Here is a 55,746-nt window from a genome sequence, read left to right as displayed (position 1 = left end):
CCGGATCAGGTCGGCGCGGAGCCGGGCCACCGGGGGCAGGGCCCCGTAGTGGGCGGCGATCCGCCAGGTCAGCAGGGCGATCGGGCGGGGGCCGTCGGGGTGGAGGGTGCGTAGGTCGGCGGCGCGGACGGTGATCCGGTGCAGGGCGAGGACCCCGGCCGCGGCGGCGAGGACCCCGGTGGCGGGCGCCGCGGAGGCCGGGTCCGGACCGCGGTCGGCGGGGACGGCGAGGAGGAGCGCGGCACCGACGGGTTCGGGGGCGCGGGGGCCGCCGGTGTCGGGCTCGGCGGGGCCGGGTGCGGGGCGTTGCATGGGGCCGCCGGGCATGGGGCCGGTGGCGGCCTCCGTCGGGCCGGGCGTGGGGCCGGGCGTGCGGCCCTCGTCCGGCGCCCCGTCCGGAGGTCCTGCTCCCGCCGCCCCATGCGGGGGTCCCGCTCCCGCCGCCCCGTGCGCGGTGTCCTCGGTGTCCTCGGTGTCCTCGGTGTGGAGGGTGAGGGCGGGGTCGCCGGTGCGGGCGGCCTCGGCGGCGAGGCGGTGCTCCTCCGCGGTGGGGGCGCGGGTGGCGGGGCCGTCCGGTACGGGGGCACCGGCGAGGCGTTCGGCGACCCGGGCGACGAGGCCGTCGACGAGCGCGGCGCGCCAGGCGCTCCATGCGGCGGGCCCCGTGGCGCGGGCGTCGGCCTCGGTGAGGGCGTGCAGCAGGCCGAGGGTGCGGGCGGTGCCGACCGCCGCGGCGACGGTGGTCACGGTCTCGGGGTCGTCGAGGTCACGGCGGGTGGCGGTCTCGACGAGCAGCAGATGGTGGCGGACGAGGGTGGCGAGGACGGCGGTGTCCCGGGCGCCGAAGCCGAGGCGGGCGGCGACGGCGCGGGCCGGAGGCACACCGGCCACCGCGTGGTCGCCGGGCAGCCCCTTGCCGAGGTCGTGCAGGAGGGCCGCGACGAGGAGCAGGTCGGGCCGGTCGACGCGGCGGGTGAGGGCGGCGGCGCGGACCGCGGTCTCGACGAGGTGGCGGTCGACGGTCCAGGTGTGGACGGCGTTCCGCTGTGGCAGGCAGCGGACGCGTTCCCACTCCGGCAGCAGCAGGGTGAGCAGTCCCTCGGCCTCCAGGGTTTCCCAGACGGGGACGGTGGGGGCGCCCGCGTCGAGGAGCGTGACGAACGCCTCGCGCGCCTCGGCCGGCCACGGTACGGGCAGCGGGTGGGCGGCGTACGCGGTGGCGCAGCGGCGGGCGGCGTGCCGGGAGAGCGGCAGTCCGGCCCGGGCGGCGGCGGCCGCGGCACGCAGGCCGAGGACGGGGTCGCGTTCGGGCCGGGCGGTGCGGGCGAGGGCGGCCTCCCCGTCGTGGACGACGACGCCCTCGGCGAGCGGGGTGCGCTCGCCCCGTGCGGCGGCGCGGCCCCCGGTGAGCAGAGTGCGCAGCACCGGGCGTACGGAGCGGGCGCGCAGTATCCGGTCGGTCTCGCGCCAGGTGGTGTCGGTGGCGTACGCGAGGGTGCGGGCGGCTTCGTGGACGCGGCGGAGCAGGGCGTCCGCGTCCGGGAGGCCGAGGGCGGCGGCGACCTGGTCCTGTTCCTGGCGGGTGAGGCGGTCGGTGGCGCGGCCGGTGGCGAGATGGAGGGCGTCGCGGATGTCGAGGAGGCTGCCGCGGGCGGCTTCGAGGCCGTCGCGTGGGGCGTCGGCGAGCCAGGAGGCGGCGACGGCGCGCAGCGCGGTGGCGTCGCGCAGTCCGCCGCGGGCCTCCTTGAGGTCGGGTTCGAGGAGGTACCGGAGGTCGCCGTGGCGCGCGGCGCGGGCGCGTCCCAGGGCGTGGAGTTCCGGGAGGCGGGCGGGGGCGGCGGCGCGCCAGTCCGCGGCGGCGGTGGTGCGCAGTGCGTCGGTGAGGTCCCGGTCACCGGCGAGGTGGCGGGCGTCGAGCAGGCCGAGTTGCACCTTGAGGTCGGCGCGGGCGGCGGCGCGGGCCCGGGCCGGGGTGCGGACGGAGTGGTCGAGGGCCAGGCCGTGGTCCCAGACCGGGTACCAGAGCCGGTCGGCGAGGGCGGCGAGGTCCGACGCGGCCGCCCGGCCGTCGTGGAGCAGCAGGAGATCGAGGTCGCTGCGCGGGGAGAGTTCGCCCCGCCCGTAGCCCCCGACCGCGACGAGCGCCGCCCCGGCCACCCCCGTGTCGGCCACCGCGTCGGCGAACACCGCACCGAGCCAGCCGTCGGTGATCCGGGCGAGAGCGGCCCGCCGCTCGGGACCGGAGACACCGACGTCCCCGAGGAGACACAGACGGGCGGCGGAGTAGTCGTCGGACGGGGCGGACGGAGCGGGGCATGGGGCCGGGCCCGGGGCGGCGCGGGGGGCGGAGCCGGAGCCAGGACGCGGATCGGCGCATGGGGCCACACCCAGGACACCGCATGGGGCGGAGCCGGAGCCGGGACGCGGCGCGCCGCATGGGGCCACACCCAGCGCACCGCATGGGGCGGAGCCGGAGCCAGAACCCGGCTCACCGCACGGGGCCACACCCAGCGCACCGCATGGGGCGGAGCCGGAGCCAGAACCCGGCTCACCGCACGGGGCCGACCCCGGCGCGCCGCACGGCGCGGAGTCGGCCCCCCGGCACACGCCAGGCGTCTCCCCCGCCCCGTCCTCACAACGCATCCGCGCCCCTCTCCCCCGTGCGGACCCGCACCGCCTCGTCGACCGGGACGGTCCACACCTTTCCGTCGCCGATCTTGCCGGTGCGGGCGGCGGCCACGAGGGTGTCGGTGAGGGCGGCGGCGTCCGCGTCGTCGGCGAGGACCTCGATGCGGATCTTGGGGACGAGGTCGACGGTGTACTCGGCGCCCCGGTAGACCTCGGTGTGGCCGCGTTGCCGCCCGTAGCCGCTGGCCTCGGTGACGGTCAGGCCGTGCACGCCGAACGCCTGCAGCGCCTCCTTCACCTCGTCGAGGCGGTGCGGCTTGATGACCGCGGTGATGAGCTTCATGCGTCCACCTTCTTCTCCGTGTCCGTACCGTGCAGGGGCGCCGGTCCGCCGGGGGACGCGGCCGGTTCGCGGTGGACGGTGCCGCCGCCCGCGCCGGTGAAGTCGTAGGCGGTCTCGGCGTGGGCGGTCCGGTCGACGCCGGTGATCTCCTCGTCCTCGGCGACCCGGAAGCCCATCAGCCGGTCGACGCCCTTGGCGAGGACGTAGCTGACGGCGAAGGAGTAGAGGAGGACGGCGACCACGCCGAGGGTCTGCCTGCCGAGTTGGCCGAGACCGCCGCCGTAGAAGAGGCCGCGGGCGGTGGACTGCACGCCGCCGGTGGCGAAGAGGCCGACGAGGAGGGATCCGGCGATGCCGCCGACGAGGTGGACGCCGATGACGTCGAGCGAGTCGTCGTAGCCGAACCGGTACTTGAGGCCGACGGCGAGGGCGCACAGGACGCCCGCGACGGCGCCGACGGCGAGGGCGCCGAGCGGGCTGACGGCGCCGCACGCCGGGGTGATGGCGACGAGTCCGGCGACCGCGCCGGAGGCGGCGCCCAGCGTGGTGAACGCCCCGTGGCGCAGCTTCTCGTAGGCGAGCCAGCCGAGCATCGCGGCGGCGGTGGCGACCTGGGTGTTGACGAAGGCGACGGCGCCGACGCCGTCGGAGTTGCCCAGCCAGGAGCCGGAGTTGAAGCCGAACCAGCCGAACCACAGCAGTCCGGCGCCGAGCATCACCAGGGGCAGGTTGTGCGGGCGCATCGGGTCCTTGCGGAAGCCGATGCGGCGCCCGACGACGAGGAGGACGCCGAGGGCGGCGGCGCCCGCGTTGATGTGGACGGCGGTGCCACCGGCGAAGTCGATGACGCCGAGCCGGAAGAGCCAGCCGCCCTCGCCCCACACCCAGTGCGCCACGGGGAAGTAGACGACGGTGACCCACAGGGCGGTGAAGAGCGCCCAGGCGGTGAACTTGACGCGGTCGGCGAGGGCGCCGCTGATCAGCGCGGGGGTCAGCACGGCGAACATCAGCTGGAAGACGGCGAAGACGTATACGGGGATGCCGCTGGCGCCCCAGAGTTCGGTCAGGCCGATGCCGCCGAGTCCGGCGAAGTCGCCGCGCCAGCCGACGAGTCCGCCGCGGTCGGTGCCGAAGGCGAGCCCGAAGCCGTAGAGGACCCACAGGACGGTGACGATGCCGAGGCCGACGAAGCTCATCATCAGCATGTTGAGGACGCTTTTGACGCGCACCATGCCGCCGTAGAAGAAGGCCAGGCCCGGCGTCATCACCATGACGAGGGCGGAGCAGAGGAGCATGAATCCGGTGTCGGCCGGGCTCAGGGTGGCCTTGGCCGCGAGCCCGTCCGCGAGGGTCTGGATGCCCGGTGGCATCGGCGTCTCCCGTCGTCGATGCGGCCCGTGCCGGGTGGCGTGAGGGGGTGGGCCGTCGTTCCTGACGAGGCTGGCGCAGCGCGGTTTCGGCCACGGCCCAGGGGTGTTTCGCCGCCGTGACGAAGGCGTCGCCGGTGTTACGCGGCGGTGAACGGGCGCGTGCGGGCCCCGGACGCGGGCCGGCCGCGGCGCCACCCGTGGACCTGGCGTGGGGAAGCCGAGTCGGGTTGTACGGGGTGGCGCCGCGGCCGGTGTCGTGCGGCCTCGGCGTCGTCAGACGGCCTCGGCCTCGGGGAGGCGGCGGGCCAGCTCCTCGCCGAGGTGGATCACCTCCGCGACGGTGCCGAAGTCGCGGGCGGCGGTGTCGACGGTCTTCCGCAGCCGGGTGTTGACCCGCTCGGAGCGGACCTGCTGGGCGAACGGTATGGCCTGCCCGGCCCGCACGGCGCACTGCTCCGGCTCGCGCTGGAGCAGATGGACGGTGGCCATCCCGATGAGGTTGAGGGCGTACGAGCGCTGGTGCTCTCCGTCCTCGGCGAAGAGGGCGACGGCGCGCTCCATGATCGGCGCGGCGAGGGCGGCGTAGGTGGGGCTGCGTCCGGCGACGTAGGCGAGGTCGCGGTAGGAGTGGGCGTTCTCGGCGTTCAGCTCGCCCTCGGAGAAGAAGCGGATCCAGTCGGGCTCGGGCTCACGGGGCAGTGCGTCCTCGAAGGTGTCCTCGGCCATCCGGACGGCGCGCTTGACCTTGCTGGGGCGCCCCATCCCGGCGTACGCGCGGGCCTCGACCGCGTACAGCATGGCCTGGGTGCGGGCGGTGGCCGTGTCGCGGCTGCCGTACTGCGCGAGGTGGATCAGCTCCAGCGCGTCGTCGGGCCGGCCGAGGTGGATCATCTGGCGGCTCATGCTGGAGAGGATGTACGCGCCCAGGGGGCGGTCGCCCGCCTCCTTGGCGGCGTGCAGCGCGAGGACGAAGTACTTCTGCGCGGTGGGCTGGAGGCCGATGTCGTAGCTCATCCACCCCGCGAGCTGGGAGAGTTCGGCGGCGACCTTGAAGAGTCGGGTGGCGACGTGGGCGGGCTGCGGCTCCTGGAGGAGTTCGGTGACCTCGTGGAGCTGGCCGACGACGGCCTTGCGGCGCAGTCCCCCGCCGCACTGGGCGTCCCACTGCCGGAACATGGCGGTGGTCGCCTCCAGCAGGTCGAGTTCGGGTCCGGAGAGGCGGACGCGGCGGCTGCGGTCGCGGAGGGGCTCGGGCTCCGGGACGGCGCCGGGGGCCGGGGGTACCGGTACCAGCCAGCGCTGCATCGGCTCGATGAGGGACGGTCCGGCGGCGAGCGAGAGGGAGGTGCCGAGGAAGCCGCGGCGCGCCAGCATCAGGTCACTGCGGGAGAACTCGCTGAGCAGGGCGGTGGTCTGGGGCCCGGCCCAGGGCAGGTCGACGCCGGAGACGGACGGGGAGCGGTGTGCGGCACGCAGCCCCAATTCCTCGACGCCGACGACGCAGCCGAAGCGTTCGGAGAAGAGTTCGGACAGGATGCGCGGGATGGGCTCGCGCGGCTGTTCGCCGTCGAGCCAGCGGCGGACGCGGGAGGTGTCGGTGCTGATGTGGTGCGCGCCCATCTGCCGGGCTCTGCGGTTGACCTGCCGGGCCAGCTCACCCTTGGACCAGCCGCTGCGCACGAACCACGATCCCAACTGCGTGTTGGGACGCTTCTCGGCAGTTCCGCTGCCGTTGCCACCCACTGGTAACGCCCCCAACCGTGTGTCGCCCGACGCGAATCCCGTGCAGGATCCGGCTTGTTGAGGCATCCTGCCCGTCCGGCCCCGGCAGGTCGCGCATTCCGGCCACCGCTCCGGCCGGTCCGGCCGACGGCGGGGCCGCTCCGGACGACTCCCCCGGCTCCGCGCACCGAAAGTAATCGTACGATCACGCTCGCGGCGAGGCCGTGCACAGAAACGCCACCATTCGCCACCCCTTCGAATGAACTGCCGGTCCGCTCCGCGCGATTGACTTGACACAGGTCGGGCGCGACCCGACGGAGCGATGCGCAGGACGGCGCGCGCGCCACGGCACACGCCCCGTGGCGCGCCCCCGCTCCGAGGGCGTGCCGCGGGGCGTCCGCGCCCCGTCGACGGAGCGTCACGGCGCCGCTCCGGCGCCCCGTACGGCGGGGCGCCGCGACCGGCTCCGGGGCCCGGAGCGGCTCGTAACCACAGCGACACACCACCCGTTGGAGGGGGCATGGGTTTCACGATCGGCGGCATCCGGGACATCGGTGCCAGGCGCCGCGTGCGCGCGCCCGAGAGCACCACGGTGGCCGAATACACGGGGTTGTGGGGCTGGGACGTCGTGCCCGGCGCCCGGGCGGCGCGGACCGGCGGCGGGCGCCTGGAGTGCTCCTGCGGGGTCTCCGCCTGCCCGGCACCCGGTGCGCACCCGCTCTCCTTCGGTGCGGAGATCGCGGCGGGCGCCTCGCTGGAGACGGTCACGGCCGCCTGGTCGCGGACGCCGGGGGCGGCGGTGCTGCTGCCGGTGGGCCGCTCCTTCGACGTGCTGGACGTACCGGAGGCGGCGGGCCGGTGCGGGCTGGCGCGGCTGGAGCGGATGGGGGTGCCGCTCGGCCCGGTGACGCTGACGCCGACGGGGCGCGCGCAGTTCTTCGTCGCGCCGGGGGCGGCCGCCGGGCTGCCGGGGCTGCTCTACCGGACGGGGTGGGACGACGCGGCGCTCGATCTGCGCCCCCTGGGCCAGGGTGACCACCTCACCGCTCCCCCGTCGGACCTCGGTGCGGACGGCCCCGTGCGCTGGCTCCGGCCGCCGTCCCTGGAGACCGCGGCCCACCCGCCGCAGGCCCGGCTGCTGCTGGGGATGCTCGCGTACGTCTGCCACCGCTCGGACCGTCGGACGGCGGCCGGGTAGCGCGCCCCCGGGTACGTGACGGCCCCCGGCGCCGCGCTCCGTGGAGCGGGTGCCGGGGGCCGTGTGTCGCCGGTGGCGGGGAGGTCAGTCGCCGATCAGCGCGTCGACGAACGCCTCGGGCTCGAACGGCGCGAGGTCGTCGGCGCCCTCACCGAGGCCGACGAGCTTGACCGGGACGCCCAGCTCCCGCTGGACGGCGACGATGATGCCGCCCTTGGCGGTGCCGTCGAGCTTGGTGAGGACCACGCCGGTGATGTCCACGACCTCGGCGAAGACCCGCGCCTGCACCAGGCCGTTCTGACCGGTGGTGGCGTCGAGGACGAGCAGCACCTCGCCGAGCGGGCCGTGCTTCTCGACGACCCGCTTGACCTTGCCCAGCTCGTCCATGAGGCCGGTCTTGGTGTGCAGCCGACCGGCGGTGTCGATGAGGACGACGTCGGCGGATTCGGCGATGCCCTCCTTGACGGCGTCGAAGGCGATGGAGGCGGGGTCGCCGCCCTCGGGGCCGCGCACGGTGCGGGCGCCGACCCGCTCGCCCCAGGTCTGGAGCTGGTCGGCGGCGGCGGCGCGGAAGGTGTCGGCGGCGCCGAGGACGACGGACTTGCCGTCGGCGACCAGCACCCGGGCGAGCTTGCCGGTGGTGGTGGTCTTACCGGTGCCGTTGACGCCGACGACCATGACGACGCCGGGGATCTCGTCGCCGCCGTTGCCGACGCCGTTGGCGGTGTGCACGGAGCGGTCGGTGTCGGTGCCGATGAGGGCGAGCAGCTCCTCACGGAGCAGGGTGCGCAGGTCTGCGGGGGTGCGGGTGCCGAGGACCTTGACCCGCTCCCGCAGCCGCTCGACCAGTTCCTGGGTGGGGGCGACGCCGACGTCGGCGGTGAGCAGGGTCTCCTCGATCTCCTCCCAGGTGTCCTCGTCGAGGTGTTCGCGGGACAGGAGGGTCAGCAGGCCCTTGCCGAGGGAGTTCTGCGACCGGGAGAGCCGGGCGCGCAGCCGCACCAGGCGGCCTGCGGTCGGCTCGGGGACCTCGATCTCCGGGGCGGGCGGCGCCGCCGGCTCGGCGACCGGTGCCTCGGCCTCGGGGGCCTCGGCGACGGGTAGCGGGGTGTCTTCGATGGTGCGACGGGATTCGTCGCTCGGGGCCTCGGCTTCCTCACCGACCTGCGGTTCTGCGGGCGGCGCGGTGACGGAGGGCGTGACGGGGGCGGAGGGCGTGACGGGGGCGGCCGGCGGGGACGGCGGCAGCTGCTTCTTCTTACGGCCGCTGACGACGAGCCCGCTGATCGCGCCGAGCACGACCACGGCGATGACTACAGCAAGGATGACGATTTCCATAACCCTCCCAGTATCAGCCACCTGCCGTCCCCGGGGGCCGCACGCGCCGATCCCGTGACCGCCGTGCGCCCCTCGCGCCCCCGCCCCGCGCCCCGGTGCGCGGGGCGCGCGTCCCCTTTTCCGAGGCTGGCCGGAAATCGCTGGTCAGCAGGGTGGCGGGAAGCGGTTGGGGCGTTCCTCAGACGGCGTGGAGCTGCGGTTTCATGGAGGGGTCCAACAGGACGTACGGCACGAACTTGGATCAAAGTACGATGGTGGACGGCTGCGCAACGCGCGTAGAGTCCTGGCGACCGAACCTGGCCGGGCACCACAGCCGCTGCCTCGCGTCTCCCGGCTGTCCGGGAACGCTCCAGAACCGCGCACGGAGACACCTGCACCATGGGCACCACGTCCACCCCCGACGCCGAGGGCGCCGTCGAGACCCGAGGCATCGAGCCCGTCCCCGACAGCGAACGCCACGGGCGCGTCCGCGAACTCTTCCCCACCTGGGTCGCCGCCAACATCAGCGTGCTCCTGCTGACCATGGGCGCCGCGCTGGTGGTCAACAACGGACTGAACTTCTGGCAGGTCCTGCTGGTCGCCGCCATCGCCGCGGCGGTGGCGTTCGGCATGGTCGGGGTGTTGTCGGTCTCCGGGAAGTGGGGCGGCGCGCCGGGTGCGATGCTCTCCCGGGCGGCGTTCGGCGTCCGCGGCAACTACTTCCCGGGCGCGATCCTGTGGGTGGCCCGCTTCGGCTGGGAGACGATCAACGCCGTCACCGGCGCGTACGCGGTGCTGACGGTGTTGCGGCTGCTGTTCGGCGTCCGCGCCAACAACCTGCTGATCGTCATCACCCTGCTCGCCTTCGTCGCCTGTACGTATCTGGTGAGCGGCATGGGGCGGAAGGCGCTCAACGTCTGCAACCGGTACTCCACGTACCTCTTCGGCGCGTTCACCGTGATGGTGCTGGTGTATCTGATCGCCACCATGGACTGGCAGGCGATCTTCGCGAAGAAGGCGGGCACCACCGCGATGGTGATCGCGGGCATCGGCACCATCGCCGCGGGCGGCATCAGCTGGGTGCCGACCGGCCCGGACTTCGCGCGCTATCTCCCGCACTCCGCGTCGGGCCGCAAGATCGTCGGCGCCACGGTGTCCGGTGCCGCCCTGGTGCTGGTGCCGATGGTGCTGATGGGCGGCGTGATGGCGGTGTCCAACCCGAAGCTGGCCGGGCAGAACACCGACCCGATGTCGTTCCTCGGCACCATCCTGCCGACCTGGCTGGCGGTGCCGTACCTGATCACCGCGCTGGTCGGGATGGTGCTGATCAACAGCCTGTCGATGTACTCCGCCGGGTTCACCGCGCAGACCATGGGCGTCAAGCTGCCGCGCGCCCTGGCGGTGAGCATCAACGCCGTCATCAGCCTGGTCGGCGGGTTGTTCATGATGCTGGTGGCCAAGGACTTCATCGGGCAGTTCATCACCTTCCTGACGCTGCTGGCGGTCTCCTTCTCCGCCTGGATCGGCGTCTACGCGGTGGACATGGCCCGGCGCCGCACCCTGGCCGTCCGCTACGACGCCGACGGCCTGATGACCATCGGACGCAGCAGCCGCTACTGGTACGTCGGCGGCTTCTGCTGGCAGGCCATGACCGCCTGGGCGGTGGCGCTGGCGGCGGGGCTGTGCTTCACGAAGGTGCAGTGGTTCACCGGCCCGCTGGCCACCACCTGGATCGGCCGTAACGGTCTGGGCTGGGCGGCCACCATCCTCCTCGCCGCCGTCCTCTTCGCGGTACTGCCCCGCCCGCGGGAGAACGTCCCGGCGCCGGACGGGCAGACCACCGACGGGCGGACCCCGCTCCGGGAGAGCTGACGGAGACGGGGTGCGGGGCCGGTGGTCGGCCCCGCACCCGGGGGCTTGTGCGGGGCCCCGCGCCCGCGCCCCATGCCGGACCCTGGCCCGCGCCTCATGCCGGACCCTGCCCCGCGCCTCGTGCTGGCCCTGGCCCCCATGGCGCGACCTGCGACCCCGTGCGGCGCGCGCCATGCCCCGTGCACCGGCCCGCCACGCGCCCTGGAATTCTGACGCCCCGTCAGCTAGCGTCCCCTTCGCCCACCACCCGGCGAAGGGGACGCCGCCATGCCGCCCGTCACCGTTCTGCGCCTGAACCTCGTCGATCCCGACCCCGCCGACTCCGGTGCCGCCCGCTACCGGGCGGCGCTGGAGATGGCCGCCCACGCCGACGCACGGGGCGTGACCACCGTGCAGACCGAGGAGCACCACACCACCGGCGACGGCTGGATGCCCGCCCCGCTGGTCTTCGCCGGGGCGCTGCTCGGCGCCACCCGGCGGATCGCGGTCACGCTCTCCGCGCTGCTCACGCCGTTGCACGACCCGCTCCGGCTGGCCGAGGACCTCGCCGTGCTCGACCTGCTCGGCGGCGGTCGGCTGATCACCGTCGCCGGGCTCGGCTACCGGCCCCAGGAGTACGCCGCGTTCGACAAGGACTGGGCGGGGCGCGGCGCCCTCCAGGACGAGGTGCTGGAGACGCTGCTCACCGCCTGGCGCGGCGAGCCGTTCCGGTACCGGGGCCGCACCGTGCACGTGACGCCGCGCCCGTACACCCGGCCGCATCCGCCGCTGCTGGTCGGCGGCGGTTCGCGCGCCGCGGCCCGGCGCGCCGCCCGGCTGGGGCTGCCGCTGTTCCCCTCCGCCCATCTGCCGGAGCTGGTGGCGTACTACCACGAGCGGTGCGCCGCGTACGGCACCGAGGGCTGGGTGCAGCAACCCGACGCCCACACCTGTCTGCTGCACCTCTCCGAGGACCCGGACCGGGCCTGGGAGCGGTACGGGCCGCATCTGCTGTACGAGGCCCGTACCTATGCCTCCTGGCAGCCCGCGGGCCTCCGCTCGGCGGTGCGCTCGGCCGCCCGGGACGTGGCGGAGCTGCGCGCGGAGGGCGTCTACCGCATCGTCACCCCGCAGGAGTGCCTGCGGCTGGCCCAGGGGCCGGACGCGCCGGGTTCGCTGATCCTCCACCCGCTGTGCGGCGGCATGCCGGTCGACGAGGGCTGGCGCTCCCTCCACCTCTTCACGGACGAGGTGCTGCCGAGGCTGGAGTGAGCGGGCGTACGGGGCGGGGCGCCGCACGGGGCGCCCCGCCCCTCGCCCGTCAGCCCTCCGGGTAGAAGACGAACAGTGTGCAGCCCTCCGCGGACTGCGGTACGTGCCAGGACCCGGCGGGGGCGTGGATGAAGGTCCCCGCGGGGTGGGCGCGGTCGCCGTCGTGGAAGGTGCCGGAGACCACGTAGACCTCCTCGGGACCGGGCTCGTGGACGTCGATGCCGTCCCAGCAGCTGCCCGGGGTGAACTCCACGACCATCGCCTTCGCGCCGTTCTCCCCGGCCCACAGCGGCCGGGCGGTGATACCGGTGGTGACTTCCTGGGCCTCGGCGTCGGCCACGGTGCTGACGAGGTAGCCGGGTGTGCCGCCCACGCCCCCGGGGTGCGCCCCCGCCACCGCTCCGGCGGCTGTGCCCACGGGCGCCGCGTCCTGTCCTTCGTCGACCTGCGTGTTCACGTTCATGGGGACAGCTTGTCGGGCCTGCGGGTGCCGTTCCCAGTACCAGAAGCGACCCCACCGGGTACTTTCCTGCCATGATCGAATCGTCGTCCCGGACCGCCGTACGACCGGACGGGGACGGGGCGCTTCATCAGGTCGTGGCGCTGGTGCACGCCCCGCAGCCGACGTTCGAACTGGGCTGCGCCGCCGAGGTCTTCGGTACCCGGCGGCCCGGTTTTCCGCCGTACTACGACTTCCGGATCTGCGCGCTGCGCCCCGGCCCCGTGGCGACGACGGCCGGGTACCCGCTGCACGCCACGGCGGGGCTGTCCGCGCTGGACGGCGCCGACACCGTCGTCGTCCCCGGCTGGGTGCCCGAGGCGCCGCTGCCCGAGGAGATCCGCGGGGCGCTGCGCGGGGCCCACGCCCGCGGCGCCCGCATGGTGGGGCTCTGCTCGGGCGCGTACGCCCTGGCCGCCGCCGGGCTGCTCGACGGGCGGCGGGCGACGACCCACTGGCGGCGCGCGGCGCATTTCGCGGCCCGCTTCCCGCGGGTGCGGATGGACGCCACGGTGCTCTACATCGACCACGGCGACGTGGCGACGAGCGCCGGGGCGGCGGCCGGGATCGACCTCTGTCTGCATCTGGTCCGCGCCGACCACGGCGCCGGGTACGCGGCGCGCGTCGGCCGGGACATGGGGGTGCCGCCGCACCGCGAGGGCGGTCAGCCGCAGTTCACCGGGGACGCGGTGCCGCGCCGGACGGAGCCGTCGGTGGCGCCGCTGCTGGACTGGGTCTCCGGTCGGCTGGGGACGCGGGTGTCGGTGGCGGAGATGGCGGCGCGGCTGCGGGTCTCGCCGCGGACGCTGGCGCGCCGCTTCACCGATCAGGTGGGGGTCAGCCCCGGGCAGTGGCTGCTGACCCAGCGGATCTCCGCGGCGCGGACGCTGCTGGAGGAGACCGATCTGCCGGTCGAGGCGGTGGCCGTCCGCGTCGGTCTGTCGTCCGCGACCAATCTGCGGCGCCGGTTCCACCATGCGCTGGGCACCACGCCCGCCGCCTACCGCAGCACCTTCCGCCACCGCTCCGCCACGCCCACGGGGCACGACGGCGCCTCCTGACCGCGTCGGCGCACGGGGCGGGCCGCACGGGGCGGCGCGCCGACCGCCGCCCCGTCCCCGCGCCCCGTCCCCGTACACGGCACCGCCCCGGCTCTCCGTATGAGCCGGGGCGGTGTCGACTTCCGAGGGGACGGACTGGCGGGGGGGTTAGCCCATCTCCTCCAACGCCTTGCCCTTGGTCTCCTTCACGAACTTCAGCACGAAGGGGATCGAGAGCAGGGCGAAGATCATGTAGATCACGTACGTACCGGAGAGGTTCCAGTCGGACAGGCTCGGGAAGCTCGCCGTGATGGCCCAGTTCGCGATCCACTGGGCGGAGGCGGCGACGCCGAGCGCCGCGGCGCGGATGCGGTTGGGGAACATCTCGCCGAGGAAGACCCAGACCACCACGCCCCAGGAGAGGGCGAAGAAGAGCACGAAGCAGTGGGCCGCGATGAGGGCGACGGTGCCCTGCGTCGTCGGCAGCGTCCCGGCGGCGGTCTTGGCGGAGAAGGCCCACGCCTCCAGGGCGAGCGCCACAGCCATACCGGCGGAGCCGATGAGAGCCAGCGGACGGCGGCCGATCCGGTCCACGAAGATCATCGCGATGACGGTGCCGATGATGTTGATGATCGACGTGGTGAAGCTGTAGAAGAACGAGCTCTCGGGGTTGATGCCCACGGACTGCCACAGCGTCGACGAGTAGTAGAACGCGACGTTGATGCCGACGAGCTGCTGGAAGACCGACAGCCCGATGCCGACCCACACGATCGGCAGGAAGCCGCCCCGGCCACCCAGCAGATCCTTGAACGTCGACCGGTGCTCCCGGCGCATCGCCTCCTGGATCTCCTCGACCCGTGTGTCGAGGTCGACGCCCTGCCCCTCGACGTCGGCGAGCACCTGCTTCGCCTTGGTGATCCTGCCGACGGAGATCAGGAAGCGCGGCGACTCCGGGATGACGAACGACAGCAGGCCGTACAGGAGCGCCGGGATCACCATCACACCGAGCATCCACTGCCAGGCCTCCAGCCCGGCGAGCCGACCGCGCTGGTTGCCGTCGGCGAGGTTGAGGATGCCCCAGTTGACGAGCTGGGAGATGGCGATGCCGACGACGATCGCGGCCTGCTGGAACGAGCCGAGGCGCCCCCGGTACGCGGGCGGCGAGACCTCGGCGATGTACGCCGGGCCGATGACCGACGCCATACCGATCGCGATACCGCCGAACACCCGCCACATGGCGAGGTCCCAGAGGGCGAACGGCAGCGCGGAGCCGACGGCGCTGACGGTGAAGAGCGCCGCGGAGATCTGCATCACGCGGATGCGGCCGATCCGGTCGGCGATCCGGCCCGCGGTGGCAGCGCCGATCGCGCAGCCGATCAACGCGATGGCGATGACCTGGGCCAGCACGGCGGACCCCACGTCGTACCGGCTGCGGATCGCCTCGACGGCACCGTTGATGACGGAACTGTCGTAGCCGAAGAGGAAGCCGCCCATCGCGGCAGCCGCGGTGATGAAGATGACATGGCCGAGATGGTCCGGCTGGGCCTTACGGCCTTCCGGTACCGCCGGCTGCGCGGTGCTGGTCAACGTGTACTCCAGTGGCCCGGCTGCGCTGCCGGGCGTAGGGGGCTGGCACTTCCAGTGGCGCATACGTCGAGGGCAGCCACCACGTGAAGGTAAAAGCGACGTTGCAGAGACTATTCGTTCAAGTTTCTAAGTCAATAGGGCGAGATGAAAAGACGGGCCCGCACCGTTGGGAGATGTGGATTCAAGTGATGAACGAAACTGGCGGACTCAGCGCAGCCGCTGGCTGATGACCTTCGAGACGCCGTCGCCCTGCATCGAGACGCCGTAGAGCGCGTCGGCGACCTCCATCGTGCGCTTCTGGTGCGTGATCACGATCAGCTGGCTGCTCTCCTGCAGCTCCTCCATGATCCCGATCAGCCGCTGCAGGTTGGTGTCGTCCAGCGCCGCCTCGACCTCGTCCATCACGTAGAACGGGCTGGGGCGCGCCTTGAAGATCGAGACCAGCAGCGCCACCGCGGTCAGCGACCGTTCGCCGCCGGACAGCAGCGAGAGCCGCTTGACCTTCTTGCCCGGCGGACGGGCCTCCACGTCCACCCCGGTGGTCAGCATGTGGTCCGGATCGGTGAGCACCAGCCGCCCCTCGCCACCCGGGAAGAGCCGCCCGAAGACGCCCTCGAACTCCCGCGCCGTGTCGTGGAACGCCTCGGTGAAGACCTGCTCCACGCGCTTGTCGACGTCCTTGACCACCTGGAGCAGATCGGCCCGGGTCTTCTTCAAGTCTTCAAGCTGCTCGCTCAGGAACTGGTGCCGTTCCTCCAGTGCGGCGAACTCCTCCAGGGCCAGCGGGTTCACCTTCCCGAGCTGCTGATACGCCCGCTCGGCCGCCTTGAGCCGCTTCTCCTGCTCGGCGCGGACGTACGCCACCGGCCGGTTCCGCGGATCCTCCGGATCGTCCGGCAGCCGCTCGCCCTCCGCGGGCGGCGACGGCGGCACGGACTGCTCCGGCCCGTACTCCGCGACCAGCGCGGCCGGTTCCACGCCCAGTTCCTCCAGGGCGCGCGACTCCAGCTGCTCGATCCGCAGCCGCTTCTCCGCACCCAGCACCTCGCCCCGGTGCACCGAGTCGGTCAGCTTGTCCAGCTCCGAGGCGAGCGCACGGCCCTGCTCCCGCGCGGCGGCCAGCGCCTCCTCGCTCCCGGCGGTGGCCCGCTGCGCCACCGCCCGCTCCTCCTCGGCCCGGACCAGCGAGACCTCGACGTGCGCCAGCAACTGCCGGGCACCCGAGACGACCGCGGTGGCGACCGCCGCCTCGTGCCGCAGCCGGGCACGCCGCCGCTCCGCGCGCGCCCGCGCCTCACGCTCCGCCCGCGCCCCCCGGTCCAGCGCGTCGGCCCGCCCGGCGAGCGCCTTGACCCGCTCCTCGTGGGTACGCGTCTGGAGCCGGGCCTCCATCTCGGTCTGACGGGCGTTGGCGCCGTCGGCGGCCAGCCGGTCGCGTACCGAGGTGTCCGGCTCCTCCTCGGCCGGTTCCTCCTCGGCGACCGCCAGCCGTTCGGCCAGCTCCTCGGCCTCCTCGGTGGCGCGGGCCAGGGCCTCCTCGGCCTTCGCCGTCGCGGCGGCGGCCCGTTCGGCCTCCCCCGCGGCGGCCCGCGCCTGCCCGGCGAGGCGCCCGAGGTCCCCGGCGACCTGCGACTGCTCGCGCTCCGCGGTACGCCGCCGGGCGTCCACCTCCGCGACGTGCGCGGCGGCCGCGGTGCGCCGTGCGGCGGCCCCGTGCCGCTCCTCGGCGAGCACCGTGCAGCGCTCGTCCAGTGCGGCCAGCTCGGCTGCCGCCTCGTCCACGGCGGCCTGCACCTCCAGCAGACTCGGCGCCCCGGCCGACCCGCCGTGCGCGAAGTGCCCGCCGAGTACATCACCCTCACCGGTGACGGCCGTCAACTCCGGCCGCGCCGCGATCAGCTCCTCGGCGTCCTCCAGCGTCGCGACGACCACCACGTCCCGCAGCAGCCGCCGTACGGCCGCGGTCAACTCCGGCGGCCCGTCGACGAGTTCCGCGGCCCGCGGCCCGTGTTCCCGGGGGCCGGGCAGCAGCGGGGCGCCCGCCGTCCCCGGCTCCGTACCGGCCTCCCGCGCGGGCGCCGGTACCCGTACGCCGGACGGCGCCGCGGCGTCGCCGGGCGCCCCGGGCGCGGGCACGGCGGGACCGGCCACCGCGGACACCGTCTCCCCGGGCGCGGCCAGCAGCATCGCCGCGCGGCCCGCGTCCTGCTTGCGCAGCAGCCGGATCGCGTCGGCGGCGGCCGCCGGACCGCTGACCGCCAGCGCGTCGGCGGCGACCCCGAGCGCGGCGGCGACGGCCACCTCGTGGCCGGGTGCGACGGTGAGCAGTTCGGCGGCCGGACCGAGCAGACCGGTCAGCTCCTCGGCCGCGGCCAGGAGCGCCCCGCTGCCGTCCTTGCGCCGCAGCCCGGAGGCGAGCGCGTCATGCCGCGCCGAGGTCGCGGCGCGGCTGCGCTCCGCGACGGTCAGCGCCTCCCGTACGGACTCCAGCGCGGCGTCCGCGGCGGCGAGTTCCTGCCGGGCGGCCTCGTCCCGTTCGGCGTCCTCGGCGCGCGTCGCCTCCAGCGCACCGGCCTCCGCCGCGCGCCGCTCGTACTCCTCCTGGGCCTCCCGCGCACGCTGCCGGGCACCGTCGCGGGAGGCGGCGAGCCGCCCGATCTCGGCCTGTGCGGAGGCGGCCCGGCCGCGGGCGGCGCTGACCTGCCCGCTGAGCCGCGCCAGCCCCTCGCGCCGGTCGGCGAGGGCCCGCGCCACATCGCGCAGCCGCCGCTCCTCGTCGGCCAACTCCCGCTCCAGCGCGGCACGGTGCTCGACGGTGTCCTCCAGCGCCCGGGTCGCCGCCTCCACCGCGGCGGTCAGCTCCGCCTCCTGCTCCCGGATGCGGGCGGCCTCCCGCTCCATGTCCTCCGGCTCGCGGCCGCGCCGCTCGTCCGGCGGTGCCTGCCGGGCGCTGCGCACCCGCGCCTCGGCGAGCGAGACGGTGCCACGCACCCGCTCGGCGAACCGCGACAGCTCGTACCAGTTCTGCTGGGCCCGCTGCACCCGCGGCGTCAGCGTCCGCAGCCGCTCCTCCAGCTCCGCCTCCTGCTGCCGGGCGTCCCGCAGCCGTTGCTCGGCGGCCTCCTTGCGCTGCTTGAGTGCCGCCTCGTCGGCGATCTCGGCGTGCAGCGCACGGCGCAGCGTGACGAGGTCGTCGGCGAGCAGCCGCAGCCGGGCGTCGCGCAGATCGGCCTGGATGACGGCGGCGCGCCGGGCGACCGCCGCCTGCCGACCGAGCGGTTTGAGCTGGCGGCGCAGCTCGTCGGTGAGGTCCTGGACGCGGGCGAGGTTCGCCTGCATGGCGTCCAGCTTGCGGACCGCCTTCTCCTTGCGCTTGCGGTGCTTGAGCACCCCCGCGGCCTCCTCGATGAAGGCCCGGCGCCCCATCGGGTCGGCGTGCAGCACCCCGTCGAGCTGCCCCTGCCCGACGATGACGTGCATCTCCCGGCCGATGCCGGAGTCGCTGAGGAGTTCCTGTATGTCGAGCAGTCGGCAGGTGTCGCCGTTGATCTGGTACTCGCTGCCGCCGTTGCGGAACATCGTCCGGGTGAGGGTGACCTCGGCGTACTCGATGGGCAGCGCGCCGTCGGAGTTGTCGATGGTCAGCGACACCTCGGCCCGGCCGAGCGGCGGCCGCCCGGTCGTCCCGGCGAAGATGACGTCCTCCATCTTGCCGCCGCGCAGCGACTTGGCACCCTGCTCACCCATCACCCAGGACAGCGCGTCCACGACGTTGGACTTGCCGGATCCGTTGGGTCCGACGACGCAGGTGATACCCGGTTCGAAGCGGAGCGTCGTGGCGGAGGCGAAGGACTTGAAGCCTCGCAGGGTCAGACTCTTGAGGTGCACGCCGTGCGACTTTACCGGCCGATTCCGGGCGCCCCGGACGACATCCCGGGGCCCGGCCGGGCCCGCGCCGCCGCCTCGCGTGCTCTTTCGGTTTCGCGGTGTGTGGCGCAGGGCACATCATGCGGTAAGCGCCGGACGGAGTCGGCGCCCCGGGGCGGGGAGGGCGGACATGACGAAGGGACGCCGAAGCGTCCCTTTTGCAGATCTCGCGTGGCGCGGATCATGCTGATGGCAGTTCCTCAAGCAGGTGGCATACGCCGTACCGGCCCTTGAGGCGGGGGTCAGGTGAGCGCGGGCTCCGCCTGGGGTACGTCGAGCATCGAACCGTCGTGACGTGCGGCAGCGGACAGCATGTCGTTTTCGGCCTGCATCCGGATCAGTTCGGATTCCAGGTCCTGCACGCGCTGCTGAAGCCGTCGCATCTCGGAGAGGACTCGGGGGTCGGAGCCGCCGACGTAACCGAGAAGCGCCTTTGCCATGATGGATGGTCCTCCACAATGAGTGACCGACCGAAGCGGTTGGGTCGTGAGGGATTCCGCACCCGCGGTGCTTGTCATTTGCGGGGTTCTCAATGCCAAACAGCTAAGGTGCGCGGGGATTCCAGAGTCTCACCAAATGTTTTGACGGTCAACACGATCACGCCCCGTATCACCGGGCACCCGAGACGGCGCGGCCGCACGGGCCGGGCGCCGATTCTCCAGAAAGGTCCCGCGGGGGCGTGGAGATCATCCGTACAGCGGCAGCCTTGCACGGGACGGCCGAGTTGGCAACCACCAGGCCAAATATCCCGAAGACCGGACTCCGGAGCATGTTCTGAAGATCATCCCTGAGGCCGCCGCGGGCCGGTATCCCGCCGTCCGTCAACGCGTCGCGAAGCCCTCGTAACCCCCGCGCGGGGTGTCCCATATCTCAGTCACACCGTCTACGCGCCCGGGCGTGTCACCGGCGCGCAGCCATTCCAGCAATTCCTCGCAGCGGTCCTTCGGGCCCTCGGCGACGACCTGGACGCGTCCGTCGTCCAGATTGAGCGCGAAGCCGACCAGCTCGCCGATCCGCAGGGCGTTGGCGCGGGTGAACCAGCGGAATCCGACGCCCTGTACCCGGCCGCGCACCCATGCCGTCATGCGGACTTCTTCGTTCATGGCGTGCACGGTATCCGGCCGATCGGCCGGTGAGCACATCGGCGGTCCGGCAGGTCATGGCGTACAGTCACCCGGCAATCCAGCTCACCCTTTCGGGTGAATTTCTCGATGCTGAGGACGGAAGGACGCCAGCGGATGGGCCGCCACAGACGCGCTGTTCCCCCTGCCACCGGACCGGTGGGCACCCCGCCCACCGACGCCCCTCACGGCGAGGGCCCCCGACGGAGCCGCCGTGCCCGGCGCGCGGTGCCGGTGCGCACGGGGCTGATCGGCGCGTCCGCCGCGGTGGCGATGGGCACCGTCGCGGTCGCCTCGGGGCTCTTCCCTGGCGGCGGCGACCGGTACGTCATGGGCGAGGAGGCCGGGCAGCCGGTGCGGGCCAACTCCCTGCCGGACGCCTCTCCGCAGGGTGGCGAATCGGCCACGCCGACGGACCGGGCGTCGGGCGGCGTCACCCGTGGCAGCACCCGCGGCACGGTCACCGGCACCGACCGGCCGACCTCCGCGGCGTCCCCGTCCACCTCGCCGTCCCCGAAGAAGCACCACCGCCCGGCGTCGCCCGAGGCCGGTTCCGGGCACGGCGGCGGCAGCTCGCCCTCCACGGCGCCGAAGACCACCACCCGGCCGCAGCGCTCGGTGGACTCCGGGACGTCGGCCGAGGCCCAGGTGCTGTCGCTGGTCAACGACGAGCGCGCCAAGGCCGGGTGCTCGCCGGTCAAGGCCGACGCCCAACTGGCCTCGCTGGCCACCGCGTTCAGCGACGACATGGCCGCGCGCGGCTTCTTCGACCACACCGACCCGGACGGCAAGGGCCCCTGGGACCGCGCCCGGGTCGCGGGCATCTCCGACCTCGGCGGCGAGAACATCGCCCGCGGTCAGGCGGATGCCAAGGCCGTCATGGAGGCGTGGATGAACAGCCCCGGCCACCGCGCCAACATCCTCAACTGCGAGTACCGCACCCTCGGCGTCGGCATCCACCGCGGACCGGGCGGCCCCTGGTGGACGCAGGACTTCGGCTTCTGACAGCAGCCGCCGGGCCCGTCCCCGTCAGTCCACCACCCCGAGATCGCGCCGCATCACCGCGCTCAGCACACCGAGCGCGGGCTGCGCCGCCTTCAGGTCCAGAAGGGCGCCGTCCGCGCTCTCACCGTCGTCGGCACGGCCCCGGTCGAGGCGTTCGACGACGGCGTCGGCGCGCGTCAGGACCCGGTTGACGTCGCGCGAGGCGACCAGCACCGCCTCGGGGACGATCATCTGCGCCTCGGCGTCACGGTCGCGGTACTCCAGCCGCGCCTCCTCCGTCTGCTCGCGTTCGTGCGCACCGTAGACCCCGTCGCGCAGGCGGTGCAGCGCGTCCTTGAGGAGGGTGTGGAACTGCCGGGAGGCGCGGTTGAGCGCGGTGTACGCGGCGCGGCGCTCCTCCAGGGAGCAGCGCGCCGTTTCCTGTTCCGCCTCCTCGGCGCGCTGCCGCCGGGTGATGTGGTGGGTGACCAGCGGGGCGAAGAGTGTGCCCAGGACACCCACCACGGCGGTGATCATGGCGGCGATGACGGCGCTCATCCCCGCGGCTCCGTGCCCGCGTCATCCATCCGTCCCCCGCTTCCTTCCGTACCGTCGTCCGGATCCCGTTCCGCCCGCCGCAGCAGATACGTGTGGAGGGCCGCCGCGGCGGCGAGGCGGTCGCGGGACGCCCGGTGCAGCGCCGCGCGGCGGCGGGCCAGCTCCGCGCGGAGGCGGTCGGGACTGCCGGTCGTCCGCAGTTCGCGCAGGACGGCGGCGATGGCGGCGAGCGGATGGCCGCCGCGCCGCAGCAGCGCGGTGACATGCGCGAGGTGCACCTCGGCGGCGGGGTAGCGGCGGTAGCCGGTGGCCGGTTCGCGCTCCGGGTGCAGCAGACCGTGGCGCTCCCAGAGCCGCAGCACCGGCGGGCGGACGCCCACGGCGCGGGCGGCGTCGCCGATCAGCAGCGGGCGCCGCGCGGACGCGGGCGGCTCGGCGGCGAGCACCGTGCCGAGGGCGTCGTGCACCGCGGTCAGCTCCCCCCGCTCCCGGTCCAGCCGGGCATGGCTCGCGTCGAGCGCGGCCAGTGCGGTCTCCTCGTCACCGTCGTGGACGGCGCGCATCACGGTGCGGGTGGTGGCCCAGCCGTGTCCGGCGGCGAGCGCCCGGGCGGTGGTCAGCGCCTCGGCGTGCACGGTGGTGAACCGGCGGTGGCCGCCCGCGCTGCGCTCCGCCGGCGGCAGCACCCCGGTCTCCAGATAGCTGCGCAGCTGCTGCACGGAGAGCCCCGCCGCCCGCGCCAGCTCCCCGGCCCGCAACCGGTCCGCCATACCGCCCTCCCCCGCCGCCCCACCCGTCCGACGCGGTCAGCCTACGGGCCGTCCGACCGCCGCGGCAGGGCCTCGTCCCCGGTTGAGATTTTCCCGCCCATTTCCCTCGCCGACCTGCGCGGACGCCGTCGAAATCCCTGTTCGCACTTGAATGGAAGACTGGAGACCGGGCGGCTGGACGCCCCGGATCCGAGGGAGGGCCACGGCATGAAGTTCGTACTCGAGGTCGAGGTGGACGAGGGGAAGATCGCGCAGGACCCGGCGGGCGAGCTGGGCCGCATCCTGCGCTACTGGGGCGGCAATCTGCACCACTACGCGATGGCGCCCGGCGACGGCTCGCCCGTGTACGACTCGGAGTACCGCGAGGTCGGCCGCTGGCACCTCACCGGGGAGCCCACGGCGTGACCGCGGCCCGCGGGCGGCGCCCGGTCAGGGCCGCGGCGGCCGCTGGCAGCGCGGGCAGAAGTAGCTGGAGCGGTTCATCCAGGGACGGCGGCGGATCGGGGTGCCGCACCGGCGGCACGGCTCGTCCTCCCGCCCGTACGCGTCGAGGGACCGCTCGAAGTAGCCGGACTCGCCGTTCACATTGACGTAGAGGCTGTCGAAGCTGGTGCCGCCGACGGCGAGGGCGGCGGACATCACCTCCCGTACGTGGCCGAGGAGTTCGGCGGTGCGCGGGCGGGTGAGACCGGCGGTGGGGCGCTCGTAGTGCAGGCGCGAGCGCCACAGCGCCTCGTCGGCGTAGATGTTGCCGACGCCGCTGATCAGCGACTGGTCGAGCAGGGCGCGCTTGACGGTGGTGCGGCGGCGGCGCAGCGCGTCGTGGAAGGCGGCGTCGTCGAAAGCCGCGTCGAGCGGGTCGCGGGCGATGTGCGCGATGGCGTCCGGGAGCTGGTCCGCGTCGCCCGGCACCGTGTCGTGCAGCGAGAGACCGCCGAAGGTCCGCTGGTCGACGAAGCGCAGCTCGGTCCCGGCGGCGTCCTCGGGCGGCGCGGCCACCGAGTCGTCGAAGCGGACCCGGATCCGCAGATGCTTCTCGTCCGGCGCGTCCTGCGGCTGCACCAGCAGCTGACCGCTCATCCCGAGGTGGGCGAGGACCGCGAGGCCGTGGGTGACATCGGTGGTGATCTGCGGCGCGAGGCCCTCGGCCGCGGTCTGCGCGGCGGGGCCACCGCCGGACACCGGCAGCCAGAGGTACTTGCCGCGGCGGCGCGCCGCCTCGATACGGAGCCCGGTCAGCCGGGCGGCGAAGTCGGCCGCGCCCGCGGTGTGGCGGCGGATCGCCCTCGGGTGCAGCACCTCGACCGAGTCGATGGTCCGGCCGCTGACCCAGCGCTCCAGTCCTCGGCGTACGACCTCGACCTCGGGCAGTTCGGGCACCGCGGCTCTCCTCACGGGTTCGGCAGGGCGGGGAAAAGACTTCTGACCCCGTCGGGCGGTGTCGCCCGGCGGGGTCAGAAGGGGTGGTTCAGCGGGCCGGCGTCGAGGAGTCGCCGGAAGCCGCGGCCGGGTCGGCGGTGGAACCGCCCTGCCCGTCCTCGGCGCGCTCGTCCGCCGCGGCGCGGATGGCACGCCATGCGGATTCCGCCGCCTGCTGCTCGGCTTCCTTCTTGCTGCGGCCGGTGCCGGTGCCGTACGAGACACCACCGACGCGGGCGGCAGCCGTGAACGTCTTCTCGTGATCCGGTCCGGCCTCGGTGACCAGGTACTCCGGGACGCCGAGACCTTCGGTCGCGGTGAGTTCCTGGAGACTCGTCTTCCAGTCCAGGCCGGCGCCGAGGCTGGAGGACTTCTCGATGAGCGGGTCGAAGAGCCGGTGTACCAGCTCCCCGGCCGCGTCGAGGCCCTGGTCGAGATAGACCGCGCCGATCACCGCTTCGAGGGTGTCGGCGAGGATGGACGCCTTGTCCCGGCCGCCCGTGCCTTCTTCGCCCCGTCCGAGGCGGATGAAGGCGCCGAGGTCGAGGCCGCGGCCCACCTCGGCGAGCGCGCGCGAGTTGACCACCGCGGCCCGGAGCTTGGCCAGCTGGCCTTCCGGGAGATCGGGGTGGATGCGGTACAGCGTGTCCGTGACCACCAGGCCCAGCACGGAGTCCCCGAGGAACTCCAGCCGTTCGTTGGTGGGCAGACCGCCGTTCTCGTACGCGTAGGAACGGTGCGTCAGCGCACGTACCAGAAGGGCGGACTCAAGGTGGTACCCGAGCCGCCCTTCCAGAATCGTGTGGGACGAGGCCGTGTCCGCCGGTGCCTGCTCCTCGCCGCGGGTGCGGGCCGAGGGGCGGGCGTCTTGCGCCTTCTTGGGGCTAGACACAGTGCCTGTCACCAGCCGCTCAGACCTCGAGGACCTGGCGCTTGTTGTAGGTGCCGCAGCTCTGGCACGCGATGTGCTGCTGCTTCGGCTCGTGGCAGCGCTCGCACGCCACCAGGGTGGGGACCGCAGCCTTCCACTGCGACCGGCGGTGGCGCGTGTTGCTGCGCGACATCTTCCGCTTCGGAACAGCCACGGCTACTTCTCCTGCTTCTCGTCGACGTGCGCTGATCGAGGCGCGTCGCCGCTCAACTTGTCCTTCTCGTCGTCCTGGTTGGTCCCGACGAGTCCCTGCAGTGCCGCCCAACGGATGTCGACGGCGTCGTGGTGGTGGTCCGGGTCGTCCGCGAGCCGTGCTCCGCAATCGGAACACAGACCCGGGCAGTCTTCCCGGCACACCGGCTGCAGCGGCAGTGCGAGCACCACCGCGTCCCGCAGCACGGGTTCGAGGTCGAACAGGTCGTCCTCGACGAAGAGTGTGTCCTCCTCGTCCTCGGCGTCGTCGCCGGATTCCGCGGTGCGGGTCCGGGCATCGGCGTCGGGGTAGGCGAACATCTCCTGGAAGTCCGCTACGAGCTCGCGCTCCAGCGGCTCCAGACACCTTACGCACTCCCCCTTCACGGTTGCACGGGCGGTACCTGTGACAAGCACCCCGTCCATGACCGATTCCAGGCGGAGGTCGAGCGCGACGGGGGTGCCCTCGGGCACACCGATCACCTCGTTGCCGAGGTCCCGGGGGGCCTCGACGGTGCGGGAGAGCCGCTGGAGCGCGCCGGGACGACGGCCCAGCTCGCGCGTGTCGAACACGAGCGGGGAACGGTGGTCGAGGCGGGCGTTGATGGCTTTCCTGCTTTCTGTACCGGGGGTCCGGTGCTCCGGCTTCCGGGCCACCGGCTCGGAAGCGGGCGGATGCGGAAACGGGCAGCCGGGATCGCGGACGTACACGCGACCGAACAGCCAGGATACTGGACGGGCCCGGATAGGCCCAATCCGGGCCGCTCCGGACGAGGCCCCTAGGGGCGCCCCTCCTCGTACTGCCGGATCTGGTCCATGTTGATCATGCCGGTGTCGAAGAGACTGGTCTCCTCCAGGGCGCCGGGCTGCGGGGACTGCGGGGGCGCCTGCTGGGGCACATAGCCCGCCTGCGGGTCGTAGCCCTGCTGCGGGACCTGCGGGGCGGCCTGCTGCTGCCAGCCGTAGCCGTACGGGTCCTGCGGCTGGGCGTACTGCTGCTGCCCGTAGGCGTAGCCGTCCTGACCCGCCGCGTAACCCTGGTCGGGGTAGTGGCCGGGCTGGGCGTACTGGGGGGCCTCCGCGGCGGCGGCGAGCGGCTGCGGGGCCGGGGCGGCGGGCTGCTGGGGGGCGATGTCGGCGAGACCGGCGAGGTACTCCGCGTCGGCCTGGTGGCCACCGGCCCGCTCGTCGCCCTGGGCGGCGAGGTGGGCGCCCAGCTCGTCGATGGCGCGGGCGCCCTGGAGCTTGTCGCGGCCGCGGCCGACCGCTTCGAGGGTCTTGGTCAGCACCGCCTGGAAGGCGCCGAACTTGGCGTCGACGTAGGCGTCGGCCCGCTCGGTGAGCGTCGCCGGGTCGGTGCTGCGCTCGGGGGCGTCGGCGTCGGCGTAGCCCTGGTCGTCGAGGCCGGGGCCGCGGCCGAGCAGCTTCTCGCGGCCACGGTCGACGGAGCCGATGGTCTTGGTGAGGACGACCTCGAAGTTGGCGAGCTTGCTGTCGACGTAGTCATCGGCCTCGGCGCGGATCTCCTCGGCCTCGCGGCGGGCCTCGGAGAGGATGCGGCCCGCCTCGTCCTGCGACCGGCGGGCGACCTCGGTGTCGGAGACCAGCGAACCGCGGTGGGCGTGGGCGGAATCGATGATCCGCTCCGCCTCGGCGCGGGCCTCCTCGACCATCCGCTCGCGCCCGCCGAGCAGCTCCTGCGCCTGCGCCAGCGAATCGGGCAGCGCCGCGCGCACCTCCTCCAGCATGGCGAGCAGTTCGGCCCGGTTGACCACGCAGGACGCCGACATGGGCACGGAACGGGCGCTGCCGATGTTGTCGACGATCTCGTCGAGCTTCTTCTGCACGTCCACGTTGGACTCGCCACTCTCTGAAGGGATGGAACCAGGAACGCCACGACTGTACGGCCACCGGGCCCCGCCCCGACACCTGCTGACGGGGCGTCAGCGGGTGGTGACGCCCGGCGGGTGCGCCGGGGTGCCGCTCAGCGCTCCCGCAGCCGTTCGGTCAGTGCCTCCAGGACGAACGGCGGGACGAGGTGGCTGACGTCGCCGCCCCAGGCCGCCACCTCCTTGACGAGACTGGAGGAGAGGAAGCTGTAGGTGGGGTTGGTGGGGACGAACAGCGTCTCCACGCCGGAGAGTCCGTTGTTCATCTGGGCCATCTGGAGTTCGTAGTCGAAGTCGCTGACGGCGCGCAGACCCTTGACGATCGCGGGGATGTCGCGCTGCTTGCAGAAGTCGACGAGCAGGCCGTGGAACGCCTCGACCTCGACGTTGCCGTACTCGGCGGTGGCGCGGCGGATCAGGTCGATGCGCTCGTCGACCGTGAACAGCCCCTGCTTGGACTGGTTGATCATCACGGCGACGTGGACGACGTCGTACAGCTTGGAGGCACGGGCGATGATGTCCAGGTGCCCATTGGTGATGGGGTCGAAGGACCCCGGACAGACGGCGCGGCGCAACTCTGGTTCCTCGCTCTCCGGTGCGTTCATGACACGCGTTCCGACGTCTCGTCGGGGGACGTGGAAGCGGCGCGACCGTACCAAAGCGTCCCCTCGCCGTAGCGTCGGGCCTTGATCGCCGCGAATCCGTCCGGCCAGGAGAACACGCCGCCTCGGGTGCTCCGCTCCACCGTGACGAGTGCGTCCGGCGCGCACCAGCCCGCACGGCGGAGTGTGAGCAGGATCTCCCGCAGCTCGTCGTCGGTGACGGCGTACGGCGGGTCGAGGAAGAGGACGTCGTACGGGTCGCCGGGAGCGGCCCCGGCGGCGACCTGTTCGGCGCGGGCGGTGCGGACCTCGGCGCCGGGCAGGCCGACGGCCCCGACGTTCTCGCGCACGGTGCGGGCGGCGCGGGCGTCGGCCTCGACGAGCAGGACGTGGGCGGCGCCGCGGGAGAGCGCCTCCAGGCCGACCGCGCCGGAGCCCGCGTAGAGGTCGAGAACCCGGGCGCCGGTCATCGGGCCGTCCAGCGACTCCCAGGTGGAGAAGAGGCCCTCGCGTGCGCGGTCGGAGGTCGGGCGGGTGCCGTTGCCGGGGGGTACGGCCAGGCGGCGGCCGCCGGCCGTACCGGCGATCACGCGGGTCATGGGCCCGTCCTTACGTGGTGCGGGGTCGGTGGGGACGGCGGCCGGGGGCGGCGCCGCGGCCTCCACGATATTCCGGCCGGGTGCGGGGCGGCGCACGGTGGCCGACGGGGCGGGCGGGGCGGGTGAGGCTTCTCACGTGGGGCGCGTCGGCCGGGCCGGGCGTCACCCCTTGTCCAGGTACTCCTCGCGCTCGTCGTCCAGCAGGGCCGCCAGGGCGGTGCGCAGTTCGGGGTAGGCGTCGAGGGCCGGGTCGGCGGTGACGACGGCGGTGGCCTCCTCGCGGGCGGCGGCGATGACCTCCTCGTCCTCGATGACGGCGAGCATCCGCAGCGAGGAGCGGACGCCGGACTGGGCCTGGCCGAGGACGTCGCCCTCGCGGCGCTGTTCGAGGTCGATACGGGAGAGCTCGAAGCCGTCGAGGGTGGCGGCGACGGCGGCGAGGCGGGCGCGGGCGGGGCTGGCCTCGGGCATCTCGCTGACCAGCAGGCAGAGCCCGGGGGCGGAGCCACGGCCGACCCGGCCGCGCAGCTGGTGGAGCTGGGAGACGCCGAAGCGGTCGGCGTCCATGATCACCATGGCGGTGGCGTTGGGGACGTTGACGCCGACCTCGATGACGGTGGTGGCGACCAGGACGTCCAGCTCACCGGCGGCGAAGCGGCGCATGACGGCGTCCTTGTCCTCGGGCGCCATCCGGCCGTGCAGCGCGGCCACCCGCAGCCCGGCCAGCGGCCCGGCGGTGAGCTGCCGGACGAGGTCGACCACGGCGAGCGGCGGCCGCTTCTCCTCGGTGTCCTCCGGCGACGGGCCGTCCTCGTCGCCGCCCTTGCGGCCCTTGGCCGTGCCGGGGGCGTCCTCCTCGTCACCGATCCTGGGGCAGACGACGTAGCCCTGGTGGCCCGCGGCGACCTCCTCGCGGACCCGCTCCCAGGCGCGGGCGAGGAAGTGCGGCTTGTCCTTGGCGGGGACGACATGGGTGGCGATGGGTGAGCGTCCGGCGGGGAGCTGGTCGAGGACGGAGGTCTCCAGGTCGCCGAAGACGGTCATGGCGACGGTGCGCGGGATGGGGGTGGCGGTCATCACCAGGAGGTGCGGGGTGCGCTTCTCGCCCCCGGAGTGGCCCTTGCCGCGCAGCGCGTCGCGCTGCTCCACGCCGAAGCGGTGCTGTTCGTCGACGACGACCAGCCCGAGGTCGTGGAAGTGGACCTTGTCCTCGATCAGGGCGTGGGTGCCGATGACGATGCCCGCCTCGCCGGTGACGAGGTCGAGGAGCGCCTGGCGGCGGGCGGCGGCGCCCATGGAGCCGGTGAGCAGCACGACCTTGGTGCCGTGCTCGGCCCCGCCCAACATCCCGCCCTCGGCCAGCTCCCCCATCATCTCCGTGATGGAGCGGTGGTGCTGCTGGGCGAGGACCTCTGTGGGGGCGAGCATCGCCGCCTGTCCCCCGCCGTCGACGACGGTGAGCATGGCGCGCAGCGCCACCATCGTCTTGCCGGAGCCGACCTCGCCCTGGAGGAGGCGGTGCATGGGGTGGTCGGTGGCGAGGTCGGTGAAGATCTCCTCGCTGACCTTGCGCTGGCCCTCGGTGAGGGTGAACGGCAGCCCGGCGTCGAACGCGTCGAGGATGCCGCCCTCGGTCGACGGCCGGGGCACGGCGGGGAGTTGGGTCTCGGCGAAGCGGCGGCGGGCCAGCGCCACCTGGAGGACGAACGCCTCGTCCCACTTCAGCCGGGCGCGGGCGTCGGCGATGTCGGCCTTGGTGCGCGGGCGGTGGATCTTCTCCAGGGCGTCGGGCAGCTCCACCAGCCCCCGGCCGGAGCGCAGCGCCTCCGGCAGCGGGTCGACGGCGTCCCGGGCGTGCGGCAGCACGGCGTCGACGGCCTTGGCGAGCTTCCAGGACGCCATCTGCTGGCAGGCCGGGTAGATCGGCATCAGCGCACCGGCGAACGCGTCGACCGCCTCGCTGCCGGACTCCTGGTCGAGGAGGGCGTATTCGGGGTGGGCGAGCTGGAGCTTGCGGTTGAAGACGGAGACCTTGCCAGCGAACATCGCGCGGCGGCCGGGCACCAGGTCCTTCTGCGGCTTGTGGATGCCCTTGCCGAAGAAGACCAGTTGGAGGCGGCCGCCGCCGTCGGTGAGGGTGACCTCCAGGCGCTGGCCGCGGCCGCCGTTGAAGCGCAGGACGCGGGCGTCGGCGACCTGCGCGACGACGGTGACGTGTTCGTCGAGCGGGAGGTCGGCGAGGCGGGTCAGCTCACCGCGCTCGGCGTACCGGCGCGGGTAGTGGTGGAGGAGATCCCCGACCGTGTGCAGGCCGAGGTGGTCGGCGAGCACCTTCGCGGTGGTGCCACCGAGGGTCTTCTTCAGAGGTTCGTCGAGCGCGGCCACGGAACCCATTGCACACCATGCCACCGACAACGGGGCCTCCCGCGGGGCGCGGGGCCCGTGGCGGACGGGGCGCGGGGCCCCGTGCGCGGCGCCCCGTGGCTCCCGCTACTCGACGCCGATCAGGAGCGGCGCCGCATGGCGGCCGCCCTCGTACACGACGGTGTCGACGGCGAGGAAGCGTTCGCGGACATGGGCCTCCAGCCGGTCGGCGAGGCCGTCGGGGGCGCAGGCGCCGCGGACCAGGGTGACGAGTTCGCCACCGGCCGAGAGCATCCGGTCGAGGACGGTGAGGGCGGTCTCCGTCAGGTCGCCGCCGATGACCACGACGTCGCCGTCGATCAGCCCGAGGACGTCGCCCTGCTGGCAGATGCCCGCCATCGTCCACGCCTGCCGTTCGGCGACGGCGAGTTCGGCGTAGCGGGTGGCCCCGGCGGCCGAGGTCATGGCGACGGCGTCCTCGTCGAAGCTGCGGTCGGGCTCGTGCACGGCGAGCGCCGCGAGGCCCTGGACGGCGGCGCGGGTGGGGATGAGCGCGACCCGGACGCCCTCGGTACGCGCCGCCTCGGCCGCCGCGGCGGCGGTGTGGTGCAGCTCGGGGTCGTTCGGCAGCAGCAGCACCTCGTGGGCGTGGGCCTGCCGGATCGCCTGGACCAGTTCCCCGGAGGCGGGCGGCTCCCCGGGGCGCACACGGACCGTGGTCGCGCCCGCCTCCTCGCAGAGCGCGGCGAGGCCCTCCCCGGGGACGACGGCGACGACGCCCCGGGCGGCCGGTTCCGGCACCGGCCGCCCGGTGTGCGCGGCACCGTCGAAGTGGGTGATGCGGATCCGGTACGGGCGGCCCGCCTCGATGCCCGCCTCGACGGCGGCGCCCGCGTCGTCGACGTGGACATGGACGTGCCAGAGGCCGTCGCCGCCGACCACGACGAGGGAGTCGCCGAGCCCGTCGAGCCGGGTGCGCAGCCGCGCCACGGCGGTGTCGGTGGCCTCCAGGAGGTAGATCACCTCGAACGCCGGGCCGGTCGCCGCCCCGGGCGGGCAGCTCTCCGGCGTGGCCCCGGTGACGGCCTCGGGGCCCGCCGCCTCCGGGAGCGGGGCGTCGGCCCGTACCACGACGGGGACGGCGGTGACCTCGCCGGACAGCGCGTCGGCGAGCGCCCCCAGCAGGGCGACCAGGCCGCAGCCCCCGGCGTCCACGACCCCGGCGCGGCCCAGGGCGGCGAGCTGTTCCGGGGTGGCGCGGAGCGCGGCGCGGGCGCCGTCGTGGGCGGCGCGCGCCACGGCCGCGGTGTGCGGTGCGGTGGCCGCGGCGCTCTGCGCGGCGTCGGCGGCGCAGGCGGCGACCGTCAGCACGGTGCCCTCCACGGGGTGCGCGACGGCCTCCCGGGCGGCGGCCGCGGCGCGGTGCAGCGCCCGTCCGAGGGTGGCGGGCGGGCAGCCGCCGGGCAGCTCGCCGGTGGCGTCCGGGCCGGTGGCGGGGGCCTGCGGGGCGGCCAGGATCTCGGTCATCCCGCGCAGCAGCTGGGCGAGGATGGTGCCGGAGTTGCCGCGCGCCCCTATGAGGGCGCCGTGCGCCATCGCCCCGGCGGCGTCCGCGAGGCAGGGTGCGGTGCCCGCGGAGGCGTGGCCGTCGAAGGCCGCCTCGACCGCGCGGGCGGCGGATTCGAGGGTGAGGTAGAGGTTGGTGCCGGTGTCGCCGTCGGCCACGGGATAGACGTTGATCGCGTCGATCCGGGCGCGTTCCCGGCCCAGCGCCTCCAGCGCCAGCCCGCACCAGGTGCGGATCGCGGCGGCGTCGAGCGGGTGCGGCACAGCGTCCTCCTGGATGCGCGGGATGACCGCACAGTAGCCGCGGTCACACCGGGAGGCCGGGGCGGGGCCCGGAGGACGCATGGTAGTTTCGTTCTACGGACGCGGCCGTTGTATGCTGCTCCGGTTGCCCGGTGCGAATCGGGCCTTTCTCTCCTGGCGACGCCGGTCGGTCAATGCACTCGGCCCGTCAGGATTCACCGTAAGTGCATCTGAAGTCTTTGGAGTGACCCGTGGCTGCCAACTGCGACGTCTGCGGCAAGGGGCCGGGCTTCGGCAAGAGTGTCTCGCACTCGCACCGCCGTACCAACCGTCGTTGGAACCCCAACATCCAGACGGTCCGTGCAGTGGTCGAGCGTACGCCGAAGCGGCTCAACGTCTGCACCTCGTGCATCAAGGCCGGCAAGGTCTCGCGCTGACGTCTTAGCCGTAGCGCAGCCAAGCCGGTTGCTTGACGCGAAGCCGGTCCACCGAAAGGTGGGCCGGCTTTTCGTCGTGGTCGCACGGGGCCGGGGCGGCGCCGTGTGGAGCTGACGCACGGTGCGGGCCGGGTGCCGCGGACGGTGGGCCGCGACCCGTTCCGCGCACGGCGCGCACTGTTGCCGCGTATGGGCCCCGTGTTGCCGTGTGTTACGGGCGGACGCCGCTCGTTGCGCCGTCGTTGCGGTTCCGTGGCCGGGTGCCGGTACCGCTTCCGGGGCGTTCCTCGCCGCCCCTAGTGTCCGGGTCCCGGACGCGGCACTCCCCTGCCGGGTCCGTCCGTCACCCACTGTGCGAGGACCGTTCATGAGCCACCCCGTCGACCCCGCTGCCCCCGTCACCGCAGCCCGCCCCGCCGACGACCCCGCCGGGGCGGCGGACCCGTCCGCCGCGTGGTCCTTCGAGACCCGGCAGATCCACGCGGGTGCGGCCCCCGACCCCACCACCGGGGCGCGGGCGGTGCCGATCTACCAGACGACGTCCTTCGCCTTCCGGGACACCCGGCACGCCGCGGACCTCTTCTCGCTCGCCGAGCCCGGCAACATCTACACCCGTATCCACAACCCCACCCAGGACGCCCTGGAGCAGCGGGTCGCCGCGCTGGAGGGTGGTGTCGCGGCCGTCGCGCTCGCCTCCGGGCAGGCCGCCGAGACGCTGGCGCTGCTGACGCTGGCGGGCGCCGGGGACCACATCGTGGCCTCGTCCTCGCTGTACGGCGGGACGTACAACCTGTTCCGGCACACCCTGCCGCGGCTGGGTGTGGAGGTGTCGTTCGTCGACGATCCGGACGACATCGGCGCCTGGCGGGCGGCCGTGCGCCCCACGACGAAGGCGTTCTTCGCGGAGACGCTGGGCAATCCGCGGGGCAACGTCCTCGACATCCGGGCGGTCGCGGACGCGGCGCACGGGGCGGGCGTGCCGCTGGTCGTGGACAACACGGTGCCCACGCCGTACCTGCTGCGGCCGATCGAGCACGGTGCGGACGTGGTGGTGCACTCGGCGACGAAGTTCCTCGGCGGGCACGGCACCACGCTGGGCGGGGTGGTGGTCGACGCGGGCACCTTCGACTTCGGGGCGCACGCCGAGCGGTTCGCCGCCTTCCACACCCCCGACCCGAGCTACCACGGGCTGCGCTACTGGCCGGACCTCGGCCCGGGCGCGTTCGCCGTGAAGCTGCGGGTGCAGCTGCTGCGCGACATCGGCCCGGCCATCGCGCCGCACTCCGCGTTCCTGCTGCTCCAGGGCATCGAGACGCTCAGCCTCCGCCTGGAGCGGCACACCGCGAACGCGCAGGCGCTCGCCGAGTGGCTGGAGCGGCGCGACGAGGTGGCGGCGGTGCACTACCCGGGGCTGCCCTCCAACCGCTGGTACGGGGCGGGGCGGACGTACCTGCCGCACGGGGCGGGCGCGGTGCTCTCGTTCGAGCTGCGCGACGGCGTCGAGGCGGGCCGGAAGTTCGTCGACGCGGTGCAGCTCTTCAGCCACCTCGCCAACATCGGTGACGTACGGAGCCTGATCATCCACCCGGCGTCCACCACCCACAGTCAGCTCGGCGCGGCGGAGTTGGCGGCGACCGGCGCGGGTCCTGGCCTGGTGCGGCTCTCCGTGGGGCTGGAGGGTCTGGAGGATCTGCGGGCCGATCTGGAGGCGGGGTTCCGGGCCGCGAAGGCGGCGTCCTGAGCACCGGAACGTCGGGCCCCGCCCTCCCGCCGGCCTCCGGAGCCTGGCGGGAGGGCGATCCGCCGGGCCGCCGCCGGTGGGTGGCACCGCCCGGCGCGCTGCCGCTGGAGTCCGGCGGCGCGCTGCCCGGCGTGCGGCTCGCGTACGAGACATGGGGCACGCTCGCCCCGGACGCCTCGAACGCGGTGCTGGTGCTGCACGCGCTGACCGGCGACAGCCATGCGGCGGGCCCGGCGGGGCCCGGGCATCCCACGGCGGGCTGGTGGGACGCGCTGGTCGGGCCGGGGGCGCCGCTGGACACCCGGCGGTGGTACGTGGTGGCACCCAATGTGCTGGGCGGCTGCCAGGGCAGTACGGGTCCGGCGTCGCCCCGTCCCGGCGGCACGGGGCGGTGGGGGCCGGACTTCCCGCTGATCACGCCGCGGGACCAGGTGGCGGCCGAGGCGCGGCTGGCCGATGCGCTGGGCATCGCGCGGTGGGCGGCGGTGATCGGCGGCTCGATGGGCGGGATGCGGGCCCTGGAGTGGGCGGCGGGGCTGCCGGAGCGGACCGGGGCGCTGCTGGTGCTGGCGTGCGGGGCGGCGGCGTCGGCGGAGCAGATCGCGTGGGGCGCGGTGCAGACGGCGGCGGTGCGGGCCGATCCGGGCTGGCGCGCGGGGCGGTACCACGACGCCCCGGACGGTGCGGGGCCGCACCGCGGACTGGGCATCGCCCGGCGGATCGCCCATCTCACCTACCGCAGCGAGCCGGAGCTGGCGGACCGGTTCGGGCGGCGGGCGCAGCCCGGCGAGGACCCGTGGCGCGGCGGGCGGTACGCGGTGGAGTCGTACCTCGACCACCACGCGGGCAAGTTGGTGCGCCGGTTCGACGCGGGCAGCTACGTCACGCTCGTCGAGGCGATGAACGCGCACGACGTGGGGCGCGGACGGGGCGGCGCGGCGGCGGCGCTGGCGCGGGCCCGGATGCCCGCGGTGGTGGCGGGCGTCAGCTCCGACCGGCTCTACCCGCCCGCCCAGCAGGCGGAGTTGGCCGCGCTGCTCCCGGGCGCCGACCGGCCCCGCGTCCTCGACTCACCCGCCGGGCACGACGGCTTCCTCACCGAGACGGAACAGGTGGGGACTCTGGTGCGGGAGGTGCTGGAGCGGGGGTGACGGGGCGCCCCTCACGCTCCCCCGCGCCACCGCCAGCCGTGGTCCACCGGCCCGATGCCGCCGCCCAGCCGGAAGCCCGCCGCGAGGGCGCCCGTGACGTACTCCTTCGCGGCGGTGACGGCCCGCGGGACGGTGTCGCCGTGGGCGAGGCGGGCGGCGACGGCGGAGGCAAGGGTACAACCGGTGCCGTGGGTGTGCCGGTTGTCGTGGCGCGGGGCGCGCAGCCAGTGCTCCTCGGTGCCGTCGGTGAGCAGATCGACGGCGTCGGCGGCGGCGGGCAGATGGCCGCCCTTGATGAGCGCCCAGCGCGGGCCGAAGGCGAGGACGGCGTCGGCGGCGCGGCGCATCCCCCTCTCGTCCGTGGCGCGGACGCCGGTCAGCTGCGCCACCTCGTCGAGGTTGGGGGTGGCGACGGTGGCGGTCGGCAGCAGCTTGGTGCGGACCGCGTCGAGGGCGGTCGCGGCGAGCAGCGCGTCCCCGTGCTTGGAGACGCCCACGGGGTCGACGACGACGGGCACGGTCAGCTCCGCGAGGAGCGCCGCGACACTCTCCACCAGCTCCGGCGAGGAGAGCATCCCGGTCTTCACCGCCTGGACGCCGATGTCGTCGACGACGCTGCGGAACTGCGCCCGTACCGCCTCGGCGGGCAGCTCCCAGGCGCCCTGGACGCCGCGGGAGTTCTGCGCGGTGACGGCGGTGAGCACGCTCATGCCGTGGGTACCGAGCGCCAGCATCGTCTTGAGGTCCGCCTGGATGCCCGCGCCGCCGCCGGAGTCGGAGCCGGCGACGGTCAGGACGCGTGGTGGGGTCTGCACGGCGCCGAATCTACCGGCCGCCGCCGGGCGCCACGGAGCCGCCCCGGGGCGGGGATTCGGCGTCGCCGTTGTCCCCGAAGTGGTCCCATCCGGCGCGCGCCCAAGGCGCCCCGTCCACCGTCACCTGCGGCAGCGCGGAGGGGTGCAGGACCTCGCCGATGACCTTCCAGCGGGCGGGCAGCTTCACCTCGGGCGGGAACGTCGCGACGATCGCGTGGTCCTCACCGCCGTTGAGCACCCACTGCATGGGGTCGACGCCGACGGCGGTGCCGATGTCGGACATCTGCGTCGGGATGTCGATCTTGGTGGAGGCGAGGTCGATACGGACGTTGCTGGCCTCCGCGATGTGCCCGAGGTCGGCGACGAGGCCGTCGGAGACGTCCGTCATCGCGGTGGCGCCCAGTCCGGCCGCCGCCGGGCCCGCGTGGTACGGCGGTTCGGGGCGGCGGTGCGCCTCGACGAAGGCGCGCGGCGAGCGGAACCCGCGGGTCAGCACGGCGTGCCCGGCGGCCGACCAGCCCAACCAGCCGGTCACCGCGACGACGTCGCCGGGCTGCGCGCCGCCGCGGGTCACCGGCTCGGCGTTGCGCAGATCGCCGAGGGCGGTGATGGCGACGGTGATGGTGTCGCCGCGGACGACATCCCCGCCGACCACCGCGGCACCGGCCACCTGGCACTCATCGCGCAATCCGTCCATCAGCTCGGTCGGCCAGGTGGCGGGGAGTTCCGCGGGCACCACGAGGCCGAGGAGGATCGCGGTGGGCACGGCGCCCATGGCGGCGATGTCGGCGAGGTTCTGGGCCGCGGCCTTCCGTCCGACGTCGTACGCGGTGGACCAGTCGCGGCGGAAGTGCCGGCCCTCCAGGAGGACGTCGGTGCTGGCGACGACCCTCCGGTCGGGCGCGGTGACCACCGCGGCGTCGTCGCCCGGACCGATCCGTACCGCCGGGGTGGGGGTGATGCGGGAGGTCAGCTCCCGGATCAACCCGAATTCCCCCAGCTCGCCCACGGTGCCCTTCATGCTGTCGCCCTTCTCCTGCGTACGGCCGGTCCGTACTCCGCTGGCCTGGGCGCCGCACCGGACGGCGTCACCGCGCGGATCTCCCCGCTCCGCTCGGTGACGCGGTACCGTGGCGTCCCTTCTTCCCCCATGATCCTCGAAGCCGCCCTGGAGGTCCCGTGGTACAGGCGTACATCCTGATCCAGACCGAGGTCGGCCGGGCCTCGGCGGTGGCGGAGGTGATCGCGCAGCTCCCCGGCGTGCTGACGGCCGAGGACGTGACCGGCCCGTACGACGTCGTGGTGCGCGCGCAGGCGGACACCGTCGACGAGCTGGGCCGCCTGGTCGTCGCCAATGTGCAGCGGGTCGAGGGGATCACCCGCACCCTGACCTGTCCGGTCGTCCATATCTAGCTCCCCGTATGCTCGGCCGGGTGATCTCTCGTCGCTGGTTTACGGTCCTGCCGTCGCTCGCCGTGCTGTGCTGCGCGGCGGGCTGTTCCTCCGCGGACGAGGTCACACCGCCCGCACCCGAGGGCGCGGCGGCCCGGCACTGCCGGGCCCTCCACAAGGAGCTGCCGGACACCGTCGACGGGCTGGCGCGCAGGAGCACCGAGCCCGCGTCGGATTACACGGCCGCCTGGGGCGACCCCGCCGTGCAGCTGCGCTGCGGCGTGCCCAAGCCGGGCGTGTTGACGTCCGGGAGTGAACATTACAACCCCGCCGCCGACGCGGTGGGCGTCAACGGCGTCTCGTGGTTCCTGGAGAAGCACGACGGCGGCTACCGCTTCACGACGGTGCTGCGCAAGACCTATGTGGAGGTGACGGTGCCCGGGAAGTACGCCCCCGAGGTCAATGCGCTCACCGATCTCGCCGCCGCGGTGAAGAAGACCGTGCCCGAGGGCGTCTGAGCCGGACCCGCGGCGGGCGGGCCCGGCACCGGACGGGTCAGCGCAGCCCGGTCGAGCGGTTCAGCGCCGACTGCAGGAGCCGGTCGATCAGCTCCGGGTAGCTCACGCCGCTCTCCTGCCACATCCGCGGGTACATCGAGATGGGCGTGAAGCCGGGGAGCGTGTTGATCTCGTTGATCACGAACTCGCCGTTCTCCTGGAGGAAGAAGTCCGCGCGGACCAGGCCCTCGCAGGACACCGCCTCGAACGCCGCGACGGCCAGTTCCTGGACGCGGACGGTCTCCTCGGCGGTGAGCGGCGCGGGCACCAGGCCCGCCGCCGAGTCGATGTACTTCGCCTCGAAGTCGTAGAAGTCGTGGGCGGTGACCGGCGGGATCTCCGCCGGGACGCTGGCGCGCGGGCCGTCCTCGAACTCCAGGACGCCGCACTCGATCTCCCGGCCGCGCAGCAGCGACTCGACGATGACCTTGGGGTCGTGGCGCCGCGCCTCCTCGATCGCCGCGTCCAGCCCGTCGGCGTCGTCGACCTTGGTGATGCCCATGGACGAACCGGCGCGGGCGGGCTTCACGAACAGCGGCCAGCCGTGCTCGGCGGCGAAGTCCACGATCTTCTTACGGGCGCCCTCGGGGCTGCGCTCCCACTCCCGCGGCCGGATGACCTCGTACGGGCCGACGGGCAGCCCGAAGGAGGTGAACACCCGCTTCATGTAGTCCTTGTCCTGGCCGACGGCGGAGGCGAGGACGCCGCAGCCGACGTAGGGGACGCCGGACAGCTCCAGCAGACCCTGGAGGGTGCCGTCCTCACCGTAGGGGCCGTGCAGCACGGGGAAGACGACGTCGACCTCGCCCAGCGCCTTGGGGACGGAGCCCGGCTCGCTGTAGACCAGTTCGCGGTTGGTCGGGTCGACGGGCAGGACGACGGCGCCCTCGTCGGATCCGGCCAGTTCGGCGACGCTCGGCAGCTTGCGGTCGGCGATGGCCATCCGCTCCGGGTCGTCGGCGGTCAGGGCCCAGCGGCCGTCGGCGGTGATGCCGATCGGCAGCACGTCGTACTTCTCGCGGTCGATGGCGCGCAGGACGGCTCCCGCGGTGACCACGGAGATGGCGTGCTCGGAGCTGCGGCCGCCGAACACGACGGCGACACGGGGCTTGTGGGGAGGAGTCTGGCTGCTCATATCGGCTTGAGGGTACCTGCTGGTGGAGACGGACTCGGCGTGGCGGCGGCCGTGCGCGGCGCCGTGTCCGCGCCCCGCACGGGGCGGGCCGGGCGCCGCGCGCGGGCGGTCAGTGCCGTTCGGACTTGGCGCTGCGGGACATCAGTTCCTTGAGGGCGACCATCGGCTGCTTGCCCTCGTGGACGATGTCGAAGACCGTCTCGGTGATCGGCATGTCGACGCCGTGGCGGCGGGCCAGATCCCGTACGGATTCACAGGACTTGACGCCCTCGGCGGTCTGCTTGGTCACCGCGATGGTCTCGGCGAGGCTCATCCCGCGGCCGAGGTTGGTGCCGAAGGTGTTGTTCCGCGAGAGCGGCGAGGAGCAGGTGGCGACGAGGTCGCCCATCCCGGCCAGCCCCGCGAAGGTGTGCGCGTCGGCGCCCATCGCCAGGCCCAGCCGGGTGGTCTCGGCCAGCCCGCGGGTGATCAGCGACGCCTTGGCGTTGTCGCCCAGGCCCATCCCGCCCGCGATGCCGACGGCGAGCGCGATGACGTTCTTGACGGCCCCGCCCAGCTCGCAGCCGACGACGTCGGTGTTGGTGTACGGGCGGAAGTACGGGGTGTGGCAGGCGGTCTGGAGACGGCGGGCGACGGACTCGTCGGCGCAGGCGACGACCGCGGCGGCGGGCTGCCGGGCGGCGATCTCCTTGGCGAGGTTGGGGCCGGTGAGGACCGCGACGCGCTCGGCGGGGACCTTGGCGACCTCCTCGATCACCTCGCTCATCCGCTTGGCGGTGCCCAGTTCGACGCCCTTCATCAGGGAGACGAGGACGGTGTCGGCGGGGAGCAGCGGCGCCCAGTCGGCGAGGTTGTCGCGCAGCGTCTGCGAGGGCACGGCGAGGACGGTGAAGTCGGCGCCCGCGGCTGCCTCGGCGGGGTCGGTGGTGGCCCGCACGGACGCGGGCAGTTCGACCCCCGGCAGATAGTCGGGGTTGGTCCGGTCCTTGTTGATCGCCTCGGCGACGGCGGCGCGGCGTCCCCAGAGGGTCACCTCGCAGCCCGCGTCACCGAGAATCATCGCGAATGCGGTGCCCCAGGACCCCGTGCCGTAGACGGCGCAGCGCGTCACTTGCCTTCATCCTCCTGTGCCTGCCGGGTGCTGTGTGCCGACTCGGTGGCGGCCGCCGCCCGGGCCGCCTCGCGGGCCGCGCGCCGCTCACGGGCGAGTGCCCGCCGCGGGTCGAACGGTTCGGCGGGCGGGGTCTCGCCCCGAACGTCCGCCAGTTGCGCGGTGATCGCCGCCATGATCGTCTCGGTGACCTCGCGGAGCACCTCGGCGGTGGGCTCCTTGCCGTGGTACGCGCTGAGGTCGACCGGCGGGCCCGCCTGCACCCGCAGCGTCTTGCGCGGCAGCAGGCGGAGCTTCTTCTCCTTGGCGTACGGCGGCATCGCCTCGTTGGCGCCCCACTGCGCGACGGGGATGACCGGCGCCTTGGTGAGCAGGGCGACGCGGGCGGCGCCGGTCTTGCCCTGCATCGGCCACATCTCGGGGTCGCGGGTGAGCGTCGCCTCGGGATAGAAGGCGACGCATTCGCCCTTCTCGATGGCGGTGACGGCGGCGCGGAAGGCGTTGGCGGCGTCGGTGGTTTCCCGGTACACGGGGATCTGACCGGTGCCGCGCATCATCACGCCGACAAAGCCGCTGCGAAAGAGCCCGGACTTGGCGAGGAATCGGGGAACCCGCCCGGTGTTGTACTGATAGTGCGCGTACGACAGCGGATCGAGATACGAGTTGTGGTTGACAGCGGTGATAAATCCGCCGTCGGCCGGAATGTTCTCCATTCCTCGCCAGTCCCGCTTGAACAGAACCAAGAGCGGCGGTTTGCAGATGACCGCGGCCAGGCGGTACCAGAAGCCGATTCTGCGGCGGGACACGTGGACACCCTCCTTGTGGGACCTGCTGAGCTGCTGCGAGCCGGCAGCCGCACAAGTGTCGCCCCAGGTACCCGCTATGTCGAGAACACCGTAACCCCGCGGTCCCCGGCGAGCTGCGGCAGCAGGGAAAATCGAATCCTATGCGAGGAGACGGAGTGGATGTGGGCTGGAGCCTGGTCGTGCCGCTGAAGCCGCTGGTGCGGGCCAAGAGCAGGCTTTCCCCGGCGGTCGGTGAGGAGTTCCGTCCGCGACTGGCGCTCGCTTTCGCCCTGGACACCGTCGGCGCGGCACTGGCCTGCGACGATGTCGTCGATGTGGCGGTTGTCACGGACGATCCGGCAGCCGCCGGGCCACTTTCGGCGCTCGGCGCGCGGATTGTGCCCGATACCCCGGGGCGCGGTCTCAACGCGGCGCTGGCCCACGGCGCGGCGTCCGTCCGGGCGCGTCGCCCGGGCGCGTCGGTCGCGGCGCTCAACGCCGATCTGCCCGCCCTGCGCGCCGCCGAACTGCACGCCGTACTGCAAAGCGCGGCACAATTTCCGCGGGCTTTTCTCGCCGACGCGGCGGATATCGGAACAACTCTTCTCACCGCGTGTTCCGGTACGGAATTGGCACCGGCATTCGGCGGCCGTTCGCGGGAGCGGCACCGTGCGTCGGGGGCGCGGGAGATAGCCGTACGGGCGGATTCGGTGCGCCGGGACGTGGACACCGGCGCGGATCTGCGGCAGGCGTTGGCGCTCGGGGTGGGCGCGCACACGGCGCGGGTGGCCGCGGCGGCGGGTGCCGCGGGCGGCTCAGAGGGTCTGGAGCGTGAGGAGCGTGATCCGGCGGGCGTCGCCCTCGCCGGTGGTCTCGATCCGCACCCGCTGGCCGGGGCGCAGCAGGCGCAGGCCCCCCGCGTCGAAGGCGGCGGTGTCGAAGGGCACGGGGGTGCCGTCGTCCAGCAGCACGCTGCCGGAGCGGGTGTCCGAGTCGTAGGTGTACGCGGTGGCCTGCATGGTGCAGAGCCTAAAGGAGCCGGTCGGCCCGGGTGAATGCGCCCTCGCCACGCACCGCGGGCCGGGCTCCCCGGAGGGAGACCGGCCCGGCGCGAAGCGTCACCGCTGAGGGAATTGTTCCCCTGGTCGTTACCGCTTGCGGGCGGTGGTCTTCTTCGCGGCGGTCTTGCGTGCCGTGGTCTTCTTCGCGGGAGCCTTCTTCGCGGTGGTCTTCTTCGCGGGCGCCGTCTTCTTCGCCGTGGTCTTCTTGGCGGCGGTGGCGGTCTTCTTCGCCGGGGCGGCCTTCTTCGCGGTGGTCTTCTTCGCCGCCGTGGTCTTCTTGGCGGCGGCCGTGGTCTTCTTCGCCGGCGTCGCCTTCTTGGCGGTGGTCTTCTTCGCGGCGGCCGTGGTCTTCTTCGCCGCAGCGGTGGTCTTCTTCGCCGTGGCCTTCTTGGCGGTGGTGGCCTTCTTCGCGGCCGCCTTCTTCACGGTCGTACGCGTGGAAGCGCCGCCCGAGAGGCTGCCCTTGGGGGCCTTCTTGACGGCCACGTCGTTCTTGGGGAGCTTCTTGGAACCGCTCACCAGGTCCTTGAATCCCTGGCCCGCGCGGAAACGCGGCACCGAGGTCTTCTTGACCCGCACGCGCTCGCCGGTCTGCGGGTTCCGCGCGTAGCGGGCCGGGCGGTCGACCTTCTCGAACGAACCGAATCCGGTGACCGAAACGCGGTCGCCGGCGACAACTGCACGGACGATTGCGTCCAGTACGGCGTCCACCGCGTCCGCGGCGTTCTGACGGCCGCCGAGCTTGTCGGCAATGGCTTCTACGAGCTGCGCCTTGTTCACGTCTTCCCCTTCGGAGACATTGCTGGAACGATAGATTCCAAGCTTTTTCGCACGTTAGGCAGATATATACCGCAAATCAAACACGAAACGGGCTAATCACCCTTGTGCCGCAACGCACTCGACCTCACGCACTTCCGTCGGTGTGCACGTCTTCGGGATAACGACCTTCGTCGAGGTCGGCCATGAACCACTCCAGACGCCTTGCCGCGTTCGCAAGATCGTGTTGTGCCGCGGCCGTGATGACGAGCAGCTTCCGGGTCAGCGCCATCCGTACGCCCTCCGGGACTTGCAGTGTCCGCACCCTTGCGTGTGCGTCCTTGAGCTGGTCGGCGACGAAACCGTAGAGCTGGAGTTGGTCGTCGCGTTCCATGCGCTAATTGTGCCATCTGCGGCGAGTTGTCGCTTCACGGGGCCTCAACAGGCGCCTCAACACGCCGATGCGCCCCCTGCCAACTGCACAGGGGGCGCATCGTACGCAATATGTCTTTGAGCCAAAAGCCCGAGGTCAGGCCACCACGGTCCGCGGCTTGAACGAGGGCCTGTTCGCCTCGTACCCGGCGATGGCCGACTCCTCCCGGAGGGTGAGGCTGATGTCGTCCAGCCCCTCCAGCAGCCGCCATCGCGCATTCTCGTCCAGCGCGAAGTCGGCCTCCACGCCCGGGGCGAGCACCTTGCGCGCGACCAGGTCGACGGTCACCTCGACGGCGGGGTCCGCCTCGGCCAGCTCCTGGAGCCGCTCCACGGTCTCCTGCGGCAGGACCACCGTCAGCAACCCGTTCTTGAGGGAGTTGCCGCGGAAGATGTCCGCGAACCGCGAGGAGATGACGGCCTTGAAGCCGTAGTTCTGGAGCGCCCAGACGGCGTGCTCACGGGAGGAGCCGGTGCCGAAGTCGGGGCCCGCGACGAGCACCGTGGCGCCCCGGTACGCCTCCTGGTTGAGGACGAACTGCGGGTCCTTGCGCCACGCCTCGAAGAGCCCGTCCTCGAAACCGTCGCGGGTGACCTTCTTCAGCCAGTGGGCCGGGATGATCTGGTCGGTGTCGACGTTGCTGCGGCGCAGCGGTACGGACCGGCCGGTGTGGGTGGTGAAAGCTTCCATGGTTCCTCAGACCCCCGCGGGCGTGGAGACGGCGACGTCGGACAGGTCGGCGGGCGAGGCCAGATGGCCGAGCACCGCGGTGGCGGCGGCGACCTGCGGCGAGACCAGGTGGGTACGGCCGCCCTTGCCCTGCCGCCCCTCGAAGTTGCGGTTGGAGGTGGACGCGGAGCGCTCCCCCGGAGCCAGCTGGTCGGGGTTCATGCCCAGGCACATCGAGCAACCGGCGTGCCGCCATTCGGCCCCCGCCGCGGTGAAGACCTTGTCCAGCCCCTCGTCCACCGCCTGGAGGGCGACCCGCACCGAGCCGGGGACGACCAGCATCCGCACGCCGTCGGCGACCGAACGCCCCTCCAGCACGGAGGCGGCGGAGCGCAGGTCCTCGATCCGGCCGTTGGTGCAGGAACCTACGAAGACGGTGTCCACACCGATCTCGCGCAGCGGCTGACCAGCCGTCAACCCCATGTATTCCAGGGCCTTTTCGGCGGCGAACCGCTCCGAGGCGTCCTCGTACGAAGCGGGGTCGGGGACCTGCGCGGAGAGCGGCGCACCCTGGCCCGGGTTGGTGCCCCAGGTGACGAACGGCGCCAGCTCGGCGGCGTCGATGACGACCTCCGCGTCGAAGACCGCGTCGTCGTCGGTGCGCAGCGTGCGCCAGTAGGCGACGGCGTCGTCCCAGTCGGCGCCCTCGGGGGCGTGGGCCCGTCCGCGCAGGTAGGCGAAGGTGGTCTCGTCCGGGGCGATCATCCCGGCCCGGGCGCCCGCCTCGATCGACATGTTGCAGACGGTCATCCGGGCTTCCATCGACAGCTTCTCGACGGCGGAGCCGCGGTACTCCAGGACGTAGCCCTGACCGCCGCCGGTGCCGATCCGGGCGATGATCGCCAGGATCAGGTCCTTGGCGGTGACACCCTCGGGCAGCTCGCCCTCGACGGTGATCGCCATGGTCTTGAAGGGGGCCAGCGGCAGCGTCTGGGTGGCGAGGACGTGCTCGACCTGGCTGGTGCCGATGCCGAACGCCAGCGCGCCGAACGCACCGTGCGTGGAGGTGTGACTGTCACCGCAGACCACGGTGGTGCCGGGCTGGGTCAGTCCCAACTGCGGTCCCACCACGTGGACAACGCCCTGCTCGACATCGCCCAGCGGGTGCAGCCGCACGCCGAACTCCGCGCAGTTCTTGCGCAGCGTCTCCAGCTGGGCGCGCGAGACCGGGTCGGCGATCGGCTTGTCGATGTCGAGGGTGGGGGTGTTGTGGTCCTCGGTGGCGATGGTCAGGTCCGTACGGCGCACCTGCCGTCCGGCCTTGCGGAGGCCGTCGAACGCCTGCGGGCTGGTGACCTCGTGCAGCAGGTGGAGATCGATGAAGAGGAGGTCGGGCTCGCCTTCCGCGCGCCGGACGACATGGTCGTCCCAGACCTTCTCCGCGAGTGTCCGTCCCATCGCTTTCCCTCCGGCCGGCCGCTTCGCCGGCCCAACTCGTACTGTGCGCACGGTCCCCGCATCCCCGTGCCGGGCCCCGCACCGGGCCCTGGTCGAGGGCCGTGGCTACAGAGTGACGACTTCCACGGAAAATTGAACTTGCGTTTCACACTGTGAGACGCAAGTATCGTTGCATGGACAACTCTAGCGGCGTCGGCGTTCTCGACAAGGCGGCTCTCGTATTGAGCGCTCTGGAGTCCGGTCCGGCCACCCTCGCCGGGCTGGTCGCGGCGACCGGGCTCGCACGGCCCACGGCCCATCGACTGGCCGTGGCCCTGGAACACCACCGGATGGTGGCGAGGGACATGCAGGGCCGGTTCATCCTCGGCCCCCGGCTCTCCGAACTGGCCGCCGCGGCCGGTGAGGACCGCCTGCTGGCGACGGCCGGACCGGTGCTCACACATCTGCGCGACGTGACGGGCGAGAGCGCCCAGCTCTACCGTCGCCAGGGCGACATGCGGATCTGTGTGGCGGCGGCGGAACGGCTGTCCGGACTGCGGGACACCGTCCCGGTCGGCTCCACGCTCCCGATGAAGGCCGGTTCCGCGGCGCAGATCCTCATGGCCTGGGAGGAGCCCGAGCGGCTCCACCGCGGTCTGCAGGGCGCCCGCTTCACCGCCACCGCGCTCTCCGGCGTCCGCCGCCGCGGCTGGGCCCAGTCGATCGGCGAGCGGGAGCCGGGTGTGGCCTCCGTCTCGGCGCCGGTCCGCGGCCCCTCGAACCGCGTGGTCGCCGCCGTCTCCGTCTCCGGCCCGATCGAGCGGCTGACCCGCCACCCGGGCCGGATGCACGCCCAGGCCGTCATCGACGCCGCCGCCCGCCTCTCCGAGGGCCTGCGCCGCACCGGCTGAGAGTTCTCCCATCCCTTACGGGCCGTGGCCCGGGGAACCGCCCCCTACGGGGCGCCCCGGGCCACGGCCCGCCTGTCGTCCACGACGGGGCCGGTCAGACGCCCAGCCGCTCGGGGGCCTGCACCCCGTCGCGGAGCGACCGCACGCCGTACGCCGCGCCCAGACCGTGCACCGGCATGTCCCCGTAGATCGTCTCGTAGCTCCCGGCCGGCACCACATAGGTCTCGTGCCAGATGCCGACGTGCCCCTCGCCCTTGCGCGCCCGGCGGTTGAACTCCGCCCACGCCGGACGGTGCGCCCGGTCCGGCGCCACCGCGTACGCCAGCAGTTTCTCCTTGGAGTCCCAGTACTGCACTACCTCGAACGCCCGGAACGACCCGGCCACCAGCCGGTGGTGGAGCAGTCCGGCCGCGGGGTCGCGGCCCAGCTCCTTCAGCATCCTCGGCATCGCGAGGAACACCGGCAGCCAGCGGTGGACCGCCCAGAAGTGGTGGATCCGCAGACCGATGAGAAAGATCACCACGTCCCCGTCGGCGTCGGCCGTGAACCGGCCCGGATGAATGTCGCCGCCCATGCTCTCCCCTAGTTGGATAGCGCCACTGTCCAATGATTGGATAGTGCCACTGCCCAGGAAGGACCACAAGGGATGCGACTCTCCGAACTCAGCGAGCACAGCGGGGTATCCACCGCCACGATCAAGTACTACCTGCGCGAACAACTCCTGCCGCAGGGCCGCCGGATCACCGCGACACGCTCCGAGTACGACGCCTCCCACCTGCGGCGGCTCCGTCTGATCCGTGCGCTGATCCAGGTCGGCAAGGTGCCGGTGGCGACGGTCCGCGAGGTGCTGGCGGCGGTCGACGACGAGAGCCTGGGCCGCACCAACCGGCTGGGCGCCGCCCTGTGGGCGCTCCCCCGCGGCCCGGAGGCGGATCCCGACGCCCCGGCGACACAGGCGGCCGGAAAGCTGGTGGAGGAACTGCTGACGGAGCTGGGCTGGGACTTCGCCCGCACCAACGGCGCCCTCTCCCCCGCCTACCGCTCCCTGGTGGCACCCCTGGCCCGCCTGCTGGAGCTGGGCTACCCGGTCACCGTGGCGGAACTCCTGCCGTACGCACGGCAGATGGCGTCCGTGGCCGGTCATGACTTCGACGCCCTGGAGAAGCTGCCGGACGACGCGGAGCGGGCGGAGACCGCCGTATCCGCCGCGATCCTCCGGGAGCCGGTACTGCTCGCGCTGCGCCGGGTGGCCCAGGAGGAGGAATCGGCCCGCCGCTACGGCGTGTGAGAGGGATTCCGTGCGGCGGGTGCGCACGGAATCCGTTCCGGAATTCCATACGACAAAGGCCCCTGCCGAAGCAGGGGCCTTTGTTATTTGCGTACCCCCGACCGGATTCGAACCGGCGCTACCGCCTTGAGAGGGCGGCGTGCTAGGCCGCTACACAACGGGGGCTTGCTTTTTGCAGCTGAATCGCTGGGCGATTTCTCTGCGCTGGGCTACCAGGACTCGAACCTAGACTAAATGAACCAGAATCACTCGTGCTGCCAATTACACCATAGCCCATGGTGGTTGAGACCAGTACCCCCGACCGGATTCGAACCGGCGCTACCGCCTTGAGAGGGCGGCGTGCTAGGCCGCTACACAACGGGGGCCCTAGCGATCCTCACATCGGCACATCCGGGAGCGACCCGAAGGTGACGGAAAGAAAGGATCTGTACCCCCGACCGGATTCGAACCGGCGCTACCGCCTTGAGAGGGCGGCGTGCTAGGCCGCTACACAACGGGGGCCTGATACTGCACTCAAGAGACCATGGAATTCTCGAAGAGAAAGATCTCTTGCTGGGCTACCAGGACTCGAACCTAGACTAACTGAACCAGAATCAGTCGTGCTGCCAATTACACCATAGCCCACCAAAACGCAACCCCCGGAGGGGATTTTGTTCGGCTTGCGCTTTCCGGCCGGGCCTCTCGGCCCTCCCGGGCGGCGCAGAAAGAACATTACCCGAAGGTGGACGGGGCTCCAAAACCGATAGGCCGCGGAGCAGGGCGGGAGACGCCCTCCGGCCCGCTCCGACGCCCCGCGGCGGTGGTCGCGGCGGTCGGCGGCCCGGCCGTACGGGACGGCCACGGCGGCTCCGGGCGGACCGGAGCCGCTCCTCCGCCCTGTCAAGACCCCTCGGGCGGCTCGGGCGGGACCCAAGGCGGAATCGGGCCGTCCGCGGCCTGCACCGCCCCGCTGGGCGCCTTCCCGGGCCGCCTGTCCGCCGGGGTCCTCCGGATACGCCGAAGGGCCCGGAAGCCGGGTCGGCCTCCGGGCCCTTCCGGGCGCGTACGGGATCAGGCGGCGAGCTTCGCCAGGGCCGCGTCGATGCGGGCCACCGTGCGGTCCTTGCCCAGGATCTCCAGGGACTCGAAGAGCGGCAGGCCGACGGTGCGGCCGGTGACCGCGACGCGGACCGGGGCCTGGGCCTTGCCGAGCTTGAGACCGTGCTCCTCACCGGCGGCGAGAACGGCGTTCTTCAGCGACTCGGCGCTCGACCAGTCGGCGTCCAGCAGCTTGGCGCGGGCGGTGGTGAGCAGCGCCACCGGCTCGCCCTTCATCGCCTTCGTCCAGGACGCCTCGTCCTCGACCGGCTCCTTGCGGAACAGGAAGTCGACGTTGGCGGTGATGTCCGAGAGGACCGTCAGGCGGGTCTGGGCGTGCGGGGCGATGGCCTCCCACGCGGCCTGGTCGAAGTCCTCGGGCGCCCAGGTGGCGTGCGGGGCCGTCAGCCAGGGCTCACAGGCGGCGATGAAGGACGCGAGGTCCAGCTGCCGGATGTGGTCGGCGTTGATCGCCTCGGCCTTCTTGAGGTCGAAGCGGGCCGGGTTGGCGTTGACGTCCGCGATGTCGAACTTCTCGACCAGCTCGGCGACGGAGAAGAGGTCCCGGTCGGCCGAGAACGACCAGCCGAGCAGCGCGAGGTAGTTGAGCAGCCCCTCGGGGAGGAAGCCGCGCTCGCGGTAGAGATTGAGGGACGCCTGCGGGTCACGCTTGGAGAGCTTCTTGTTGCCCTCGCCCATGACGTACGGCAGGTGGCCGAAGGCCGGGATGTACTTGGCGTAGCCCAGCTCGATGAGCGCCTTGTAGAGGGCGATCTGGCGGGGGGTGGAGGAGAGCAGGTCCTCGCCGCGCAGGACGTGGGTGATGTCCATCAGCGCGTCGTCGACGGGGTTGACGAGCGTGTAGAGCGGCGCGCCGTTGGCCCGGACGATGCCGTAGTCCGGGACGTTGTCCGGGGTGAAGGTCAGCTCGCCGCGGACGAGGTCGGTGAAGGTGATGGGCTCGTCGGGCATCCGGAAGCGGATGATCGACGCGCGGCCCTCGGCCTCGTAGGCGGCCTTCTGCTCCTCGCTCAGCGAGCGGCAGGTGCCGTCGTAGCCGGAGGGACGACCGGCCTTGCGGGCGGCCTCGCGGCGGGCGTCCAGCTCCTCGGTGGTGCAGTAGCAGGGGTAGGCGTAGCCGCCGGCGAGCAGCTTGTCGGCGACCTCCTTGTAGAGGTCCATGCGCTGCGACTGGCGGTAGGGCGCGTGCGGGCCGCCGACCTCGGGGCCCTCGTCCCAGTCGAAGCCCAGCCACTTCATGGAGTCCAGCAGCTGGTTGTAGGACTCCTCGGAGTCGCGGGCCGCGTCGGTGTCCTCGATGCGGAAGACCAGCGTGCCCTGGTGGTGGCGCGCGAACGCCCAGTTGAACAGGGCGGTGCGGACCAGTCCCACATGGGGGTTGCCGGTCGGGGAGGGACAGAAACGGACGCGGACGGGGGTCGCGTTAGCCACGCTTGATCACCTTGTTGGTGAGAGTGCCGATGCCTTCGATGGTGACGGCGACCTCGTCGCCGACGGTGAGCGGGCCGACCCCGGCCGGGGTGCCCGTGAGGACGACGTCGCCGGGGAGCAGCGTCATCGCCTCGGTGATGTGGACGATCAGGTCCTCGACGGAGCGGACCATCTCGCTCGTCCGGCCCAGCTGACGCTGTTCGCCGTTGACGGTGCACTGGATGGTCAGATCGGAGGGGTCCAGCTCGGTCTCGACCCAGGGGCCGAGCGGGCAGGAGGTGTCGAAGCCCTTGGCGCGCGCCCACTGCTTCTCGCGGCGTTGGACGTCACGCGCGGTGACGTCGTTGGCGCAGGTGTAGCCGAGGATGACGTCCTTGACGCGTTCGCGGGGCACCTCGCGGCACATCCGGCCGATGACGACGGCCAGCTCCGCTTCGTGGTGCACCTCCTCGGAGAAGGAGGGATACGCGACGGGGTCACCGGGGCCGACCACCGAGGTGGAGGGCTTGAAGAAGGTGAACGGGGCGTCGGGGACGTCGTGGCCCAGCTCGGCGGCGTGGGCGGCGTAGTTGCGGCCCACCGCGACGACCTTGTTGGGCAGCACCGGCGGCAGCAGACGGACCTTGTCCAGGGGGACCTTCTGGCCGGAGCGCTCGAACTCCGCGAAGGGGTGGCCCTTGATGACGTCGATCTCGTCGCCCTCTAGGACGCCGAAGCCGACGTTGCCGTCGATGGAGAATCTGGCGATGCGCACGGGTGCCGCTGCCCCTCATTGATCACTGGCCGGAGTGGACACTCCAGGCTAACGCGGGGGCGCGGCTCACCCGCTACGGCATTACGCCGCGGTGTCCTGGCCGGGGGCGTCCATCAGGACGGTACGGCGGGGGTTGGCGGTCTGCGTGGGCAGCTCGACGGAGTGCTCCGGGGCCGGGGTGGCGGTCAGCTCGTCGGCGTCCTTGAGGTGCGCCAGCGTGGTGCGCCGCGGGTTGGCTATGTTGCGGAACATCATCGTGGTCTTCACTGCTTCACGCCTCGCGTAGATCGGGATGCATCGGAAGGGACGGCCGGCCCGGAGGGCGGTGCGGACCGGCCCGTCACGTCCGCGGGGCTCGCGGAGGCGGGAAACGGGGAGGTCGCGCAGGGGGTCCTTGTCGCGCCGACTGCCTGTGTAAAGCATCAGACTAAGCGGGCCATTCCCTGCGATGCGGGGGGAAAGTCGCCGGGCCACCTGTGAGTTTCCTCACTGAGTCCGTGACAAATGCCGCAATTCCCATGATCAACATCGGGGGATGAACGGGACATCGATCATCAGAAGGCTTTATTTCGCCGCCGATCACCGCACCTGGGACAGCGGGCGAGCCGAGCCGATTCGGCATTAAAAGTCCGTTATCGACCATCGATCCCTCTACGTGTCGTGACACGGTCCGCACCGTGTGTCACCCATGTCGCACCGTGCGGTTCCGCTCTTGTTGGAGATCCGGCACTGTGCTGGAATTCCACGGACCGCCGCATGTATCAACCGGCGCGCAGAGCGCGATGTGGCGCAGCGCGGTGGAGTTGCTCTCTCGGCCAGAGGGGGAAGCCCGCCGGTCAATTCACGACCGCACGGGGGACTTGCGGTCCCCCACGACTCGACACCGTCCCGCCGCTCGCGCGGGGGGACGCCTGGTCCAGAGGTTGCGACGCTAGTGCAGGGACGTTTCAAGAGGGATGGCACGGAGCCTTCCCAGGCCCGCCAGGGCCGGGAAGCTGCGGCGGAGCCGGAGCCGCGCGGCGGGACCGACCGCGCCTCCTCTCCCCAGCGTGCCCAGGGGGGCGGTCCGGCGAACACCCCGGCTCCGTCCGATCGCAGCGACCGGGGCGGCGGCGACGCCGACCGGGGACCGGCCAAGGAGCAGTCGGGTCCGGGCGGTCCCGGCTCCCGGGTCGCGTTGCGCAACTGGCGCATCAGCACCCGCCTGATCTCCCTGCTCGCGCTGCCCGTCGTCGCCGCGACCTCGCTGGGCGCCATCCGTATCCAGGACTCGATGGAGAACATCGAGCAGCTGGACAAGATGAAGATGCTCACCGACATGACGCGGCAGGCCACCGAGCTGGCCGGTGCGCTCCAGGTCGAGCGGGACAAGTCGGCGGGCCCGCTGGCCGGTTCGGGCAACGCCAAGGACGACGCCAACGTCGTCGCGCCGCGGGAGGCCACCGACCGCGCCCGGATCTCGTTCAACCAGGGCACCGGCGACATCCAGGGCGTCGACGCCACGATGACCGGTGTGCGGGCGACCGTCCTGGAGATCGGGCGTCAGCTCAACACCCTCAACGAGATCCGCAGCAGCGCGTACAAGGACGAGGGCAACGCCGCGCGCACCATCAGCAACTACAACCAGCTGATCGACTCGCTGCTCTCCCTCTCCCAGGACATGGCGCAGGCCACCAGCAACCCGGAGATGATCCGGGCGACCCGTGCGCTGGCGGCGTTCTCCTCCGCCAAGGAGTACGCGTCGATGCAGCGTGCGCTGGTCAGCGCCGGTCTCGCCCACAAGGGCGGCCCCCAGCTCTCCGCCAACGACCGGCTGGCCGGCCGTACCGCCGAGGACGACGAGAAGGCGGCCCGTGACCGCTTCTCGCAGATCTACGCCAACAACGCCGGCGCCCTCACCCGCGGTCTGGACGGCAACAACGACGAGATCAAGGCGGCGGTCGCCTTCGCGCACCGCGCCTTCGCCAGCAGCAGCGGCATCCGCAGCCAGGACTACAAGTACCTGGACTGGTACGACTCCGACACCGTCAAGATCGACGAGATGTCGCGGATCGAGACCTCGCTGCTCACCGAGATGGAGCAGAAGTCCCGCGAGCTGCGCAACGCGGCGACGCAGGAAGCGATCATCAACGGTGCGCTGATCTTCCTCGTCCTCGGTGTCTCGCTGGTCGGCGCGTTCGTCGTGGCGCGGTCCATGGTCCGCTCGCTGCGGCGCCTCCAGGACACCGCGCAGAAGGTGGCCCAGGAGCGGCTGCCGGAGCTGGTCAAGCAGCTGTCCGACACCGACCCGCAGGACGTCGACACCTCCGTCGAGTCGGTCGGTGTGCACAGCCGGGACGAGATCGGCCGGGTGGCCGCGGCCTTCGACGACGTGCACCGCGAGGCGGTCCGGCTGGCGTCCGAGCAGGCGCTGCTGCGGGGCAACGTCAACGCGATGTTCACCAACCTCTCGCGCCGCTCCCAGGGTCTGATTCAGCGTCAGCTCTCGCTCATCTCCGAGCTGGAGTCCCGCGAGGCCGACCCGGACCAGCTGTCCTCCCTCTTCAAGCTCGACCACCTCGCGACGCGTATGCGCCGTAACGGTGAGAACCTCCTCGTCCTCGCCGGTGAGGAGCCGGGCCGCCGCTGGACGCGTCCGGTGCCGCTGGTCGACGTGCTTCGCGCCGCCGCCTCCGAGGTGGAGCAGTACGAGCGCATCGAGCTGAGCGCCGTGCCGCAGACCGAGGTCGCCGGGCGCGTCGTCAACGACCTCGTCCACCTCCTCGCGGAGCTGCTGGAGAACGCCACGTCGTTCTCCTCGCCGCAGACCAAGGTGAAGGTGACCGGTCACGCGCTGCCCGACGGGCGGGTGCTGGTCGAGATCCACGACACCGGTATCGGCCTCTCCCCCGAGGACCTCTCCTCCATCAACGAGCGGCTGGCCAGCCCGCCGACCGTGGACGTCTCGGTCTCCCACCGGATGGGTCTGTTCGTGGTCGGCCGCCTCTCGCTGCGCCACGGCATCCGCATCCAGCTGCGGCCCTCCGACTCCGGTGGCACGACCGCGCTGGTCATGCTCCCCGTCGATGTCGCGCAGGGCGGCAAGAAGCCGGCGCCGTCCACCGCGAAGAGCCATGCCTCCGAGGGCGGTACGGGTGCCGGTCCGGGCTCCGGTTCCGGTGGCACCAGCCGTCTCGCCGGGCTCCAGCCGCGCGGCCAGGTCGGTGCGGGTCCCGGCGGCGCCGGGCGGCCCGCGCTGCCCGGCCGTGGCGGTCCCGGTGGCGCCGGGCGCACCGCTCCCGGTGGTCCGGGCGGCTTCGGCGGTCCGGTTCCCTCCGGCGGCCCCACCGCGCAGCCGCCCGCGGCGCCGGACGCGTCGCCCCGCGGCACCGCCCGCCCGGCGAACGCCCCGGCCGACGGCGGCCGTCCCGCGCTGCCCACCCGTCACGTCCAGCGCGGTGAGGCGCCCACCGAGACCTCCGGTGCGACGCCGACGGTGGCGCCGCCGACCGGCGCGCCGGACCGCGACGGGCGTCCGCAGCTGCCGACGCGTGGTCCGGCCGCGGAGCTGACCGGCTCCCCCGCCGAGGCCGCTCCGGTCGCCGACTCCCCGCAGCCGGGGACCAGTTGGGGCGTGCGCCGCGACCGCGGCGCCACCGACGACTGGCCGCTGGCGCCCCGTGAGCCCCAGGACACCCCGCGCGGCCACGAGGAGCCGGAGACCACCGGCGCCTTCGAGCGTCCGGCGCCGCCCGAGACCACGGGCACGTTCGAGCGGCCCGCGCCGCCCGAGACGACCGGCACCTTCGAGCGTCCGGCTCCCCCGGAGACCACGGGCACCTTCGAGCGCCCCGTGGCGCCCGGGATGACCGGTGGCCCCGGTGACACCACCGCCTTCGCCCGGCCCGACTTCAACGGGCCGCCGCCCGGCACCCCGCGGGCCGCCGCCGAGGCACCCGGTGACACCGGTGGGTTCCCGGCGCCCGGCGCCCCGGCTCCCGAGCACTTCGGGCAGACCGCTTCCGGGCTCCCGGTGCGGGACGCCGGACGGCCCGATGCCTCGCGTCCGGCGCCGCAGGAGAGCGGCGCGGAGGCGGCGAGCCTCTTCGGGGTCGCCCCCGAGGCGCCGCACCCCACCGGCCAGGTCCCGGCGCAGCCGTCGCCGGAGATCGCGCCGGAGCCCGCCCCGTCGGCGGACTGGCTCGGCGGCGACCCGTCGACCGGTACCGGAGGCGGCGGGACGCCGATCTTCGACACGATCGAGTCCAGCTGGTTCCACACGCCGGAGGCTGCCGCCGCCGGGGTGGAGCCGCAGCCCTCCGTCACCGCCGAGGTCCCGCAGCCGCAGGCGCCGCAGGCCCCGCAGCCCGCGGACGCCCCGGACGCCACCCCCGCCGGGGGCTTCGACACCACCGGCTGGGGCAGTTCGCCGAACGACGAGACCTGGCGGCAGGCGGAGCAGATCCGTCAGCCGGCCGCGGGCGGGGTGACCACGTCGGGGCTGCCCCGCCGGGTGCCGCGCGCCAATCTCGTCGCCGGTACGGCACAGCAGCAGCCCGCCCAGAGCGGTCCGCAGGTCTCGCGCGCGCCCAGCGACGTACGTGGCCGGCTGACCAGTCTTCGCCGGGGTATCCAGCAGGGTCGGCAGGCCGGTGGCGACACCGGGCAGCACGGCGTGGTGGACCCCACTCACCAGCAGGAGCGTTAGTTGAGTCCGATGAGCCAGGCGGCGCAGAACCTGAACTGGTTGATCACCAACTTCGTGGACAACACCCCCGGTGTGTCCCACACGGTCGTGGTCTCCGCGGACGGT

General features: G+C 73.1%; 49 protein-coding genes, 5 tRNA genes and 2 pseudogenes (1 of these 56 only partly in view). 16 read left to right on the top strand and 40 right to left on the bottom strand.

What is annotated here, in order from left to right:
* From IF23_RS0124950 to nsdA, 4 genes are all read right to left on the bottom strand, one after another.
* Nucleotides 1–2,643 carry the 5' portion of a [protein-PII] uridylyltransferase gene (locus IF23_RS0124950; RefSeq protein ID WP_078654235.1) on the bottom strand. 339 nt of this gene lie to the left of the window's left edge, so only the first 2,643 of its 2,982 coding nucleotides appear in the window; it begins with the start codon at nucleotides 2,641–2,643; its stop codon lies off the left edge, out of view.
* Complete coding sequence (locus IF23_RS0124945; RefSeq protein WP_030287387.1) at nucleotides 2,633–2,971, bottom strand: P-II family nitrogen regulator; 339 nt, start codon at nucleotides 2,969–2,971, stop codon at nucleotides 2,633–2,635. The genes IF23_RS0124950 and IF23_RS0124945 overlap by 11 nt, the downstream gene beginning before the upstream one ends.
* Nucleotides 2,968–4,341, bottom strand: a complete 1,374-nt coding sequence (locus IF23_RS0124940) for an ammonium transporter (protein ID WP_030287385.1) — start codon at nucleotides 4,339–4,341, stop codon at nucleotides 2,968–2,970. The genes IF23_RS0124945 and IF23_RS0124940 overlap by 4 nt, the downstream gene beginning before the upstream one ends.
* A gap of 273 nt (nucleotides 4,342–4,614) precedes the next feature.
* On the bottom strand, nucleotides 4,615–6,084 hold the full coding sequence (gene nsdA / locus IF23_RS0124935) for a transcriptional repressor NsdA (protein ID WP_030287383.1): 1,470 nt from the start codon (nucleotides 6,082–6,084) through the stop codon (nucleotides 4,615–4,617).
* Nucleotides 6,085–6,583: 499 nt separating this feature from the next.
* Here nsdA and IF23_RS0124925 point away from each other — a divergent pair, with 499 nt between their 5' ends.
* Complete coding sequence (locus IF23_RS0124925; RefSeq protein WP_030287382.1) at nucleotides 6,584–7,261, top strand: bifunctional DNA primase/polymerase; 678 nt, start codon at nucleotides 6,584–6,586, stop codon at nucleotides 7,259–7,261.
* Between the two features lie 84 nt (nucleotides 7,262–7,345).
* Here the strand turns inward: IF23_RS0124925 and ftsY are convergent, their stop codons facing one another.
* Entirely contained in the window at nucleotides 7,346–8,599 is a 1,254-nt protein-coding gene (gene ftsY / locus IF23_RS0124920; RefSeq protein ID WP_030287380.1) for a signal recognition particle-docking protein FtsY, read from the bottom strand.
* 378 nt (nucleotides 8,600–8,977) lie between these two features.
* Here ftsY and IF23_RS0124915 point away from each other — a divergent pair, with 378 nt between their 5' ends.
* Entirely contained in the window at nucleotides 8,978–10,450 is a 1,473-nt protein-coding gene (locus tag IF23_RS0124915; RefSeq protein WP_030287378.1) for a purine-cytosine permease family protein, read from the top strand.
* 267 nt (nucleotides 10,451–10,717) lie between these two features.
* Complete coding sequence (locus IF23_RS0124910; protein ID WP_030287376.1) at nucleotides 10,718–11,701, top strand: LLM class flavin-dependent oxidoreductase; 984 nt, start codon at nucleotides 10,718–10,720, stop codon at nucleotides 11,699–11,701.
* Between the two features lie 49 nt (nucleotides 11,702–11,750).
* Here the strand turns inward: IF23_RS0124910 and IF23_RS0124905 are convergent, their stop codons facing one another.
* Nucleotides 11,751–12,164, bottom strand: a complete 414-nt coding sequence (locus IF23_RS0124905; protein WP_078654234.1) for a cupin domain-containing protein — start codon at nucleotides 12,162–12,164, stop codon at nucleotides 11,751–11,753.
* Between the two features lie 71 nt (nucleotides 12,165–12,235).
* On the opposite strand from IF23_RS0124905, the gene IF23_RS0124900 reads away from it, so the two are divergent.
* On the top strand, nucleotides 12,236–13,261 hold the full coding sequence (locus IF23_RS0124900; RefSeq protein ID WP_051739876.1) for a helix-turn-helix domain-containing protein: 1,026 nt from the start codon (nucleotides 12,236–12,238) through the stop codon (nucleotides 13,259–13,261).
* Between the two features lie 147 nt (nucleotides 13,262–13,408).
* Here the strand turns inward: IF23_RS0124900 and IF23_RS0124895 are convergent, their stop codons facing one another.
* From IF23_RS0124895 to IF23_RS0124880, 4 genes are all read right to left on the bottom strand, one after another.
* A complete protein-coding gene (locus IF23_RS0124895; protein WP_030287371.1) occupies nucleotides 13,409–14,827 on the bottom strand; it encodes a sugar porter family MFS transporter in 1,419 nt (472 codons plus the stop codon).
* A gap of 207 nt (nucleotides 14,828–15,034) precedes the next feature.
* The gene (locus tag IF23_RS0124890) at nucleotides 15,035–18,715 is read right to left on the bottom strand and encodes a chromosome segregation SMC family protein (RefSeq protein ID WP_030287369.1); all 3,681 of its coding nucleotides are present in this window, start codon (nucleotides 18,713–18,715) and stop codon (nucleotides 15,035–15,037) included.
* A gap of 281 nt (nucleotides 18,716–18,996) precedes the next feature.
* Nucleotides 18,997–19,194: a hypothetical protein gene (locus tag IF23_RS0124885; RefSeq protein WP_030287366.1), complete on the bottom strand. Its 198-nt coding sequence runs from the start codon at nucleotides 19,192–19,194 to the stop codon at nucleotides 18,997–18,999.
* 381 nt (nucleotides 19,195–19,575) lie between these two features.
* Nucleotides 19,576–19,857: an acylphosphatase gene (locus IF23_RS0124880; RefSeq protein WP_030287356.1), complete on the bottom strand. Its 282-nt coding sequence runs from the start codon at nucleotides 19,855–19,857 to the stop codon at nucleotides 19,576–19,578.
* A gap of 135 nt (nucleotides 19,858–19,992) precedes the next feature.
* Here IF23_RS0124880 and IF23_RS0124875 point away from each other — a divergent pair, with 135 nt between their 5' ends.
* Nucleotides 19,993–20,880: a CAP domain-containing protein gene (locus tag IF23_RS0124875; protein ID WP_078654233.1), complete on the top strand. Its 888-nt coding sequence runs from the start codon at nucleotides 19,993–19,995 to the stop codon at nucleotides 20,878–20,880.
* 24 nt (nucleotides 20,881–20,904) lie between these two features.
* On the opposite strand, the gene IF23_RS0124870 is transcribed toward IF23_RS0124875, so the two are convergent.
* Both IF23_RS0124870 and IF23_RS0124865 read right to left on the bottom strand, forming a co-directional pair.
* A complete protein-coding gene (locus tag IF23_RS0124870; protein WP_030287352.1) occupies nucleotides 20,905–21,417 on the bottom strand; it encodes a hypothetical protein in 513 nt (170 codons plus the stop codon).
* Nucleotides 21,414–22,187, bottom strand: coding sequence for a MerR family transcriptional regulator (locus IF23_RS0124865; protein ID WP_078654232.1), 774 nt, complete (start codon nucleotides 22,185–22,187; stop codon nucleotides 21,414–21,416). The genes IF23_RS0124870 and IF23_RS0124865 overlap by 4 nt, the downstream gene beginning before the upstream one ends.
* A gap of 207 nt (nucleotides 22,188–22,394) precedes the next feature.
* Here IF23_RS0124865 and IF23_RS0124860 point away from each other — a divergent pair, with 207 nt between their 5' ends.
* Nucleotides 22,395–22,592, top strand: coding sequence for a hypothetical protein (locus IF23_RS0124860; RefSeq protein ID WP_030287348.1), 198 nt, complete (start codon nucleotides 22,395–22,397; stop codon nucleotides 22,590–22,592).
* 24 nt (nucleotides 22,593–22,616) lie between these two features.
* Here the strand turns inward: IF23_RS0124860 and mutM are convergent, their stop codons facing one another.
* From mutM to IF23_RS0124815, 9 genes are all read right to left on the bottom strand, one after another.
* Nucleotides 22,617–23,567, bottom strand: coding sequence for a bifunctional DNA-formamidopyrimidine glycosylase/DNA-(apurinic or apyrimidinic site) lyase (gene mutM, locus IF23_RS0124855; protein ID WP_030287346.1), 951 nt, complete (start codon nucleotides 23,565–23,567; stop codon nucleotides 22,617–22,619).
* A gap of 88 nt (nucleotides 23,568–23,655) precedes the next feature.
* Nucleotides 23,656–24,510 carry a ribonuclease III gene (gene rnc, locus IF23_RS0124850; protein ID WP_051739875.1) on the bottom strand — a complete coding sequence of 285 codons (855 nt, stop codon included), beginning with the start codon at nucleotides 24,508–24,510 and terminating at the stop codon, nucleotides 23,656–23,658.
* Nucleotides 24,511–24,517: 7 nt separating this feature from the next.
* Nucleotides 24,518–24,691, bottom strand: coding sequence for a 50S ribosomal protein L32 (gene rpmF, locus IF23_RS0124845; protein WP_030287342.1), 174 nt, complete (start codon nucleotides 24,689–24,691; stop codon nucleotides 24,518–24,520).
* Between the two features lie 2 nt (nucleotides 24,692–24,693).
* Nucleotides 24,694–25,302 (bottom strand): YceD family protein, encoded by a 609-nt coding sequence (locus IF23_RS0124840; protein WP_245655098.1) that lies wholly within the window; start codon nucleotides 25,300–25,302, stop codon nucleotides 24,694–24,696.
* A 206-nt stretch (nucleotides 25,303–25,508) separates the two neighbouring features.
* Entirely contained in the window at nucleotides 25,509–26,582 is a 1,074-nt protein-coding gene (locus IF23_RS0124835) for a hypothetical protein (protein WP_030287338.1), read from the bottom strand.
* 131 nt (nucleotides 26,583–26,713) lie between these two features.
* Entirely contained in the window at nucleotides 26,714–27,223 is a 510-nt protein-coding gene (coaD, locus tag IF23_RS0124830) for a pantetheine-phosphate adenylyltransferase (protein ID WP_030287336.1), read from the bottom strand.
* A complete protein-coding gene (gene rsmD, locus IF23_RS0124825) occupies nucleotides 27,220–27,819 on the bottom strand; it encodes a 16S rRNA (guanine(966)-N(2))-methyltransferase RsmD (protein WP_030287334.1) in 600 nt (199 codons plus the stop codon). The genes coaD and rsmD overlap by 4 nt, the downstream gene beginning before the upstream one ends.
* A gap of 162 nt (nucleotides 27,820–27,981) precedes the next feature.
* Nucleotides 27,982–30,213, bottom strand: coding sequence for an ATP-dependent DNA helicase RecG (recG, locus tag IF23_RS0124820; protein WP_030287332.1), 2,232 nt, complete (start codon nucleotides 30,211–30,213; stop codon nucleotides 27,982–27,984).
* 96 nt (nucleotides 30,214–30,309) lie between these two features.
* Nucleotides 30,310–32,013, bottom strand: a complete 1,704-nt coding sequence (locus tag IF23_RS0124815; protein WP_245655097.1) for a DAK2 domain-containing protein — start codon at nucleotides 32,011–32,013, stop codon at nucleotides 30,310–30,312.
* Between the two features lie 230 nt (nucleotides 32,014–32,243).
* Here IF23_RS0124815 and rpmB point away from each other — a divergent pair, with 230 nt between their 5' ends.
* From rpmB to metX, 3 genes are all read left to right on the top strand, one after another.
* Entirely contained in the window at nucleotides 32,244–32,429 is a 186-nt protein-coding gene (gene rpmB, locus IF23_RS0124810; protein ID WP_030287328.1) for a 50S ribosomal protein L28, read from the top strand.
* Between the two features lie 367 nt (nucleotides 32,430–32,796).
* Nucleotides 32,797–34,170, top strand: coding sequence for a bifunctional o-acetylhomoserine/o-acetylserine sulfhydrylase (locus tag IF23_RS0124805; RefSeq protein WP_078654230.1), 1,374 nt, complete (start codon nucleotides 32,797–32,799; stop codon nucleotides 34,168–34,170).
* Nucleotides 34,167–35,321 carry a homoserine O-acetyltransferase MetX gene (gene metX, locus IF23_RS0124800; RefSeq protein WP_030287323.1) on the top strand — a complete coding sequence of 385 codons (1,155 nt, stop codon included), beginning with the start codon at nucleotides 34,167–34,169 and terminating at the stop codon, nucleotides 35,319–35,321. The genes IF23_RS0124805 and metX overlap by 4 nt, the downstream gene beginning before the upstream one ends.
* Nucleotides 35,322–35,332: 11 nt before the next feature.
* Here metX and thiD read toward each other — a convergent pair whose 3' ends face one another.
* Nucleotides 35,333–36,136, bottom strand: coding sequence for a bifunctional hydroxymethylpyrimidine kinase/phosphomethylpyrimidine kinase (thiD, locus tag IF23_RS0124795; protein ID WP_030287321.1), 804 nt, complete (start codon nucleotides 36,134–36,136; stop codon nucleotides 35,333–35,335).
* A 10-nt stretch (nucleotides 36,137–36,146) separates the two neighbouring features.
* The gene (locus IF23_RS0124790) at nucleotides 36,147–37,157 is read right to left on the bottom strand and encodes a thiamine-phosphate kinase (protein WP_030287319.1); all 1,011 of its coding nucleotides are present in this window, start codon (nucleotides 37,155–37,157) and stop codon (nucleotides 36,147–36,149) included.
* 158 nt (nucleotides 37,158–37,315) lie between these two features.
* On the opposite strand from IF23_RS0124790, the gene IF23_RS0124785 reads away from it, so the two are divergent.
* Together IF23_RS0124785 and IF23_RS0124780 are read left to right on the top strand one after the other, a co-directional pair.
* Nucleotides 37,316–37,549, top strand: coding sequence for an Lrp/AsnC family transcriptional regulator (locus IF23_RS0124785; protein WP_030287317.1), 234 nt, complete (start codon nucleotides 37,316–37,318; stop codon nucleotides 37,547–37,549).
* An 8-nt stretch (nucleotides 37,550–37,557) separates the two neighbouring features.
* Nucleotides 37,558–38,046 carry a DUF3515 domain-containing protein gene (locus tag IF23_RS0124780; protein ID WP_030287314.1) on the top strand — a complete coding sequence of 163 codons (489 nt, stop codon included), beginning with the start codon at nucleotides 37,558–37,560 and terminating at the stop codon, nucleotides 38,044–38,046.
* A 37-nt stretch (nucleotides 38,047–38,083) separates the two neighbouring features.
* Here the strand turns inward: IF23_RS0124780 and IF23_RS0124775 are convergent, their stop codons facing one another.
* The 3 genes from IF23_RS0124775 to IF23_RS0124765 all read right to left on the bottom strand — a co-directional run bounded on the left by IF23_RS0124775 (nucleotide 38,084) and on the right by IF23_RS0124765 (nucleotide 41,137).
* A complete protein-coding gene (locus IF23_RS0124775) occupies nucleotides 38,084–39,220 on the bottom strand; it encodes a D-alanine--D-alanine ligase family protein (RefSeq protein WP_030287312.1) in 1,137 nt (378 codons plus the stop codon).
* Nucleotides 39,221–39,329: 109 nt separating this feature from the next.
* Nucleotides 39,330–40,331: an NAD(P)H-dependent glycerol-3-phosphate dehydrogenase gene (locus tag IF23_RS0124770; protein WP_030287310.1), complete on the bottom strand. Its 1,002-nt coding sequence runs from the start codon at nucleotides 40,329–40,331 to the stop codon at nucleotides 39,330–39,332.
* Entirely contained in the window at nucleotides 40,328–41,137 is an 810-nt protein-coding gene (locus IF23_RS0124765) for a lysophospholipid acyltransferase family protein (protein WP_030287308.1), read from the bottom strand. Before IF23_RS0124765 ends, IF23_RS0124770 begins: the two co-directional genes overlap by 4 nt.
* Nucleotides 41,138–41,277: 140 nt before the next feature.
* On the opposite strand from IF23_RS0124765, the pseudogene cofC reads away from it, so the two are divergent.
* Nucleotides 41,278–41,925, top strand: a pseudogene (gene cofC, locus IF23_RS33105) (2-phospho-L-lactate guanylyltransferase); the annotation flags it as partial.
* A 6-nt stretch (nucleotides 41,926–41,931) separates the two neighbouring features.
* Here cofC and IF23_RS33735 read toward each other — a convergent pair.
* The 5 genes from IF23_RS33735 to leuC form a co-directional block, all read right to left on the bottom strand.
* Nucleotides 41,932–42,135 carry a hypothetical protein gene (locus IF23_RS33735; protein ID WP_030287304.1) on the bottom strand — a complete coding sequence of 68 codons (204 nt, stop codon included), beginning with the start codon at nucleotides 42,133–42,135 and terminating at the stop codon, nucleotides 41,932–41,934.
* A 129-nt stretch (nucleotides 42,136–42,264) separates the two neighbouring features.
* Nucleotides 42,265–42,957: an HU family DNA-binding protein gene (locus IF23_RS0124750; protein ID WP_030287302.1), complete on the bottom strand. Its 693-nt coding sequence runs from the start codon at nucleotides 42,955–42,957 to the stop codon at nucleotides 42,265–42,267.
* A gap of 124 nt (nucleotides 42,958–43,081) precedes the next feature.
* Entirely contained in the window at nucleotides 43,082–43,327 is a 246-nt protein-coding gene (locus tag IF23_RS0124745; protein ID WP_030287300.1) for an SCO5555 family protein, read from the bottom strand.
* 135 nt (nucleotides 43,328–43,462) lie between these two features.
* Entirely contained in the window at nucleotides 43,463–44,056 is a 594-nt protein-coding gene (gene leuD, locus IF23_RS0124740) for a 3-isopropylmalate dehydratase small subunit (RefSeq protein WP_030287297.1), read from the bottom strand.
* A 6-nt stretch (nucleotides 44,057–44,062) separates the two neighbouring features.
* Nucleotides 44,063–45,493 (bottom strand): 3-isopropylmalate dehydratase large subunit, encoded by a 1,431-nt coding sequence (gene leuC / locus IF23_RS0124735; RefSeq protein ID WP_030287296.1) that lies wholly within the window; start codon nucleotides 45,491–45,493, stop codon nucleotides 44,063–44,065.
* A 173-nt stretch (nucleotides 45,494–45,666) separates the two neighbouring features.
* Between leuC and ndgR the strand changes: the two genes are divergently transcribed.
* Complete coding sequence (gene ndgR, locus IF23_RS0124730) at nucleotides 45,667–46,383, top strand: IclR family transcriptional regulator NdgR (protein WP_026169203.1); 717 nt, start codon at nucleotides 45,667–45,669, stop codon at nucleotides 46,381–46,383.
* A gap of 94 nt (nucleotides 46,384–46,477) precedes the next feature.
* Here the strand turns inward: ndgR and IF23_RS0124725 are convergent, their stop codons facing one another.
* Nucleotides 46,478–46,957: a DUF4188 domain-containing protein gene (locus IF23_RS0124725; protein WP_030287293.1), complete on the bottom strand. Its 480-nt coding sequence runs from the start codon at nucleotides 46,955–46,957 to the stop codon at nucleotides 46,478–46,480.
* Between the two features lie 72 nt (nucleotides 46,958–47,029).
* Between IF23_RS0124725 and IF23_RS0124720 the strand changes: the two genes are divergently transcribed.
* On the top strand, nucleotides 47,030–47,671 hold the full coding sequence (locus IF23_RS0124720) for a MerR family transcriptional regulator (protein WP_030287291.1): 642 nt from the start codon (nucleotides 47,030–47,032) through the stop codon (nucleotides 47,669–47,671).
* A gap of 92 nt (nucleotides 47,672–47,763) precedes the next feature.
* On the opposite strand, the gene IF23_RS0124715 is transcribed toward IF23_RS0124720, so the two are convergent.
* From IF23_RS0124715 to IF23_RS0124680, 8 genes are all read right to left on the bottom strand, one after another.
* Nucleotides 47,764–47,836, bottom strand: a tRNA-Glu gene (locus tag IF23_RS0124715).
* A 39-nt stretch (nucleotides 47,837–47,875) separates the two neighbouring features.
* Nucleotides 47,876–47,947, bottom strand: a tRNA-Gln gene (locus IF23_RS0124710).
* 16 nt (nucleotides 47,948–47,963) lie between these two features.
* Nucleotides 47,964–48,036 (bottom strand) — tRNA-Glu (locus tag IF23_RS0124705).
* Between the two features lie 63 nt (nucleotides 48,037–48,099).
* Nucleotides 48,100–48,172 (bottom strand) — tRNA-Glu (locus IF23_RS0124700).
* Between the two features lie 51 nt (nucleotides 48,173–48,223).
* Nucleotides 48,224–48,295 (bottom strand) — tRNA-Gln (locus IF23_RS0124695).
* Nucleotides 48,296–48,721: 426 nt separating this feature from the next.
* On the bottom strand, nucleotides 48,722–50,200 hold the full coding sequence (gene gltX, locus IF23_RS0124690; protein WP_030287289.1) for a glutamate--tRNA ligase: 1,479 nt from the start codon (nucleotides 50,198–50,200) through the stop codon (nucleotides 48,722–48,724).
* Complete coding sequence (locus tag IF23_RS0124685; protein WP_030287287.1) at nucleotides 50,193–50,954, bottom strand: fumarylacetoacetate hydrolase family protein; 762 nt, start codon at nucleotides 50,952–50,954, stop codon at nucleotides 50,193–50,195. Before IF23_RS0124685 ends, gltX begins: the two co-directional genes overlap by 8 nt.
* Nucleotides 50,955–51,035: 81 nt before the next feature.
* Nucleotides 51,036–51,221, bottom strand: coding sequence for a hypothetical protein (locus IF23_RS0124680; protein ID WP_030287285.1), 186 nt, complete (start codon nucleotides 51,219–51,221; stop codon nucleotides 51,036–51,038).
* Between the two features lie 667 nt (nucleotides 51,222–51,888).
* On the opposite strand from IF23_RS0124680, the gene IF23_RS0124675 reads away from it, so the two are divergent.
* Nucleotides 51,889–55,641, top strand: a complete 3,753-nt coding sequence (locus IF23_RS0124675) for a sensor histidine kinase (protein ID WP_030287283.1) — start codon at nucleotides 51,889–51,891, stop codon at nucleotides 55,639–55,641.
* A 9-nt stretch (nucleotides 55,642–55,650) separates the two neighbouring features.
* A pseudogene (locus IF23_RS0124670) lies at nucleotides 55,651–55,746 on the top strand (roadblock/LC7 domain-containing protein); the annotation flags it as partial.

The organism is Streptomyces catenulae, assembly GCF_000718015.1.
Taxonomy (GTDB): Bacteria; Actinomycetota; Actinomycetes; order Streptomycetales; family Streptomycetaceae; genus Streptomyces; species Streptomyces catenulae.
Note: the sequence above shows the minus strand (reverse complement) of the source record. Positions and strands in the feature narration are given on the sequence as shown.

What these genes read in the sequence shown, in the direction of transcription:
- IF23_RS0124945 (WP_030287387.1), bottom strand. Translation starts at nt 2,971, where the DNA reads ATGAAGCTCATCACCGCGGTCATCAAGCCGCACCGCCTCGACGAGGTG.
- IF23_RS0124940 (WP_030287385.1), bottom strand. Translation starts at nt 4,341, where the DNA reads ATGCCACCGGGCATCCAGACCCTCGCGGACGGGCTCGCGGCCAAGGCC.
- IF23_RS0124925 (WP_030287382.1), top strand. Translation starts at nt 6,584, where the DNA reads ATGGGTTTCACGATCGGCGGCATCCGGGACATCGGTGCCAGGCGCCGC.
- ftsY (WP_030287380.1), bottom strand. Translation starts at nt 8,599, where the DNA reads ATGGAAATCGTCATCCTTGCTGTAGTCATCGCCGTGGTCGTGCTCGGC.
- IF23_RS0124915 (WP_030287378.1), top strand. Translation starts at nt 8,978, where the DNA reads ATGGGCACCACGTCCACCCCCGACGCCGAGGGCGCCGTCGAGACCCGA.
- IF23_RS0124910 (WP_030287376.1), top strand. Translation starts at nt 10,718, where the DNA reads ATGCCGCCCGTCACCGTTCTGCGCCTGAACCTCGTCGATCCCGACCCC.
- IF23_RS0124905 (WP_078654234.1), bottom strand. Translation starts at nt 12,164, where the DNA reads ATGAACGTGAACACGCAGGTCGACGAAGGACAGGACGCGGCGCCCGTG.
- IF23_RS0124900 (WP_051739876.1), top strand. Translation starts at nt 12,236, where the DNA reads ATGATCGAATCGTCGTCCCGGACCGCCGTACGACCGGACGGGGACGGG.
- IF23_RS0124885 (WP_030287366.1), bottom strand. Translation starts at nt 19,194, where the DNA reads ATGGCAAAGGCGCTTCTCGGTTACGTCGGCGGCTCCGACCCCCGAGTC.
- IF23_RS0124880 (WP_030287356.1), bottom strand. Translation starts at nt 19,857, where the DNA reads ATGAACGAAGAAGTCCGCATGACGGCATGGGTGCGCGGCCGGGTACAG.
- IF23_RS0124875 (WP_078654233.1), top strand. Translation starts at nt 19,993, where the DNA reads ATGGGCCGCCACAGACGCGCTGTTCCCCCTGCCACCGGACCGGTGGGC.
- IF23_RS0124870 (WP_030287352.1), bottom strand. Translation starts at nt 21,417, where the DNA reads ATGAGCGCCGTCATCGCCGCCATGATCACCGCCGTGGTGGGTGTCCTG.
- IF23_RS0124865 (WP_078654232.1), bottom strand. Translation starts at nt 22,187, where the DNA reads ATGGCGGACCGGTTGCGGGCCGGGGAGCTGGCGCGGGCGGCGGGGCTC.
- IF23_RS0124860 (WP_030287348.1), top strand. Translation starts at nt 22,395, where the DNA reads ATGAAGTTCGTACTCGAGGTCGAGGTGGACGAGGGGAAGATCGCGCAG.
- coaD (WP_030287336.1), bottom strand. Translation starts at nt 27,223, where the DNA reads ATGAACGCACCGGAGAGCGAGGAACCAGAGTTGCGCCGCGCCGTCTGT.
- rsmD (WP_030287334.1), bottom strand. Translation starts at nt 27,819, where the DNA reads ATGACCCGCGTGATCGCCGGTACGGCCGGCGGCCGCCGCCTGGCCGTA.
- recG (WP_030287332.1), bottom strand. Translation starts at nt 30,213, where the DNA reads ATGGGTTCCGTGGCCGCGCTCGACGAACCTCTGAAGAAGACCCTCGGT.
- IF23_RS0124805 (WP_078654230.1), top strand. Translation starts at nt 32,797, where the DNA reads ATGAGCCACCCCGTCGACCCCGCTGCCCCCGTCACCGCAGCCCGCCCC.
- IF23_RS0124790 (WP_030287319.1), bottom strand. Translation starts at nt 37,157, where the DNA reads ATGAAGGGCACCGTGGGCGAGCTGGGGGAATTCGGGTTGATCCGGGAG.
- IF23_RS0124780 (WP_030287314.1), top strand. Translation starts at nt 37,558, where the DNA reads ATGCTCGGCCGGGTGATCTCTCGTCGCTGGTTTACGGTCCTGCCGTCG.
- IF23_RS0124775 (WP_030287312.1), bottom strand. Translation starts at nt 39,220, where the DNA reads ATGAGCAGCCAGACTCCTCCCCACAAGCCCCGTGTCGCCGTCGTGTTC.
- IF23_RS33735 (WP_030287304.1), bottom strand. Translation starts at nt 42,135, where the DNA reads ATGCAGGCCACCGCGTACACCTACGACTCGGACACCCGCTCCGGCAGC.
- IF23_RS0124745 (WP_030287300.1), bottom strand. Translation starts at nt 43,327, where the DNA reads ATGGAACGCGACGACCAACTCCAGCTCTACGGTTTCGTCGCCGACCAG.
- leuD (WP_030287297.1), bottom strand. Translation starts at nt 44,056, where the DNA reads ATGGAAGCTTTCACCACCCACACCGGCCGGTCCGTACCGCTGCGCCGC.
- leuC (WP_030287296.1), bottom strand. Translation starts at nt 45,493, where the DNA reads ATGGGACGGACACTCGCGGAGAAGGTCTGGGACGACCATGTCGTCCGG.
- ndgR (WP_026169203.1), top strand. Translation starts at nt 45,667, where the DNA reads ATGGACAACTCTAGCGGCGTCGGCGTTCTCGACAAGGCGGCTCTCGTA.
- IF23_RS0124725 (WP_030287293.1), bottom strand. Translation starts at nt 46,957, where the DNA reads ATGGGCGGCGACATTCATCCGGGCCGGTTCACGGCCGACGCCGACGGG.
- IF23_RS0124720 (WP_030287291.1), top strand. Translation starts at nt 47,030, where the DNA reads ATGCGACTCTCCGAACTCAGCGAGCACAGCGGGGTATCCACCGCCACG.